Source organism: Streptomyces sp. CC208A, assembly GCF_030010625.1.
Lineage (GTDB): Bacteria > Actinomycetota > Actinomycetes > Streptomycetales > Streptomycetaceae > Streptomyces.
The window spans coordinates 112,847-169,508 of the sequence record NZ_JASCXN010000006.1; the positions used below are offsets into that span (position 1 = coordinate 112,847).

56 protein-coding genes and 1 pseudogene (2 of these 57 cut by a window edge) are annotated in these 56,662 nt (G+C 71.1%); 37 read left to right on the forward strand and 20 right to left on the reverse strand.

What is annotated here, in order from left to right:
- The 4 genes from QK442_RS09825 to QK442_RS09840 form a co-directional block, all read right to left on the reverse strand.
- A protein-coding gene (locus QK442_RS09825; RefSeq protein WP_282693490.1) for a TrkA family potassium uptake protein crosses the window boundary here: on the reverse strand, positions 1-569 show its 5' portion. 151 nt of this gene lie to the left of the window's left edge; the window shows 569 of its 720 coding nt (coding positions 1-569); its start codon is at positions 567-569; the stop codon falls past the left edge of the window.
- Positions 562-1,935 (reverse strand): potassium transporter TrkG, encoded by a 1,374-nt coding sequence (locus QK442_RS09830; RefSeq protein ID WP_282693491.1) that lies wholly within the window; start codon positions 1,933-1,935, stop codon positions 562-564. The genes QK442_RS09825 and QK442_RS09830 overlap by 8 nt, the downstream gene beginning before the upstream one ends.
- 133 nt (positions 1,936-2,068) lie before the next feature.
- Positions 2,069-2,158, reverse strand: a complete 90-nt coding sequence (locus QK442_RS09835) for a potassium-transporting ATPase subunit F (protein ID WP_282693492.1) — start codon at positions 2,156-2,158, stop codon at positions 2,069-2,071.
- Between the two features lie 366 nt (positions 2,159-2,524).
- On the reverse strand, positions 2,525-3,439 hold the full coding sequence (locus QK442_RS09840; RefSeq protein WP_282693493.1) for an endonuclease/exonuclease/phosphatase family protein: 915 nt from the start codon (positions 3,437-3,439) through the stop codon (positions 2,525-2,527).
- A gap of 339 nt (positions 3,440-3,778) precedes the next feature.
- Here QK442_RS09840 and QK442_RS09845 point away from each other — a divergent pair, with 339 nt between their 5' ends.
- Positions 3,779-4,960, forward strand: a complete 1,182-nt coding sequence (locus QK442_RS09845; RefSeq protein WP_282693494.1) for an AraC family transcriptional regulator — start codon at positions 3,779-3,781, stop codon at positions 4,958-4,960.
- Complete coding sequence (locus tag QK442_RS09850) at positions 4,957-5,301, forward strand: hypothetical protein (protein ID WP_282693495.1); 345 nt, start codon at positions 4,957-4,959, stop codon at positions 5,299-5,301. The genes QK442_RS09845 and QK442_RS09850 overlap by 4 nt, the downstream gene beginning before the upstream one ends.
- 164 nt (positions 5,302-5,465) lie before the next feature.
- Here the strand turns inward: QK442_RS09850 and QK442_RS09855 are convergent, their stop codons facing one another.
- The 3 genes from QK442_RS09855 to hemG all read right to left on the reverse strand — a co-directional run bounded on the left by QK442_RS09855 (position 5,466) and on the right by hemG (position 8,570).
- Complete coding sequence (locus QK442_RS09855) at positions 5,466-6,131, reverse strand: vitamin K epoxide reductase family protein (RefSeq protein WP_282693496.1); 666 nt, start codon at positions 6,129-6,131, stop codon at positions 5,466-5,468.
- A gap of 370 nt (positions 6,132-6,501) precedes the next feature.
- Positions 6,502-7,011: a hypothetical protein gene (locus QK442_RS09860; RefSeq protein WP_282693497.1), complete on the reverse strand. Its 510-nt coding sequence runs from the start codon at positions 7,009-7,011 to the stop codon at positions 6,502-6,504.
- Positions 7,012-7,172: 161 nt separating this feature from the next.
- Positions 7,173-8,570 (reverse strand): protoporphyrinogen oxidase, encoded by a 1,398-nt coding sequence (gene hemG, locus QK442_RS09865; RefSeq protein ID WP_282693498.1) that lies wholly within the window; start codon positions 8,568-8,570, stop codon positions 7,173-7,175.
- Between the two features lie 601 nt (positions 8,571-9,171).
- On the opposite strand from hemG, the gene QK442_RS09870 reads away from it, so the two are divergent.
- Positions 9,172-10,593: a multicopper oxidase domain-containing protein gene (locus QK442_RS09870; RefSeq protein WP_282693499.1), complete on the forward strand. Its 1,422-nt coding sequence runs from the start codon at positions 9,172-9,174 to the stop codon at positions 10,591-10,593.
- Between the two features lie 33 nt (positions 10,594-10,626).
- On the opposite strand, the gene QK442_RS09875 is transcribed toward QK442_RS09870, so the two are convergent.
- The 4 genes and pseudogenes from QK442_RS09875 to QK442_RS36340 form a co-directional block, all read right to left on the reverse strand.
- Positions 10,627-11,625 (reverse strand): TIGR03842 family LLM class F420-dependent oxidoreductase, encoded by a 999-nt coding sequence (locus QK442_RS09875; protein ID WP_282693500.1) that lies wholly within the window; start codon positions 11,623-11,625, stop codon positions 10,627-10,629.
- Between the two features lie 11 nt (positions 11,626-11,636).
- A pseudogene (locus QK442_RS09880) lies at positions 11,637-12,584 on the reverse strand (amidohydrolase family protein); the annotation flags it as partial.
- Positions 12,485-14,608: a recombinase family protein gene (locus tag QK442_RS09885; RefSeq protein WP_349239640.1), complete on the reverse strand. Its 2,124-nt coding sequence runs from the start codon at positions 14,606-14,608 to the stop codon at positions 12,485-12,487. The gene QK442_RS09885 and the pseudogene QK442_RS09880, both read right to left, overlap by 100 nt.
- Positions 14,609-15,110: 502 nt before the next feature.
- Positions 15,111-15,548: a winged helix-turn-helix domain-containing protein gene (locus QK442_RS36340; protein WP_349239641.1), complete on the reverse strand. Its 438-nt coding sequence runs from the start codon at positions 15,546-15,548 to the stop codon at positions 15,111-15,113.
- A 225-nt stretch (positions 15,549-15,773) separates the two neighbouring features.
- Here QK442_RS36340 and QK442_RS09895 point away from each other — a divergent pair, with 225 nt between their 5' ends.
- Genes QK442_RS09895 through QK442_RS09905 form a run of 3 tightly spaced genes read left to right on the forward strand, consistent with a single transcriptional unit; the run spans position 15,774 to position 17,891 of the window.
- A complete protein-coding gene (locus tag QK442_RS09895; RefSeq protein WP_282693502.1) occupies positions 15,774-15,950 on the forward strand; it encodes a hypothetical protein in 177 nt (58 codons plus the stop codon).
- Between the two features lie 10 nt (positions 15,951-15,960).
- Entirely contained in the window at positions 15,961-17,172 is a 1,212-nt protein-coding gene (locus tag QK442_RS09900) for a cupin domain-containing protein (RefSeq protein ID WP_282693503.1), read from the forward strand.
- Positions 17,169-17,891, forward strand: coding sequence for an aldo/keto reductase (locus QK442_RS09905; RefSeq protein ID WP_282693504.1), 723 nt, complete (start codon positions 17,169-17,171; stop codon positions 17,889-17,891). Before QK442_RS09900 ends, QK442_RS09905 begins: the two co-directional genes overlap by 4 nt.
- Here QK442_RS09905 and QK442_RS09910 read toward each other — a convergent pair.
- The 5 genes from QK442_RS09910 to QK442_RS09930 all read right to left on the reverse strand — a co-directional run bounded on the left by QK442_RS09910 (position 17,879) and on the right by QK442_RS09930 (position 23,453).
- Positions 17,879-18,718, reverse strand: a complete 840-nt coding sequence (locus QK442_RS09910; RefSeq protein ID WP_282693505.1) for a hypothetical protein — start codon at positions 18,716-18,718, stop codon at positions 17,879-17,881. The genes QK442_RS09905 and QK442_RS09910 overlap by 13 nt on opposite strands.
- Positions 18,719-18,898: 180 nt before the next feature.
- Positions 18,899-19,606, reverse strand: a complete 708-nt coding sequence (locus QK442_RS09915) for an HAD family hydrolase (protein ID WP_282693506.1) — start codon at positions 19,604-19,606, stop codon at positions 18,899-18,901.
- Positions 19,603-21,003 (reverse strand): helix-turn-helix transcriptional regulator, encoded by a 1,401-nt coding sequence (locus QK442_RS09920; RefSeq protein ID WP_282693507.1) that lies wholly within the window; start codon positions 21,001-21,003, stop codon positions 19,603-19,605. Before QK442_RS09920 ends, QK442_RS09915 begins: the two co-directional genes overlap by 4 nt.
- Positions 21,004-21,500: 497 nt before the next feature.
- Positions 21,501-21,995 carry a TrmO family methyltransferase gene (locus tag QK442_RS09925; RefSeq protein WP_282693508.1) on the reverse strand — a complete coding sequence of 165 codons (495 nt, stop codon included), beginning with the start codon at positions 21,993-21,995 and terminating at the stop codon, positions 21,501-21,503.
- A 72-nt stretch (positions 21,996-22,067) separates the two neighbouring features.
- Complete coding sequence (locus QK442_RS09930) at positions 22,068-23,453, reverse strand: Tat pathway signal protein (RefSeq protein WP_282693509.1); 1,386 nt, start codon at positions 23,451-23,453, stop codon at positions 22,068-22,070.
- 210 nt (positions 23,454-23,663) lie between these two features.
- On the opposite strand from QK442_RS09930, the gene QK442_RS09935 reads away from it, so the two are divergent.
- The 13 genes from QK442_RS09935 (at position 23,664) to QK442_RS09995 (ending at position 33,390) form a co-directional block, all read left to right on the forward strand.
- Complete coding sequence (locus tag QK442_RS09935; RefSeq protein ID WP_282693510.1) at positions 23,664-24,218, forward strand: ATP-binding protein; 555 nt, start codon at positions 23,664-23,666, stop codon at positions 24,216-24,218.
- Complete coding sequence (locus tag QK442_RS09940; RefSeq protein WP_282693511.1) at positions 24,218-24,679, forward strand: hypothetical protein; 462 nt, start codon at positions 24,218-24,220, stop codon at positions 24,677-24,679. Before QK442_RS09935 ends, QK442_RS09940 begins: the two co-directional genes overlap by 1 nt.
- 130 nt (positions 24,680-24,809) lie before the next feature.
- Positions 24,810-25,421: a DUF6624 domain-containing protein gene (locus QK442_RS09945; RefSeq protein ID WP_282693512.1), complete on the forward strand. Its 612-nt coding sequence runs from the start codon at positions 24,810-24,812 to the stop codon at positions 25,419-25,421.
- Between the two features lie 47 nt (positions 25,422-25,468).
- The gene (locus QK442_RS09950) at positions 25,469-25,936 is read left to right on the forward strand and encodes a DUF6082 family protein (RefSeq protein WP_282693513.1); all 468 of its coding nucleotides are present in this window, start codon (positions 25,469-25,471) and stop codon (positions 25,934-25,936) included.
- Positions 25,937-26,212: 276 nt separating this feature from the next.
- Complete coding sequence (locus tag QK442_RS09955) at positions 26,213-26,380, forward strand: hypothetical protein (RefSeq protein WP_282693514.1); 168 nt, start codon at positions 26,213-26,215, stop codon at positions 26,378-26,380.
- Entirely contained in the window at positions 26,377-27,096 is a 720-nt protein-coding gene (locus tag QK442_RS09960; protein ID WP_282693515.1) for a GntR family transcriptional regulator, read from the forward strand. Before QK442_RS09955 ends, QK442_RS09960 begins: the two co-directional genes overlap by 4 nt.
- On the forward strand, positions 27,093-27,884 hold the full coding sequence (locus tag QK442_RS09965) for a GntR family transcriptional regulator (protein ID WP_282693516.1): 792 nt from the start codon (positions 27,093-27,095) through the stop codon (positions 27,882-27,884). Before QK442_RS09960 ends, QK442_RS09965 begins: the two co-directional genes overlap by 4 nt.
- Complete coding sequence (locus QK442_RS09970) at positions 27,881-28,672, forward strand: hypothetical protein (protein ID WP_282693517.1); 792 nt, start codon at positions 27,881-27,883, stop codon at positions 28,670-28,672. Before QK442_RS09965 ends, QK442_RS09970 begins: the two co-directional genes overlap by 4 nt.
- A gap of 69 nt (positions 28,673-28,741) precedes the next feature.
- Complete coding sequence (locus QK442_RS09975) at positions 28,742-28,936, forward strand: DUF5999 family protein (protein ID WP_031009558.1); 195 nt, start codon at positions 28,742-28,744, stop codon at positions 28,934-28,936.
- A 5-nt stretch (positions 28,937-28,941) separates the two neighbouring features.
- Positions 28,942-30,828 carry a glycoside hydrolase family 15 protein gene (locus QK442_RS09980; RefSeq protein ID WP_282693576.1) on the forward strand — a complete coding sequence of 629 codons (1,887 nt, stop codon included), beginning with the start codon at positions 28,942-28,944 and terminating at the stop codon, positions 30,826-30,828.
- Positions 30,825-31,754 (forward strand): hypothetical protein, encoded by a 930-nt coding sequence (locus QK442_RS09985; protein WP_282693518.1) that lies wholly within the window; start codon positions 30,825-30,827, stop codon positions 31,752-31,754. The genes QK442_RS09980 and QK442_RS09985 overlap by 4 nt, the downstream gene beginning before the upstream one ends.
- Positions 31,755-31,846: 92 nt before the next feature.
- A complete protein-coding gene (locus QK442_RS09990; protein ID WP_234338274.1) occupies positions 31,847-32,092 on the forward strand; it encodes a hypothetical protein in 246 nt (81 codons plus the stop codon).
- Positions 32,089-33,390, forward strand: a complete 1,302-nt coding sequence (locus QK442_RS09995) for a M14 family zinc carboxypeptidase (RefSeq protein ID WP_282693519.1) — start codon at positions 32,089-32,091, stop codon at positions 33,388-33,390. The genes QK442_RS09990 and QK442_RS09995 overlap by 4 nt, the downstream gene beginning before the upstream one ends.
- A 125-nt stretch (positions 33,391-33,515) precedes the next feature.
- Here QK442_RS09995 and QK442_RS10000 read toward each other — a convergent pair whose 3' ends face one another.
- Complete coding sequence (locus QK442_RS10000; protein ID WP_282693520.1) at positions 33,516-34,121, reverse strand: HD domain-containing protein; 606 nt, start codon at positions 34,119-34,121, stop codon at positions 33,516-33,518.
- 21 nt (positions 34,122-34,142) lie between these two features.
- A complete protein-coding gene (locus QK442_RS10005) occupies positions 34,143-35,231 on the reverse strand; it encodes an XRE family transcriptional regulator (protein WP_282693521.1) in 1,089 nt (362 codons plus the stop codon).
- A 267-nt stretch (positions 35,232-35,498) separates the two neighbouring features.
- Between QK442_RS10005 and QK442_RS10010 the strand changes: the two genes are divergently transcribed.
- The 11 genes from QK442_RS10010 (at position 35,499) to QK442_RS10060 (ending at position 46,866) form a co-directional block, all read left to right on the forward strand.
- Entirely contained in the window at positions 35,499-36,428 is a 930-nt protein-coding gene (locus QK442_RS10010) for a CoA ester lyase (protein WP_282693522.1), read from the forward strand.
- Positions 36,428-36,976, forward strand: coding sequence for a MaoC family dehydratase (locus tag QK442_RS10015; protein ID WP_234338273.1), 549 nt, complete (start codon positions 36,428-36,430; stop codon positions 36,974-36,976). The genes QK442_RS10010 and QK442_RS10015 overlap by 1 nt, the downstream gene beginning before the upstream one ends.
- 19 nt (positions 36,977-36,995) lie before the next feature.
- The gene (locus QK442_RS10020) at positions 36,996-38,171 is read left to right on the forward strand and encodes a GNAT family N-acetyltransferase (RefSeq protein ID WP_282693523.1); all 1,176 of its coding nucleotides are present in this window, start codon (positions 36,996-36,998) and stop codon (positions 38,169-38,171) included.
- A 121-nt stretch (positions 38,172-38,292) separates the two neighbouring features.
- Positions 38,293-39,192: an aminoglycoside phosphotransferase family protein gene (locus tag QK442_RS10025; RefSeq protein WP_282693524.1), complete on the forward strand. Its 900-nt coding sequence runs from the start codon at positions 38,293-38,295 to the stop codon at positions 39,190-39,192.
- Positions 39,193-39,284: 92 nt separating this feature from the next.
- A complete protein-coding gene (locus QK442_RS10030) occupies positions 39,285-40,118 on the forward strand; it encodes a hypothetical protein (RefSeq protein WP_282693525.1) in 834 nt (277 codons plus the stop codon).
- A gap of 37 nt (positions 40,119-40,155) precedes the next feature.
- Positions 40,156-41,190 carry an Ldh family oxidoreductase gene (locus QK442_RS10035; protein ID WP_282693526.1) on the forward strand — a complete coding sequence of 345 codons (1,035 nt, stop codon included), beginning with the start codon at positions 40,156-40,158 and terminating at the stop codon, positions 41,188-41,190.
- 25 nt (positions 41,191-41,215) lie between these two features.
- A complete protein-coding gene (locus tag QK442_RS10040; RefSeq protein WP_282693577.1) occupies positions 41,216-42,361 on the forward strand; it encodes an LLM class flavin-dependent oxidoreductase in 1,146 nt (381 codons plus the stop codon).
- A complete protein-coding gene (locus QK442_RS10045; RefSeq protein ID WP_282693527.1) occupies positions 42,358-43,896 on the forward strand; it encodes a Gfo/Idh/MocA family oxidoreductase in 1,539 nt (512 codons plus the stop codon). The genes QK442_RS10040 and QK442_RS10045 overlap by 4 nt, the downstream gene beginning before the upstream one ends.
- Entirely contained in the window at positions 43,893-44,909 is a 1,017-nt protein-coding gene (locus QK442_RS10050; RefSeq protein ID WP_282693528.1) for a phosphotransferase, read from the forward strand. Before QK442_RS10045 ends, QK442_RS10050 begins: the two co-directional genes overlap by 4 nt.
- Complete coding sequence (locus QK442_RS10055) at positions 44,906-46,210, forward strand: hypothetical protein (protein WP_282693529.1); 1,305 nt, start codon at positions 44,906-44,908, stop codon at positions 46,208-46,210. Before QK442_RS10050 ends, QK442_RS10055 begins: the two co-directional genes overlap by 4 nt.
- The gene (locus QK442_RS10060; protein ID WP_282693530.1) at positions 46,207-46,866 is read left to right on the forward strand and encodes a PIG-L family deacetylase; all 660 of its coding nucleotides are present in this window, start codon (positions 46,207-46,209) and stop codon (positions 46,864-46,866) included. Before QK442_RS10055 ends, QK442_RS10060 begins: the two co-directional genes overlap by 4 nt.
- Positions 46,867-47,173: 307 nt before the next feature.
- On the opposite strand, the gene QK442_RS10065 is transcribed toward QK442_RS10060, so the two are convergent.
- The gene (locus QK442_RS10065) at positions 47,174-47,725 is read right to left on the reverse strand and encodes an NUDIX domain-containing protein (protein WP_282693531.1); all 552 of its coding nucleotides are present in this window, start codon (positions 47,723-47,725) and stop codon (positions 47,174-47,176) included.
- Between the two features lie 307 nt (positions 47,726-48,032).
- Between QK442_RS10065 and QK442_RS10070 the strand changes: the two genes are divergently transcribed.
- From QK442_RS10070 to QK442_RS10085, 4 genes are all read left to right on the forward strand, one after another.
- Positions 48,033-49,904: an ABC transporter ATP-binding protein gene (locus QK442_RS10070; RefSeq protein WP_282693532.1), complete on the forward strand. Its 1,872-nt coding sequence runs from the start codon at positions 48,033-48,035 to the stop codon at positions 49,902-49,904.
- A gap of 436 nt (positions 49,905-50,340) precedes the next feature.
- Positions 50,341-51,516, forward strand: coding sequence for a tyrosine-type recombinase/integrase (locus tag QK442_RS10075; RefSeq protein WP_282693578.1), 1,176 nt, complete (start codon positions 50,341-50,343; stop codon positions 51,514-51,516).
- Positions 51,513-54,125: a tyrosine-type recombinase/integrase gene (locus QK442_RS10080; RefSeq protein WP_282693533.1), complete on the forward strand. Its 2,613-nt coding sequence runs from the start codon at positions 51,513-51,515 to the stop codon at positions 54,123-54,125. The genes QK442_RS10075 and QK442_RS10080 overlap by 4 nt, the downstream gene beginning before the upstream one ends.
- The gene (locus tag QK442_RS10085; protein WP_282693534.1) at positions 54,122-54,724 is read left to right on the forward strand and encodes a DUF6262 family protein; all 603 of its coding nucleotides are present in this window, start codon (positions 54,122-54,124) and stop codon (positions 54,722-54,724) included. Before QK442_RS10080 ends, QK442_RS10085 begins: the two co-directional genes overlap by 4 nt.
- 13 nt (positions 54,725-54,737) lie before the next feature.
- Here QK442_RS10085 and QK442_RS10090 read toward each other — a convergent pair whose 3' ends face one another.
- The gene (locus tag QK442_RS10090; protein ID WP_282693579.1) at positions 54,738-55,259 is read right to left on the reverse strand and encodes an NUDIX domain-containing protein; all 522 of its coding nucleotides are present in this window, start codon (positions 55,257-55,259) and stop codon (positions 54,738-54,740) included.
- A 120-nt stretch (positions 55,260-55,379) separates the two neighbouring features.
- Here QK442_RS10090 and QK442_RS10095 point away from each other — a divergent pair, with 120 nt between their 5' ends.
- The 3 genes in view from QK442_RS10095 to QK442_RS10105 are tightly spaced (each overlapping or abutting the next) and all read left to right on the forward strand, a layout consistent with a single transcriptional unit that may run on beyond the window.
- The gene (locus tag QK442_RS10095) at positions 55,380-56,099 is read left to right on the forward strand and encodes a phosphotransferase (RefSeq protein WP_282693535.1); all 720 of its coding nucleotides are present in this window, start codon (positions 55,380-55,382) and stop codon (positions 56,097-56,099) included.
- Positions 56,096-56,572 (forward strand): NUDIX domain-containing protein, encoded by a 477-nt coding sequence (locus QK442_RS10100; protein ID WP_282693536.1) that lies wholly within the window; start codon positions 56,096-56,098, stop codon positions 56,570-56,572. Before QK442_RS10095 ends, QK442_RS10100 begins: the two co-directional genes overlap by 4 nt.
- Positions 56,569-56,662, forward strand: partial view of an MFS transporter gene (locus QK442_RS10105; RefSeq protein ID WP_282693537.1) — the 5' portion only. The gene runs 1,016 nt beyond the window's last position; only the first 94 of its 1,110 coding nucleotides appear in the window; its start codon is at positions 56,569-56,571; the stop codon falls past the right edge of the window. The genes QK442_RS10100 and QK442_RS10105 overlap by 4 nt, the downstream gene beginning before the upstream one ends.

The following is a 56,662-nucleotide window of genomic DNA, read 5'->3' on the forward strand; positions in this document are numbered from 1 at the left end:
ACGCCGCTCTGCCCCAGCGGAACACCCGTGACGCTGTCCGGGGCGACGGTCTTCACCAGCGCGTAGTCGTCGTCGAACTCGATGAAGTCGAGCATGCGGCCGGTGACGAGGTGGGCCACCCGTTCGCCCATCTCGTGCTCCGGCAGGACCACGTGATGCACGCCGAGGCGCTCCAGGATCTGGCCGTGCTGGCGGCTGATCGCCTTCGCCCAGATGTTGGGGACGTTCTCCTCCAGGAGGTTGGAGGCGATCAGGATGCTGGCCTCCATGTCCGTGCCGATGCCGACGACCGCGCTGGTGAACTCGTGCACACCCAGCTGGCGCAGCACCTCGGGGTCGGTGCAGTCGGCGACCGCCGAATGGGTGAGGGCGTCGCCGTGGCGCTGGACGAGCGCGGGGTCGGTGTCGATGCCGAGCACGTCCCAGCCCCGCCGGGTCAGCTCCAGGGCGAGGGAACTGCCGAAACGGCCCAGGCCGATGACGGCGACCCGCTGGTCGCCCATCTCGGGATAGTGCTGGGCGAGCCGCTTGCGGCGACGCCGGCGCAGGGAGTGCAGGTAGTTACCCAATGACGGGTCGCTCCTCGGGTAGCTGGTAGCGGCGGGTGCGCTCGCGCAGGGCGAGCGCGGAGACCAGGGTGACCGGACCGAGCCGGCCGACGAACATGAGCAGGATCAGCACGAGCTGCCCGGAGTCCGGGAAGTCGGCGGTGATGCCGGTGGAGAGGCCGACGGTGCCGAACGCGGAGACCGCCTCGAACAGCACCCCTTCGAAGGGCGCCGAGGAGACGGTCAGGAGGGCGAGCGTCGCCCCGATCACCAGACCCACGGCCAGCAGCGCGACGGTCAGCGCCTGCCGCAGCACGTGCGGGGCCAGACGTCGGCCCATGACGGTCGAGTTCGGCTCGCCGCGCACCTCCGCCAGCATGGCGGCGGCGAGGACGGCGAAGGTGGTGACCTTGATGCCGCCGGCCGTGCCCGCGCTGCCGCCGCCGATGAACATCAGCGTGCAGGTCATGAGCAGGGTCGAGGGCTCCATCGCGCCGATGTCGATGGCGTTGAACCCGGCGGTGCGGCTCATCGCGGAGTGGAAGAACCCGTTGAGGAGCTTCTGGCTCCAGTCGAGCGGCCCCAGGGTGCCGGGGTTGCCCCACTCAAGGAGGCACGTGAACAGCATGCCGGTCAGGAGGAGCGCGGCGGTGGTCACCAGGGTCATCCGGGTGTGCAGCGTCCAGTTGCGCCGTCCGGTCAGCCTGCGGCGGGTCCTGTGCCGCAGCAGCTCCAGGAGGACGGGGAAGCCGATTCCGCCGAGGATGACCGCCAGGGCGACGGGCAGCGTGATCCAGGGGTCCCGCGCGTACGGGGTGAGGTTGTCCGAGTGGAGGCCGAAGCCCGCGTTGTTGAACGCGGAGACCGCGTGGAAGAGCCCGGAGTACGCGGCGTCGGCGATGGACCGGTCGTAACCGAACCGCAGCCGCAGCGCCAGCCAGGCTCCCACGGCGAGCTCGACCGCCAGGGTGGTTCCCGCGACCCCGAGCAGGACCCGGCGTACGTCTCCGATGCCGAAGCTCTTCGTCTCCGCCTGGACCGTCAGCTGCATGCGCAGCCTCAGCTTGCCCGAGACGAGCAGGGCGAGCAGCGAGGCCATCGTCATGATGCCGAAGCCGCCGACCTGGATCAGCGCGAGGATCACGTCCTCGCCGAAGCCGCTCCAGTACGTCCCGGTGTCGACCACGACGAGGCCGGTCACGCAGACCGCGGAGGTGGCCGTGAACAGCGCCGTGACGAAGCCGGTCGCCCCGCCGTCCTGCGAGGAGACCGGCAGCATGAGCAGAAAGGTCCCCAGCAGGATCACCGTGGCGAAGGCCATGACCAGGGTCCGGGCCGGGTGTACGGCGAACACCGATCGCCGCGCTCTCGCCAGCTGCCCTGCCACCCGTCGGCCTCCCTCACCTCACCGCGTTTCGGCCGGTGGGCGCATGGAACCCGTCGACGAACCGGCGGCGGTCACCCTACCCCGGAGGTCCGGGAGGGGCACGGCGAGGAACGGGATACCCCTCGGGCGGCCCTCAGAACTTCCCCGGCCGCATCACGGCCGCCGCCAGATAGCCGACCAGTGACAGGGCCACGATCAGCCCCACCCAGTTCTCCTCGCTCACGAACGACCAACTCCTTTGCCCCTGCTTTGCGCGCGGGTCACGCCCGCCCGGATCCGCCCGGCTCAGGAAACCTCCCCCGCTGCCCGCACCGGGAGAACGTTGACGCCCTCCTTCCACCCCGACGGGGGATTCTGACGGGGCTTTGACGTGTGCCCGGCACGATCCGTCAGAGCGCCGTCGAGGAAGAAGCCGTCAGGGCTCCGTCAGAGCGCCGTATGAAGAGCCCGCCCGTCGTGCCCGGCCCGTGGCCCCCGCTTCGACGGGGCACGTGAACGGCGCGTGGCTCCTGCTCGACCGGCCGCGCATGACCCTCCCCCGGGGGCCATGCGCGGCGACATGACATACGGTTCCGCCGGCTGCCGCGCGTCAGGCCGACGCCGCGGGGGTCACCTCCACGCTGTAGATCAGGAACCGGTGGTCGGAGAGGTTCGTCTGGCCCTCGGGGGCCTTCGGTTCCACGACGCACCACCGGCCCTTGAGGTTGCTGAAGACGTAGTCCAGCTTGATGTTGGCGTCGTGTGTCGGGGAGCCCGTGCGCCGGTTCGGGTAGTTCTGCTGGTCGCACTCGGCGTAGCCCGCTTCTCCCGGAAGGCCGTACAGCTCGGCCGGCTTCCAGACCTTGGCGTGCTCCGCCCCGGCCTCCGGCGTGCGGGTGTTGAAGTCACCGCCGAAGACGACCTTGGGGAACTCCTCGACGACGTCCCTGACCGCCAGCTGGTAGTCGTCGCGGTAGTCCAGCTGCGGGAAGTCCTGGTCCGACTCGCTGCGCGGGGAGTGCACGTTGCACAGCCGGACCTCGAAGTAGGTGGCCGTCGCGCACTGGAACGGCGGGACCAGGGCCGTCTGCGGCTGCAGCATCGGGTAGCGGACCGGATCCGACAGGCCCGCCTTCACCACGATGGCGGTGCCGACGTCGTCGTTGGCGTCCTTCGGCTGGCTGGTCCCCGGCAGGGTCTCACAAGGGCTGACCGTCAGCGCGCCCTTCTGCGACCAGTGGTACGGCGTGAAGTTCACGCTCCACCCGGAACCGAGCTGGGACTGCAGCTCTCTCAGCGTGCTCTGGCAGACCTCCTGGAGGAGCATGGCCTGGACGTAATTCTCCTGGACCTTCTGCTTCAGCAGGGCGACCTTCTGCGCGGTCTTCCGTTCCCCGCAGCCCCAGCGGGGGACATCGCACATGTTCCAGTCCAGCACCTGCAGGTTCGTCCCCGACGGCGGCGGCACCGCGGCGCTTCCGCCCGGCGCGGCACCGACGAGTACCAGAGCGGCAGCGGCCGCCATCCCCCACAACTTGCGCACTTCTCTTCCCCTGTCACGGTGTGAACGGTCGTCCGGCGCCATGGCACGCAGGCACGCGGAACGGTGAACGGCCGTCGTACGGACGGCCCGCGGGTTCGAGTCGATCCGAGGACGGAACCGGCCCTCGACCCCACGTCCCCATGCTAGGACCGGGGCGGCTCGTCACCCCGGGGCGCCTCGCGCCAGGAGAGGGACCGAGCGCGCCAAGGGGGACCGCTCACGCCACGATGGGGACGGGACGTGCCGTGATACGGCGATGAGCTGGTGTTTCTCGGTGATCTAGGCTACGGCTCCGTGATCACTCACCCGCATCAGGGGACGATGTCCTCCGCTCTCACACGTCTCGGCTTCCGTGCGGCGCGCCTGGTCGGCGTACCCGATCACGATTTCGCCGGCCTGCTGGGGCTGGGCCCGGAGCAGCTGAACGACGACTTGTGCCGCATACCGGCGGTCACCGGCAACCGCATGGCGGAACTGGGGAGCGCGCGCGTCGGGTGGACCGAGCTGGCAGGACTGCTCGTGCGGGAGTCGGCCGTCGGCGCGTTCGGGGTGTGGGACTACCTGATCGCAGCGGCGCCCACCCCTCTGGCAGGGATCCAGGACGCCTCGGTCTTCTTCGCCGCCGTCGCCGATCCCGGTTCGGACGCCCTCGACGTCGCCGTGGACGGCGGGCACGTCACGGTCACCCATCACAACCAGGGGGAGCTGGGGCATGCGGCGGCCTGCGCCGTCCGCGCCTACGCGCTCGGCCTCTACCGACGGCGGCTGTCCGAGGCCGCGGGACGGGAACTGGTCCCCCTCAGGGTCACCCTCGCGGCCCAGGCACCCCGCGACCACAAGGTCCTGTCCGGGCTTCTCGGCACCCGGGCCATCGACTTCGAGGCGCCGACCAGCTCGATCACCTTCCTGACCGCCGATCTGACGGCCCCCGTCCCGCACACCCAGCCGGGCTTGTCGACCGTGCTGCGGACCCACGCCGAACACCTGCTCACCGCCGCGACTCCCCTGCAGAGCTGGATGGACGTCTTCCGTGCCGAGCTGGCCTCCGCCCACGAGACGGCCTGCCCCACCCTGGCCGTCATGGCACGGCGTATGAACATCAGTGTCCGCACCCTCCAACGCCGCCTCGAGGAGCACGGCACCACGTGGAGCGGCGAGGTGGAGGCCCTGCGTCGGGACCGTGTCACGCGTCTCCTCCGGGACACCGTGCTCAGCGTCGACGCCATAGCCGCCCGAACCGGCTACGCCGATGCCCGGGCCCTGCGCAGGGCGGTCCGACGCTGGCACGACACCACCCCCGGCGACCTGCGGCAGACCGGCCGTCCCCCCACCGGACTCCGGCCGGGCGTCTGCCGGACGAGCCCGGCCCTCTCCTGGGAGCCGGGGCATGGCCCGCAGGCGCGGAGCGGTTCTCGCGGCGAGAACAGTGCGGAACCGGCGAACGGGCAGGACACGGTCGACAATTCGGTGGAGATCAAGTCGGGAGACGTCAAGGAGTCATGATGACCGGAGATCCGACCGATGCGGGTGAGATCCGCGTCGGAGAACTGGCGGAGCTCGCGAGTGGTGACCCGACCCGGGCGACTCGTGCCCTCCTCTGTCTCACCTATGAGGACCCGGATCGGCACTGGCTGGAGGGCCTGCTCCTCGACCAGGTGAGAGAGGACAACGACCCTCAGCTGCGCTCGCTGGCGGTGACCTGCATGGGCCATCTCGGAAGGATGCGCGGAATCGTCGGCACGCGAACGGTCGCCTGCCTGGAGAGGCTTCTTGACGACCCGGTGGTGGGGGGAATCGCCGAGGACGCGCTGGGCGACATCACGGCCTTCGCCGAAGTGGAGTGACCCACGGTGTCCCCCTCCCCCGGGGCCTCCGGCCGGGATGACGGAGCGTCGGTGGCCGGAGACCCGGGCAGCGAGTCCCCTCCTCGTTTCGTGCCGGCACTCGCCCTCGGATCCACCCGCCGAGGCGCGCGGGCAGAGGAGCGGCTCCCCCGACCACGGACAGGTCAGAGCAGCGTCCGCCAGTAGTCCCACCACCGGGTGGCGATGAGCAGCAGGATGCCCAGGTACCAGGTGGCCGGCACCACCCAGTGGAATTCCAATACGCCGGCCACGAGCCCCCGGGGTGCGCGGACGATCCCGTGCCGCAGGTTGTGCACGGTCGTGTACCAGAACATGGCGATGGTCGCGGCCCAGGCCAGGACGCACCACAGGCACAGCGCGCCGATGTCGTACAGCGCCTGGGTCATCAGCCACATGCAGAAGCCGGCGCCGAACAGCGTGCCCGTGTTCAGTCCGAGCCAGAACCAGCGGCGGAACCGGGCGCCGGCCAGCAGTGCGATGCCGGTGAAGGCGACGACCGAGTAGGCGGCGAGCCCGAGCAGGGGGTTGGGGAAGCCGAACACGGACGCCTGGTCGCTCGTCATCACGTTCGTGCACGACACGATCGGGCTGAGGTTGCACGAGGGGCTGAAGCCCGGGTCGGCGAGGAGCTCGAACTTGTCGATGGTGATCACGAAGGAGGCGAGGACGCCGAGGGCGCCGGTCACGATCAGCAGCCGGGCGAGCGCCGGCGACGCGCCGGTCGCACCCGCCGACGTGATCCGCCGCGCGCCTCCGTCCTCCCGTGTCGTGGGGGTGCGGTGCCGGGCGGCCGTGGGGGTACTGGTCATGGGGTCGTTCCGCCTCAGGGGGTGCTCGGGTGGGCTCGTGGCCCGCCCTCGTGGTGGCGACATGGGGCCGAGGGTCAGTGAAGTCAGTCCGTCCCACGGGCGGCAAGGGCCGAACGGCCCGGCAAAGAATGTTCGACGGGCTGCCCGGAGTCCTGCGGCGGAGCGCCGGACGAGCCTCCGGCCCGGGCGGCGGTCAGCATGTCTTCCGTACGCGGGAGCCGCGGGCCGCACCGCTCCCGCAGGGGGGGCACCGCCGCGTCCGCCGCGCGCGGTACCAGGCCGCGTCGGAGCAGAAGCCCGCCGCGTTCGGCTCGCCTCCGCGGCCTGGTGCACCGGAGGACACCACCGGTCGGCGTGTCCGGGCCGCGCCTCACCCACGGGGCGCGGCCATCGGGCCGTTGGGGGTCGTCGCACGGCATGTCGGCTCACGGGTCGCCGCGACCGGCCACACCACGTCCACCGGTACTCCGCGAGCGCGCGCGTACGCCACCAGGTGCGCGGTGGCGTCCCTGCCGTTGGAGGGGGAACCGTCCCAGACCGCGAGCAGCCGGGAGCACTGGCCGATCAGTGCCTCGTCGGCCCCCATACAGGCGTCGCGGGAGTCCGGGTCGTACGGCAGCAGCCGTACCTCCTCGGCCGACGCGAGTACCTCCTGGGCCGCCGCCGACGGAGTCGGCACCGCTCCCTGCGCGGGCTGGAGTACGACGAGTCGCCGGCCCGAGGCGCGCACCGCGCGGCCGAAGGGCGCGGACAGTGCCGCCCCCGCTCGGACCAGTCCCGGCGCCGGATCCCCGAGGCGCTCCTGCCGTACGCGCAGCTCGTGCTCGACGGTTTTCAGCGTGTCCGGGGTCAGGTCGGCGTGTCCCACCGCCAGGATCATCGTTCCCCTCGTTTCCTCGTCCTCGTTCCGGGGCGCGTCGTCCACGCGGCCGCGCGGGACCGGTTCGGCCCGCAGCAAGTGAACCGGGCTCGTCCCGAGGGGCGACAGGGCCGAACGGCCCTCCCGCGCGGTCGGCCCCACGGTTCGGTGCCGACTCGGCGTCACGCGACGCCCAGCAGCTCGTCGGCCGCCCGCCGGCCGCTCGCCACGCAGTGGGCGACGCCGACGCCGTCGTACGCCGCTCCGCAGACCGCCGTCCGCGGCAGCTTCGCGACCGCCTCCCGGATCCGCTCGATCCGCGCGGTGTGGCCGACCGCGTACTGGGGCAGTCCGTCGTGCCAGCGGCTGACCCGCGAGGCCACCGGGGCGGCGGTCAGGCCCAGGATCTCGTCCAGGTCCCGGCGGGCGGCCTCGACGAGCTCGGCGTCGTCCAGGTGCAGCGCCCGCTCGTCCCCGTGGCGGCCGACGGAGGCGCGCAGCACGAAGAGGCCGGTGGCCGTCTCCCGCAGCCACCGCCACTTGTGGGACAGCAGCGTGGCGGCCTTGATGGTGCGTCCTTCCACCGGCGGGACGAGGAATCCGCTGCCGCCGGGCAGGACCGGCAGATCGGCGCGGCGGAAGGCCAGGGTCACGAGGGCCGGTGAGGCGTACTCGATGCCGGACAGGTCGGCCGCGGCGGCCGGGCTCTCGGCTGCCAACAGGTCCGCCGCCGCCCGGGCGGGCGCGGCGACGACCACGCCGTCCGCGGCGAGCACGCGACCGGCCGTACGGATCCGCCAGCCGTCCTCGGTACGGGTCAGCCCGAGGGCCCGGCTGTCGGGCAGGATCTCTCCGCCCCGGTCGCGCACGGCGTCGGCGACGGCGCCCGGCAGCCGGCCGACGCCGCCCGAGATGCCCATGAACACCGGGCCGGCGGGCGCGGCGGGCGCCGGCGCGCGGTGCAGGGAGGCGACGGCGTCGAGCAGCGAGCCGTGCTTCCGGGCCGCCTCGTAGAGAGCGGGGAGCGTCGCGCGCAGCGAGATGCGGGAGGCGTCTCCCGCGTACACGCCGTCGAGCAGGGGTTCCAGGAGCCGGTCGACGACCTCCCTGCCGTACCGTTCGGCCACGTACGCGCCGATCGCGACGTCCTCTCCGACGGGCGTACGCGGCAGGGTGCGGTCCTGCTTCATGCGTGCGATGCCCTCCGGCGAGACCAGGCCCTCCAGCGCCGCCCAGTCGCCCGGCACTCCCAGGACGTGGCCGCGGGGCATGGTGCGGAGGGCGCCGCGGCTCCACAGGGCCGCGGAGGTCGTCACGGCGGGTTCCAGGCACTCGCCGAGCCCGACGGCGCGGGCCAGGTCGACCGCCTCCGGCCGGAGCGCGTACAGGGCTTCCGCTCCCAGGTCCACGGGCACGCCCGCGATCTGGCCGGCCCACAGCTTGCCGCCGAGCCGCCCGGAGGCTTCCAGAAGCGTCACGCGGACGCCCGCCTCGGTGAGCCGGTGGGCGGCCGCCAGACCGGAGACGCCACCTCCCACCACGACGACGTGTCCCGGTGCCGGGGTGACCTGACCAGCCATGTGCGTGCCTTTCGCGAGAACAGCTCGATGGACGCTCCGGTACGGGGCCGGAGGTCCACGAGCAGTCAACGCGAGGCGTCCATCCCGGCAGAAGGGGCCGAACGGCCCCATCGGAACCTCACCGCGGGCCCGTGACGTACGGCTCCGTAGGTACGAGAGCTTCCGTGAAAGGCCCCTTTGCCGTGACTCTGCCGCCGCTTTGCCGTGACTCTGCCGCCGCCCCGCACGCCCGGTTCCCGGACGGACGTCCGCGTCCTGCACGCGCTCGAAGAGGTCGTGGAACGCGAACTGGACCGCCATTTTGACGACGGCCCTCTGGGGAGGCGGCCGGCCCCTCCCGATTCACCGTTTCGGCGGGACCGTGCCTCGCGATCCGCTGGACGGCAGGGCCCGTCACCGACAGGGCCCGTGCTGCCGCGCATATGCCCCCCGAGAAGGCGGAAGGGCCGTCGGCGTGGAGCCCCACCAGGGGCCGCGTTCGCCGGCTGCCCGTGTGCCGTTCCCGCCGCGCTCGGTTAGACCTGGACCGCAGGGGATGCTCCGGCCCGCCGGACGGCGCTCCCCCGGCGTCACCTGCCTGCCACCCACCGGGAGGAATCCGATGATCACCCGTCGCAGTGTTCTCGGCGGGGCACTCGCCGCGGCCGGCCTGCCGCTCCTCGCCCCCGGTGCCGCACGCGCGGCGGACGGCCCGGTGCCGCCCGCCTTCAGCGTGGCCATGCCGGTGCCGCCGGTGCTCCGCCCCACGTCCTGCGCGGACGGCCGGGACCTCTACGAGGTGACCATCCGCCGGGCGACCGCCGAGATCCTCCCGGGCACCGCCACCGATGTCCTCACCTACGACGGCCACTTCCCCGGCCCCGTCATCCACGCCCGCTCCGGGCGGCAGGTCGTCGTCCGCCAGCACAACGCCCTCGACGCGCCCGTCGCCGTCCACCTGCACGGCGCGAGCGTCCCGCCCGAGTCCGACGGCGGCCCGATGGACGTCTTCGCCCCCGGCACCTCGCGGACGTACACGTACCCCAACCGGCAGCCCCACGCCTCGCTCTGGTTCCACGACCACGCCCACCACAGGGAGTCCGAGCACGTCTACCGCGGACTGTCCGGCACCTACCTGCTCACCGACGAGGCCGAGCAGCGCCTGCCGCTGCCCAAGGGGCGGTACGACGTCCCCGTCACGATCCGCGACGCCCGCTTCGACGAACTCGGGCGACTCGCCTACACCATGGGCGACCGGAACCGCACCACCCTCCTCGCCAACGGCAGGATCACCCCCTACTTCGAGGTCGCGGCGCGCAAGTACCGCTTCCGTCTCCTCAACGGCTCCAACCTCCGCTTCTTCTCGCTGAGTCTGTCCGACGGCACCCCGCTCACCCAGATCGCCTCGGACGGCGGCCTGCTGGAACGCCCCGTCACCGTGCCCGTCCTCACCCTCTCCCCCGGCGAACGCGCCGACGTCGTCATCGACTTCTCCCGCTACCCGCTCGGCACCCGGCTCGTCCTGAAGAACAACGGAACGAACCTCCCGGACCGACTCACCCAGGTCCTGGGCTTCGACGTCACCCACACCGCCGACGACCCCAGCTCCGTCCCCCCGGTCCTGCGCACCCTTCCGGCCGCCGCGGACCTGCCCACCGCCGCCGTCACCCGCGACATCGTCCTCAGCATGGACGAGGACGGGCGCCCGGAGCCCCGCGGATTCGTCAACGGGCGGATGTACGACCCTGATCGCGTCGACACCACGGTCGCCTTCGGCACGTCCGAGATCTGGAACGTCACCAACGCCAACCGGCACGCCGCCCACAACTTCCACCTGCACCTGGTCCAGTTCCGGGTCCTCGAACGCGGCGGGCGGCCCGTGGGCCCCGCCGAGGCCGGGCTGAAGGACACCGTCCGGGTGGCGGCGGGCGAGACGGTGAGACTGCACGTCACGTTCGACGGTTACCGAGGCGACTACGTCTACCACTGCCACATGCTCGACCACTCGGCCATGGGCATGATGGCCACCTTCCGGGTCCGATGACCCTTCGCGGCCGGAGGGCCGGGCGCGCGAACGTCAGCGGAGAGCCGGGATGACGTCGGAGCCGTACGCGTCGATGGTGCCCTCGCGACTGTCGTGCATGGCGTAGACGGCGAACTGGTCGACGCCGAGGTCGCGAAGGTGCTTCAGCTTCTCGATGTGGGCCTCGGCGGGGCCGAGGAGGCAGAAGCGGTCGACGATCTCGTCGGGGACGAAGTCGGTGGACGGGTTTCCGGCGCGGCCGTGGTGGGAGTAGTCGTAGCCGTGCCGGTCCTTGATGTACGCGGTGAGCTCGTCCGGCACCATCGAGGAGTGCTCGCCGTACTTGGCGACCAGGTCGGCGACGTGGTTGCCGACCATGCCGCCGAACCAGCGGCACTGCTCACGGGCGTGGGCCAGGTCGTCCCCCACGTAGGCGGGGGCGGCGACGCACACGGTGACCGAGGCGGGGTCGCGGCCGGCGTCGGCGGCGGCCTGCCGGACGGCCTTGACCATCCACTCGGTCAGGAAGGGGTCCGCGAGCTGGAGGATGAACCCGTCGGCCTTCTGCCCGGCCAGGGCGAGGGCCTTCGGGCCGTAAGCCGCCATCCACACCGGCAGCCGGCCGTTCTTCACCCACGGGATCCGGATCGGATTGCCGTCGACCACCGCCTCCCGGCCCTCGGCGAGGTCGCGGATGACGTCGATGGCCTCACCGAGGCGGGCCAGGGTGTTGGGCTTGCGGCCGGCGACCCGCATGGCGGAGTCGCCGCGGCCGATGCCGCAGACGGTCCGGTTGCCGAACATGTCGTTGAGCGTGGCGAAGGTCGAAGCGGTGACCTCCCAGGTACGCGTCCCCGGGTTGGTCACCATCGTGCCCACGTGGAGCTTGGTGGTGTGTTCGAGGATCTGGCTGTAGATGACGAAGGGTTCCTGCCACAGCACGGCGGAGTCGAAGGTCCAGCCGTAGCGGAAGCCGTTGCGTTCCGCCCGGCGCATCAGGCCCACGACCTGCGACGCCGGCGGGTCGGTCTGCAGGACGAGTCCGAAGTCCAAGGTACGGCCTCCTAGTTCAGGTACTGACAGGTGGAGCGCGGCACGAACGTGCCGTGACCGGCGTGGCCGACGTACTTGCGCTGGTCGATGACGAGTTCACCGCGGGACAGGACGGTCTCGACCTGGCCGGTGACCGTCTTCCCCTCGTAGGCCGAGTAGTCGACGTTCATGTGGTGGGTCTCGGCCGACAACACCTGTGCGGTGTGCGGGTCGTAGATGACGATGTCGGCGTCCGCGCCCGGCGCGATCGTCCCCTTCTGCGGGTAGAGGCCGAACATCCTCGCCGGCGTGGCGCAGGCGATCTCGATCCAGCGGCGCCGCGAGATGTGCCCGTCGACGACGGCCTGGTGGAGGAGGTCCATGCGGTTCTCCACCCCGGGCAGGCCGTTGGGGATCTTCGAGAAGTCCCCCCGGCCCAGCTCCTTCTGCCCCACGAAGCAGAACGGGCAGTGGTCGGTCGACACCACCTGGAGGTCGTTCGTCCGCAGCCCCCGCCACAGCGCCGCCTGGTGCTCCTTCGGCCGCAGCGGCGTACTGCACACGTACTTGGCGCCCTCGAAGTCCGGCTCGGCCAGGTTGTCCGTCGACAGGAACAGGTACTGCGGGCAGGTCTCGCCGAAGACCGGCAGCCCCATGTCCCTCGCCGCCGCCAGCTCCGCCACCGCCTCCTGCGCCGACACGTGCACCACGTACAGCGGGGAGCCCGCGACCCGCGCCAGCTGGATCGCCCGGTGCGTGGCCTCCGCTTCAAGGAGCGCCTTGCGGACCTCTCCGTGGTAGCGCGGATCGGTCTCGCCCCGCGCCAGCGCCTGCTCGACCAGGACGTCGATCGCGATGCCGTTCTCCGCGTGCATCATGATCATGCCGCCCGTCCCGCCGGCCACCTGCATCGCCCGCAGGATCTGCCCGTCGTCCGAGTAGAAGACGCCGGGGTAGGCCATGAAGAGCTTGATGTTCGTTCCGCCGCACCGTCACACGTAGTCTGGCCATCATCGCAGGTCAAACGCGGTTCGGGCAGGGTTGCGAGGTCAGGGTCGAAGGTGCCGCTGATGTCGAGGTCAGGAAGGACGTACAAGGGGGGCACCGGAGTCCCCTCGTAGTCACCGAGGGTGCGCACCGCAGCCTCCCACGCGCCGTCCTTCAGATACCCCAGGACCCGCTGGTAGATGCTGTTGGGTCGGTGCCCCTGCAGGACCTCTTCAGGAAGGTCCTTCCACTGCACGCCATGGCGCACCTTGTAGAGGGATGCCTCAAACGCGACTCGAGGCGGAACTATTCGGGTCTTCTTCTTCGGAGCCGGAAAGCACCCTTCGATCCGCCGCCAATCATCATCCGTCAGCGGCGGAGGCACTAGCATCTCCCGCTCCTGGAACCATCCCTCGAACGGGCAGCCAGCGTTGCGCACCATCCCCGGCACATGACTCGTAACACGGACCTCGATATCCACGAGGTCAAGCAGATCCATCCGTTCAGTGAACTCCAGCACGCCAAGCCGAGGGGTCACGTCAAGGGCCTGATCGATAACTTCGGCAACCCGCGCCTCACGCTGCTGAACCTCTAGGAGGCGCTCAGCGGCATCAGCCCTCAGGTCACGCAGCCGCCGCTCCTTACTCTGCAAGTCCCTTTTCACCTCCTCAATGGATGCTTTGATTTCGAGCTCCACCTCGGCGTCCCCGTCTTCGTCCGTTGCCATGGCATCAGCCAAGGCAACGAGCTTCCTCTTCCGCATACGCTGGCTGCGCTGCAGCTCATCATCGAGGGCCGCGAGACGTGCCTCGTACTCCTGCACCTCGCCGGGAACGTCTCCAAGCCACTCCTCGGCGAGGGCGCGCAACTTCTCATGGTCCCCGAGCGTGCGCGTGACCTCTCGCCACACCACCTCCTCCAGGGGTCCAGCGAGGATTTCCTGACAGTCGCACGGCGGATCGGAACGGCGTCCCGTGCACCGGTACGCGGTCCTCCCCCGCTCTTCACGATGGGCGCCGATGTAGTGGGCGCCACAGAGCGCGGTCACGCGTCGAGACAGTAGGTAGTCCTTGTGGTTCTCCTTGGTAAACGAGCGCCGAGCAAGCGCCTTCCTCACCGCCCGAACTCGAGAGGCTGGCAAGGGCACAGGCACCGGGATGTGGACAGTCTCCCCGTAGAGCGGATTGCCGTCGGGGTCGAGACGCACAGAGCCTCGCCCGCTCTCAACGTTGCGATAGACGATGTATCCGTCCAACGCCGTCTGCATCCACGTCCGGATCAGATTCGCGCCAGTCCAAGGCAGGCCCCGCGCGGTCAAATAGCCCAGCGCGTTGAGGGCCACAGCGGCTTCCTCGGCTGGAAGCAGGTCGTCTGCGAGAAGACGAGCCGATACTTCAAGCAGCCGGACCCCACTCTCACGAAGACTGGGGGGGCCGTTCACGCCCTTTTTGGGCAGCTCCAGCCAGAATGGAGCAACCCCCCCAGGCCATCCTCCTTGGGCGAGCTTCTTCTCACGCCCTCCCATCGTTCGATCGAGGATCATGGCGTGTTCCAGCTCTGCCATGTAGGCCAGGAGGCTGAGCTGGATGCCGAACATCTCGTCTTCGCTGTCGATCCGACCGTCCGCGGTCGCAACGCGGACCTTGCCCCCGTCGACAACTTCAATGTCCGTGGTGTCGTAGACCCAGCGATGGATGTCGCGCATCGTCCGACCAATACGGTCGAGCTTGCCAAAGATCACGAGGTCGTAGCGCAGGGCCGCCAGGTCGGCGTTCAGGGCATCGAGGTCCGGCCGGCGCGCCAGCTTTCCCGAAATACCTCCGTCCGTGTAGACCTCGTATACATAGGACCCCTTCCCCAGTTTGTAGTCCAACCAGGCAAGACACTCGTCAAGCTGCACCTCAAGCCCGTAACCCTTGAGCTGCTTTACGGTGGATACGCGCAGGTAGATGGCAACACGGATCTTTCGCGAGCGCCTAGGCAGCACCATCTTGCGCATATTAGAAGTTACCTCCATTTCCCGGCCAGAAGGTTGAAATTTAGACAGATGGCGCGCGATTTCGCCTGCCGTAGCTCATTTCACTAACGGCCAGGATTCCCACGCCGAGGACCGCCCGGGCCAAAAAGCAATGCCGCGAGACGCCGACGTTCGGCTGGAGTGAAAGTGCGTGGCATCCAACGGATTCTTATTGAAGATCCCTGGACGCCATGCCCATGCGTATGCGTTTCCTTCACCATGAATATCCTCGGCTCACGGCGCAGAGCAGCGCCTGCAATTGAGGCCATCCATTGCAGCGCTGCTCGACGAATACGAGCCTCGCCGCAACATATGGTCGGCCTTCCGGGACCGATGGCCAGCCTCATCGCACGGCGACATCGGGGTCCACGCCAGCTCCACCGCCAAGTGCTGCCAACGCGAACACATCCATGGTCTTCGGATTCGCCGGTTAGGCTAACCGGCGAATCTGCGCTATGTTGCCGCCCTCCCGGGCGACCGAGACCGACCGGAGGCCGACCACTCATTGGGGCGCAAGTCTGTAGCCCTCTGCGACGTGACCCGCGTCACCGTCGCCACGAACCAGCAGCCCGTCTTCCCTGAGCCGCTCAAGGCTGCGCGCCGCGACCCCCTTGGAGGAGCCAACGGCGTGAGCCACTTGCCCAGGCTCGACCCCAGGGTGCGCTGCAACGTAGGCGAGGACAGCTCGGTCCCGACGGTAGTCCCGCTGCAGCAGGTCTTCGGCGAACAAGCCGGCAGCGCAGACACACAGACACAGGGAGGTGCCGGCCATCCCAAAATCGCCGTCCACTGCAGCGACCAGAGCATTTAGGGCGCCAATGGCGAATAGTGCTGAAGCTGAGGCCCGAAGGGGCGGAGAAAATTCACGCAAGAGGCCATCCAGGGCTATAGGTCTAACACGTGGGCCAGATGCAAATCCGACCGCCGTGTAGATTCGCATGGTTCGAGATCACGTTCCAGTCCGATTTGACGTCAGACTGTCTGCTGTGAGCGATGCGGCACTAATGACCTTTGATGATCTCGCCCTGGCAGCCTCGCGGCGGCTAGCAACGAAGCCCCGCATACGCACATGTGTCCGATTCTCGCCCTACTGCTGCCTGCTGGGCGCCGGTTAACTCAGACCTTCGCCCGGAGCCGGGTGGGAGCGACTGAAGGGAGAGTGCAGATGAGCAGCGGAGCGTCCACTCCTGCGGCAGGGACCAGTCCCGCGCTTCTGATCGCCGTGGAGGAACTGGCGGTCGCCCACGACCGCAGCGAGTCCGAGCGGTCCGACGTCACGAGCTCGCAGAACAGCGCGGGCGACGACGGCGAGAACCGCGACCTCAACCTCCCGAAGGCGTAGGGAGGAGCCCATGGAACACCGGCTCGTCACCCATATCGAGAAGGCTCTCGGCTGGGACGGGCCGGGCGCCGTGGGGGTCGCGTTCGTACGCGGTCGCCTCACGGACCCGGACCTGCCCGACCGACTGCTGACACCGCACCGGCTGCTGGACCTGATCAAGCGCCGCCACCTGGCCAACCCGCAGCTGCGCTGCTACGCCGGCGGCGAGGAAGTCCACCCGTCCACCTTCCTGTCCATGAACGTCAACCGACGTAAACAGGCCGTGAGCCAAGCCGACATGGCGGCCCTCGGGCGCATCCTCAACGGAGGCGGCACGGTGGTCCTGGACCATGTGGACTTCTTCGACCCGACGCTGGAAGTCGTCTGCCGCGCGCTGGGCTGGTGGTCGGGCGAGCTGACCTCCGCCAACGCCTACCTCGCGGTCGGGGACACCGACGGGTTCCACCTTCACTGGGACGACCATGAGGTGATCGCCGTGCAGCTGTCCGGCGAGAAGTCCTGGGAGGTCCGCAGACCGTCCCGGGCGGCGCCGATGTACCGCGACGCCGAGCGCAACCACACGTCCTCCGAGGAGGTGCTGTGGAAGGGCACCATGCGGGCCGGGGACATCATGCACATTCCCCGCGGCTTCTGGCACACCGCTACCCGCCTCGGCTCCGGCAGTGGTGGTCACTCGCTGCACGTGACCTTCGGATTCACCAAGCGCACTGGTGTCACCTGGGTCAACTACCTCTCCGACAAGGCCCGTTCCGACGAGGCATTCCGCCACGATCTGGAAGGCGCCGGGGGCACCGGTCCCCAGGGTCTGTCGGACAGGCTCGGCGCCCTGGCCGCCGCCTACAGCCCCGAGCGGTACCTGGACGAGCTGCGGGCCAGCACCCCGCCGGCCCGCCACATGCCCCACGTGGCCGCGTTCGGCTGGCTGGACGGCGTCGCTGCGGTCACCGAGTTCGCCCCCTCGATCGTGCGCTCTGGCGACGCGGTCCAGGTCGTCGGCGGCGGCAAGCGGCTCACCTTCCACGAGCGTGCGGAGCCGGGCCTGCGGGCACTCCTGTCGGGTCACCCGGTTCACCTTGCCGGCGCCGACGAGACCATCCTCACCCTGGCGGACCTGCTGATCACGGAGGGGCTGTGCGAACCGCTGACGGAGACGTCGTCCTCGGGCTACACCGGTCTGGTCACCCCCGTGACGTACTCGAAGCAGCCGCCGACCTCGGCGTGACGCGCCTCGACACCGCCTCCAACTACCTGCACCACCGCTCCCACGAGACCCTGAGCACCGTGGCCCGTGGCCTCCTGCCGAAGTTCACGGTCTCCACCAAGGTCGGATACTTCCCCGACGGACACTCCCTGGATCCGGACCGGCTACGCGCCGCAGTCGAGCAGGCAGTGAAAGACCTCGGGCGTGAACCGGACACGGTCCTCCTCCACAACCCGGAGCACTCCCGCCCCGGCGCCGAGCCCCTAACCGAGGCGTGCGCGGTCCTGGCCGACGCTGCCACCGCAGGGCTGAGCGGCGGGTGGGGGGTATCAAGCTGGGACCCGCGCCCGCTCGTCGACTTCGACGTGCCCCGTCCGGATGTGCTCATGGTTAGGGCCGGGCTGCTCGTCGGCATCGACGTCCTCGATGCGGCCGAGGCTCTCGCCGCACGGTGGCGGCCGTCGCAGGTCTGGGGCATGAGCCCCTTCGGCGGCAGCACGACCGACGCGATCTGGGAGCGCTTCGATCCGAGGATCTTCCTCCGGGACGGGGCGGCGGCTACCAAGGTCCAGGCGGCGTTCCGCTCCGCCTACCATCTCCCCCAGGTCAGCGCAGTCGCAGTCGGCACGGACAATGCCGGCCACCTCCGGGAACTTGTCGGAGCCGTCGCCCACGACGTCGACCGCCCTGTGGTCGCCGAGTACCGCCGGCTCCTTCAAGGACGCCGTCAGAGCGAGTGAAGGTCCTCCACCGCGCGCTGCGCTCCCTTCCGGGCGGCCCCCAGCCGGGGGTCGTCCGGGTCGGCGTGGGGGCCGAGGATCTTCGCGGCGACGAACAGGGTCATCAGTCGGCCGTCCCGGCTCTCCAGATCGGCGCGTCGCTCGCGGCGAACGCGATCGGCGAGCGCGGGCACAGCGAGGGAGGCGCCCCACAGGTTCGCCGCGTCCAGGCCGCGGGGGGCCATGCCCCAGTCCTCCCAGTCGAACATGCAGAACGTGGGTGCGGTGATGTTCGCCCAGTTGAAATCGGCGTGTGCCGAGCGCCACTCCCCCAGTGCCGTGTCGGCGCCCGGGAACACGGCGTGGATCGTGGCGGTGACGAGGTCCTGCGTGACGGTCTCGGTGTCCGGCGACGCGATCCGGTTGGTGGGCTGCGCGGCAAGCGCGTCGAGCGAGCGGTTCATCTCGGCCCACCACCCGTCCGGCAGGCTTGGAGCCTTCGTGATCACGGCGCTGCCCGCCGGCGCAGCCGACAGCAATTCCGTCTCGTCCGCCCGCCACATCACCGGCTCTAGCTCGTCCCGCCACGCCGCCCCCGCGAACCAGCGAGGCTTCGCGATCCCGGACAGAGCCTCCGCGGACGCGGTCCCGTCAGCACCCTGTACCCCGATCCGGTCCAGGCTCCGGCGTTCAACCCGCACCCACGTCCCACGGTCCGTACGGGCCCCGACCGACCGGCGCTTACGCACCACGCTCTCGCGGTCCAGCTCCGTTCCCAGTGACCGCTCGACCCGGGCCAGCACGGCTTCCACCGGCTCCTTGCGCAGATCCACTGAACGCAGCGTCATGCGCCCGAAGGTACCAAGCTGGCGGTCGCGGCGTGCCTGAAGCCGGCCGCTCCGGGAAGACTCCTGGACGTGGCGGTGAAGGTTCCCCCCATGTGGACCGTTCCCCATGCCGGGCGCCGGGTGCGGGCGCCCGACGGCAACGGCTCCAGGTTCCACGTCCGCGACGGCGCCCAGCCTGCTCTAGGAAGCCCAAGCCTGGCCGATGAGACGAAGGAGAATACGAGTCGAGCCGAGGTCAGGCAGGACATGGTCTGCTCCTGCTGCTCGTAGTTGCTCTTCGGTGGTGGTGCCCGAGGCGACCCCGATGACCCTGGCACCGCCTTCCAGGCCAGTGCGTACGTCTTCCAACGAGTCGCCCACGATCACGGTGTTGTCGCGATCGAACTGGGCCCCGTGCTTCGTGGCTGCCCGGTCTTGGGCGATGCCGACGAGAGCCGGGCGGTGGGGGTCGTCGGACGCATAGCCGCCGATGGTGGTATCGAGGTAGCCGATGAGGCCCAGCTCGGACAGCTTGGTCTCGGCGCTGCCTCGCAGGTTTCCCGTCACGACGGTCGGGACCAGGTGCTCCGCCTGCTGAACCGCGGCCAACGCGTCCACGGCTCCGGGCATGATGACCCCCTCGGTGGCCAGCAGTTTCCGGTGGCCGGCCAGACGGTCGGGGAGCTCGGCGACGATGCGGTCCGCCAGCGCCTCAACGCTCTTCTCGGGAACGTGGTTGACGCGCAGGAGTTCGCGGACTGCCAGGGGCATGGTGACTCCGGTGCCGCGGGCCGGCAGAGCGGTCGGGGGACGGCCGACAACGCTTGTGAAGGTCTCCCGGTACACGCGACGGTCGATGTCACCGGTGTAGACGAGGGTGCGGTCGATGTCCCACAAGACCAAGATCATGCGACACGCTCGCTCATGACGGCCTGACCACGTTCCAGGAGGTCTCGGGCGGGAGCCACCGAGGAGTAGCGACGGGCTTCGGCGAGCATCGCGTCCAGGTTGTCATCCAACCGTGCGGAGCGGACTCCGGCGGCAAGAGCGAGGACTTCGTGTCCGGTCGCGGATCCGGCGTCAACATCGCCGGCGCGCATCTGGGCGGTGGCGGCGCGGGAGAGGAACTGGGCGCGGGTGCGGATCTCGTCCGGGCTGAAGGCGTTGCGGGCGTCAGCGAATGCCTGGGCGGCCTGGTCGGGGCGGCCCAGATCGAGCAAGCAGCTGGCTGTCTGACCCATGATCTCGCCGGGGTTGATCCAGTAGAGCCAGTGAGGGTCGTCCTCGCCGCGTCCCCGGGCGCACAGAGCCTGGGCCTCCTCCAGGGCGATGCGAGCCTGGCGTTCCTCGCGCAGGCGGGCGTGCCCGCGGGCCTGGCGGGTGAGGAGCATGGCGTGCAGGGCGGGCGCGTCTTGGTCGGCGATGACCTGGCGGGCGGTGCGTGCGGCGGTGATCGCGTCGCGGGGGTCGCCAGCGGAGTAGCCGTGGATGGCGATGAAGGACAGTGCCCCGGCACGCAGTCTGCTGTCGCCGCTGGCATGGGCAGCGCGCAGGGCTCCGAGGAGAAGGTTGCGGGCGACTTCGTGGGAGCCGCTGTCGAAGTGGTACCAGCCGGTCTGGATCGCGGTGTCCGCGGCCACCGCCGCGAGGCGCCGGCCGGTCGTCTCGGTGAAGTCCCCTTCCTTCAGGAGCCGGAGGAGGACCTTGAGGTGTGCCGTGGCGGCTCGGGCGAGGTTGCCACTGCCGTGGTTGGCATCAGCCTGGCGAAGAGCGTCGGTGGTCGACTGCAGGCTGGTGAGGAGCTGGTCGGAGACGCTGATTCCGTTCCGGGCGGTGGAGGCCATAGCCTCAGAAGGGGCGATGGCTGCTTGCAGGATGTACTGCGTGAGGCCGGCCCCACCCAGGGCGATCACACTGCGGCGGTTCAATCCGGTCATGGCTCCTCCGACGGCTGCGTCCAGTGACGTCACCATACGAGCCGTCGTCCACGGCAGGGCCGGGTCGATGGCTGCGCTGAGCCGCTGCGATTCAGCCTGCGCGAAGGGGGCCAGGAGGAGCGGGCGCAGGTCGACGGGAAGCCCAAGTCCGGTCAGAAGGTCGATGATCGCCTCGCGGCCGTTGACCTGTTTGAGACCGCGCTCCACGTCCGAGATGTAGCCCTGGGTCAGGCCGGTCAGCTCGCGTACGGCTTTCTGGGAGAGCCCGGATCGGCGACGGACAAGGCGTACGACCGTTCCGAAATCCCAGGCAGCAAGAGCCTTGTGCACTTTCTCGTCACGCCAGGCCCGGTCCGGGATCGTCGGCATCTCATCGGTTCGGGCACAGGCAGCACACCGCGTATCCGGGTTGTACCGGCTGATCGACAGCCCGCACCGCTCACACATCCGCCCAGGCGCCTCTGACATGACCACCTCAGCTCCCCTGGTCGTGATCCAGCTCGCCCCAGCCGTGAGACCAGGCTAGGCGGAGATCGATATCGCTGCAGCGATATCGCTGCAGCGGTGCCCTACCAGCCGACACGACTCCAAACTCATGGCACTGCACTCGTTACTCCCCGTTGAACTTCGTTGGTTCCGGGCCGCTTTACTCCGCTGCCGCAGAAGGGAGATGCCCCATGAGGCGAGGACACAGGGCCGTGTCCGCATCACGTGGCAGGCGCCTTCGGCTACGCGACGATCTCGGTGCAGTGCACGCGCCCCTGGGATGCGACCGCGACGACTGGGGCGGGCGGAGCAGTTTCTTCTTGCCGTATCGCATCGCGGGCGCGGCTGGCCGCGAGGGGGCCCCGAAGGCTGATCTCGCTTCAGGGCCGCTCGCGAGCGTCCCGCCAGTAGTTCTGCAGCATGTCGGTCGGCCACTCCGGCTGGTGGACGGGGCCGCGGGGCAGCATCTCGCGGAAGACGGGCGCCAGGTCGATCACCGGCGTGCCGTCATCAGCGTCCAGGTCCGTGACGTGAAGGTCCCGGCCCTCGACTCGCAGCAGCCGGGGGTACGAGACCCCGAGGCGGGCCGGGCGGCGGTGGTTCCGGTGTACGAGTCCGCCGGTGGCCGGCCACTGCGCGTTCCCACGCGGGCTGCGCGGTTCGAGCTCAACATCGCCGTCCGATCCCAGGTGGAAGTGGAAGAGCACCTCGACGTGGCTGAACTCGTCGATCCCTTCGAGGGCACTCTCGGGGATTTCCGGCACGAGACGGATAACCAATTCGACGCCCCCCTTGTAGTCGTCGAGGCGACCGGTCTGGCCCCCGACGACGGTAGCGATCACCGGAACCTGGATGTAGTTGCTGACCTTGAACACGTACTGCCTCTCCTGAATTGGCCGCCGTTCGCGGGCGGACGCTCCCTGATGCGGGCTTCCGTACGCTACCGGTCAGCAGTCGGCGAGCACTGCTCGCGCCTGGGCGTCGAGCTCAGCAGCCGGGCTGCCACCCCGCGTTCGGAACGGACTCAGAGCCCGGCGCATCTGCACGACGGTCTCCCGTGCACGGCCGGACTGCACCCCGGTCATCGCATCGAGCGCCTGCTTCCAGGTGACACAGGCCGCGTCGAGCTGCCCTTGCCGAACCTGGACGTCGCCGAGGTATCCCAAAGTCACGGAGTGGGTCCGCTTGAACTGCGCCCGGCGGGTGCGGACGCTGCGCTTGAACTCCCTCTCAGAGCCCTTCAAGTCGCCGAGATCTCTCAGCGTGGCGGCGGTTTCGTGGGCAAGGCTAGCCTCAGCGAAGAACCAGACGCGCTCCGGTTCCTCGCCTTCGCCGGTGGCACGCCCGAGGTCCTTCTCTGCCCGGAGGAGCGCGGCTGCGGCCTGCGCCTTGTATCCCGCCGCGGCAAGAGCCCGGGCATGTACGACCCCGAGGAGCGCCTTCTCCCGCCAGCACGCCTCTCGGTAGCGGCGGCCGGAGAGGGATCCCTCTGCCAGGCGGACGGCCTCCGCCGGCTGCTTCAGGTCGACCGCCTGGTGAGCCATGGCGCGCAGCACGTGTCCAGCGAGGGGAGCGTCATCGGCCTCCTCGGCGAGCTGGGTCGCCAAGGTCAGCCACCGCAGCGCGATCGGGTGCTCGCCCGCGTCGAAGGACGTCCATCCTGCGAGGTAGGCGAGTTCGGCTGCTGCAGAGGTCATGGCCCGACGTACATGGTCAGTGGGGAACCGGCCGGAGAGAAGTTCGACGACGTCGGTGCGCAGGTAGGCGACGAGGGCTGTGCGCCCCACGCCGTGCCCGCCGCGCTCCTGGTCCCGGCGGGAGAGGAACGTCGTCATCTCGCGGACGCCGGCGACGTCATCGAGGGTGACGGTGCGCTGCGAGAGCGGCTTCCTGGCCCGCGCGCGTTCCCCAGCCTGCCGCCATTCGGCCTCGGAGGGGAGCACCAGACCCGTGACCGAGTAGGCCGTCTGCGCCAGCACCTGGCGTCGCTCTATGTCCATGTCCGTGCTCCCGAGGGTCGCCAGCGTGGTGAGGGCGTCGACGCTCCACCCTGGTGCCGGCAGCGCAGCTCGGCCTTCCTGCGCCAGCCCGATGTCAGCGAGCGTGATGACGCGGCCGAGGCCACGGGTGAGCGTCTCCGCCAAGATATGCGGTGCCCGGCCCTCGGGGATCATGCCTCCGATCCATCGGGCGATGCGCGACTGGTCGCATCGAAGCAGCTCTGTGGCGCCGTTCTCGGCCGCAACGACGCGGAAGCGGGCGGCCAGTTGCCGCTGCGACAAGCCGAGTTCCTGGACGAGAGCGTCCAGTTTGGTGTTGCGCATCCTGCTCACGAGTGCGCACCCCTGTCCCTGAAACGATCTTGCATCACGTGCATCACCTTGCTGAGGCCGCCGGGATACCCGCAGACCCGCAAGCACGGTTCCCTCGTCAGGACGATATTCCTCCAACCCTCCTGCGATGCAACGAGATCGGCCTTGTCACGCCTACGGGCGAGGACGGTGACCGGAATTGGCCCCTGCAGGGGCCAAGAAGGGGAGCTGATGAACGTGCACGACCCTGCGGCCGGCTGCCGCCCGCCGCGCACCGCCACGGTGGTGCACGCCCGTAGACCGCAGGAACACGACATCGCCGGTGTACAGCCGGACACCCCGTCCACCGCCGAGCCGGTGTCGTGCGGCGAGCGTCCGTTCCAGGCCGTTTCGGTTTTCCCTGCAGACCTCTCCGTGGTTCCCCGGGCTCGCCGAGAGCTGCACCGACTGATGCGTCATTGCGGACTGTCCTCGATCGCAGACGACGTCGCGCTCGGAGCCCAGGAACTGATGGCGAACGCAGTGGAACACGGCTGCCGCAACCAGGCGGCAGTGGAATTCACCGTGACGGCTTCCTACCTGCGTGGGCGTGTCCGTGTCGAAGTGCACGACGCTTCGGACCAGTGGCCCCGGCTTCGGCCGGAGAGCGGAGACAGCGAAGGGGGCCGCGGGCTGCGTCTGATCGACGCCTTAGCCGCGAACTGGGGAGTCCAACTAGGAACAGGCCGAGGAAAGACGGTCTGGATGGAGCTGGACGTCCCGCCCGTGCTGGCAGGGCGTTCGTGATGCTGACCGCGAGCCGCAACGTGAGCACGATGGTCTGGGCGGTGACGGCCCTCCGCCAGTCTGTTGCGGACGACCCGCCGGACGACGAGGACCTGCTCGCCGCCATCGACGCCGTCATGGACCCCTGCCACGCACCGGCAACCCCTGACGCCCCGACTGTGGTCGGCACCCTCCTGGACCGCCTCCCGTACCGGCCACGACGCCGCGAGGAAGTCGCACTGAAGGCCGGCGCGCTCTCCGAGGAGGACGTGGCCTGGATCGCCTTCCAGCTCAGGCGTGCGACCGAGCCGACCATCAACCGAGCGACGGTCCGGGTCCGACCTGTTCCAACCCGGCTGATCGCGCAGGCACGTGCGCTCCACCAGGGCATGCCCGAGGGCGATGACGTGATCGGCTACCTGCGCCGTTACGCCCAGGTGCTCCTGGACCTCCTGGACCTGGTGAGGGGTGACGTCCCGTGACGCCCCCTCTCCCTGTGCTCGTCGACCCGACCCGTTCCATCCTCTCGTCCCGTTGCCGGAGCATCATGACCGCCGACTTCGAAGCCGTCCCCGACCCGCAGGACGTTCTTGGCCTCGCGGGTGATGCCGTGTGAGCGCCGACCGCCTGCCCCAGCCCCAGAGCGCGATGAGCACCGCCCCGATGCACCCCTACCTCGCGCGCGAGCTGGTCGCCCGGGCGGAGAGGGCTGATGAACACTGGGCCCGGCTGGCTCGGATGCAGCCGGCCGACCAGCTGGTCGGCGCCGGCCGCCACATGGATCACGTCAACGCCGCGTTCCTGGCGCGGGCCATCTCGGACTACGGGTGGCCCGGCGTGCCGCTCGTCGGAGAGGAAGGTGCGAGGGCCGCGTGGCGTCTCGCCCTTCGCGCCGACACCCGGGCCGACATCCAGCGGCTCGCCTCCCGGCTGATGCACGAGGCCGTGGACCGGGGCACCGCCTCCCTGCGGCAGTGGGCTCACCTCTACGACCGGTGTCTCGTCAACGGGGACCTGCCGCAGCTCTACGGCACCCAGTACCGCCTTGGCCCCAACGGGCCCGAGCTACAGACGGTGTCCGAACCGGCTAGAGACCTCGACGCGCGCCGGGCCGCGGTGGGACTCCCGCCTGCCGTCCTCGCACTGGGGAGGCTGCGCGACCGCCTGGCCGCGGCCCCGAGCTTCGGCGCGGCGGTGCCCGTTGTCCTCGTGGGCGCGGCATGACCGCCAGGGCAACGCCGCCCACAACCTCTGATCGAAAGGACTGTCTGATGAGGATCGGTACCGCAGTACTGCTCGCGGGCGCGGCTGTGGCCAGCGTCGGCGTGGCCCGTCTGCACCAGGAGGCGAAGCACCAGCGGGAGCGGGTCGACATCGCCCTCACGCGCAACCAGCTGGACTGGCTGGAGAAGGTCTTCACGGACCCTGGCGTGGCGGCGAAGTGGGCGCCCGCCGACATGAAGGCCGAGGAGTACATGGGGCTGATGTCCGCCAACTACCTGCTGTGCACCCTCAGCCTGCGCGACCGGCTCGGCCTCGTGAGCAAGCACCAGCTCCGCCTCTACGCCTCGATGATCATGGGTAAGGAGACGGCCCGGCGGTACTGGGAAATGTTCGGGGACCTGCGCGCCCAAGAGGCGGAGGGAGACCCGGAGGCCGAACGCCTCTACGACGCCCTGGCCAGGGCCGCGGACGAAGCCGGACGGGCCGAGCGTGAGAACCAGCCCGCCGCTGCCTGACTCGGAGGGGACATCCCGCGCCGTCCTGACGGCGCGGACCTGAACTGGGGCCTTCCTCACCCGAGGGAGGCGGCGCACCCGTCCGCGCCCCGGCCGCACCTCCGTGGGGGAGCTCGCGGCCGGCCCTCCCCCCTTCGCCTGGACCAGGAGTCCGCGGGCGGCACGGCACCCCACACCCCAAGAGCACCCCTTTTATCCAGATATGCCCCCAGGGAGTGGGGCAGTGCCCTGGCCGACCGCTTGATGCGGCAGCGGCCGGCAGACCGGAGGAAACCGATGACCTGGTGGGGAGCCCTGTTCGTCGCCACGTTCTGCGGCGCGGCTCTCTTCCTCGTGGAGATCGTGCCCCGCCTGCCGGGCCGGCGCCCCGGCAACACAGGAGCAGCGCCACCGCCCCACGACGACAAGCACGCCCAAGACGACCAGAAGGGAGCCTGCCCATGAGGGCCTCTTCGACGATCCGCCGGAACGCCGCCCCGGCACTCACCCCAGCGGACCCCGGCATGCCCGGTCCCGACCGGGCGGGGTCCGGCGCGCAGCAGCTCCCCCGCGCCCACGGAGCAGGTGCGGGTCCTGACCTTCCGATGCTCCTCACCCTCCGCGAGGAGCTGCGCTCGGGCGTCTGGCGGCCCGGGACGGTGCGCACCCAGGCCGGCCTGCGGGCCCGTTTCGGCGAGACCCAGCTCATGGCCACGGCCGTGACCCGTGTCCTGCGTGACGAGGGCCTGGTCACGCTCGACGGGTTCCCCGGTGTGCGGGCCCTCGAGCCCGCAGGCCGGCCGCAGCGCCGCACCAGCACCGCGACCGACCTGGTCGTGGAGGCGATCCGGAAGCGGCTCACCGACCACACCTACCAGCCCGGCGAGCGAATGCCGTCCCAGCAGTCCCTCGCCATCGAGTTCGACACGTCACGGACGACGGTTCAGGTGGCCTTGGTCCAGCTGAGGCTGGAGGGCCTGCTGCGCCCGAACCAGACGTTCGAGACGCCCGGGACGTACGTCCTCGACCCTTCGCGGGAGGCCCGGGAGGCTCTTCTCCTGGCCGACCTGCGGGCAGCGATGCGCCGGGGCGGGTGGACGCGGGCGGAGTACCCCGACGTCGTCGAGCGCGCGCTGCACGTTCTCGTCGGCTCCGCCGGACGAACGGGGGGCGAGCCGTGACCGACGCCTTCACCGTGGTCGTCGCCCTGCTGCCGCTCGGCCTGACCGGGCTGAGCGTCCGGCTCAGGCAGAAGAAGCCCGCGGCGGCCGGACCCCGACGAGACCGCCGGCTTCCTCGTCTACCGCGCCGCCTCCCCGTTCTCGACTTCGGAGTGACCGTGCCTCTTCTCCCTCTCCGCCGCCCGGCGGACCCGGCCGTCGCACGGACGGCGACCATGCTGACAGCCGACATCGACGCGCTACGGCCGGTGACCGGCCGGCGCACCGACTGGCCGGCGGAAGCCATCGAGGGTGCCTTCCACCGCGTCTACGCCTCGACGCAGCCGTGGCTCAGCCTCGCCCGGACCCGGCGCGACACGACGGACTCGCCGGCCGACCGGGCCCGGTGGGACGTGTGGATCGCGGCGCTCACCCCTCCCGAGCAGTCGGTCCGGGGCACCTACGCCCAGGCGTGCGTCCTCGTCGGCCAGGGCCGGGAGATGCTGCGGGCGCTGCGCGAGACGCTCGCCCCCTGCCCCTCGGTCGGGTCGGTCGCCAAGGAGATCGAACAGCTCATCCAGACAGGGACGCTGAAGCCCGCCGCCCGGATTCCCCGCCGACCGCTGGCCAGGCGTCTTCGGGTGCCGGCCGCGTACGTCGACCTGGCGCTCGCCGACCTGGCCGAAAGGAAGCTGGTGGAGATCCGCGCCAGCGGGAGCGCCGTCGCCCTGGACGCCGGCGCCCGCGCGAGTGCTCCCGGTCTCCAGCAGAGCCCCGCTGTAGATGAGACCGCGGCGGGAGCGGCATGACCGCCCTCACGCCCTCGCTCGTCACGGCTTCCTTGCCTCCCCTGGAACGGCAGGTCCTGGAGCTGATCGCCGACGGCCACAGGGACCCGGAGGTGGCGGCCCGGCTCGGGCTGGGAACCGTCGCGCGCGTGCGGTACCGCCTCGACCAGATCGCCCGGTGCTTCGGTCTGGAGACCGTGGTCCGGCCGCATCTCGTCCACCACGGCTACGCCTGCGGCGCTGTGCCACCTCCCCCTCTGCTCCACCCGCTCCTCCTGGACGCGGACGGGTTCGACGTGGTCCGTGCGCTCGCCGCCGGCAAGACCCTCACCGCCTACGCACGCCGGCGGGCAATGACCTCCTACCAGGCGACCTACCTGCTGGAGAAGACCTCCGCCAGGCTCAAGGCCACGACGCGGCCCTCGCTGATCCGGCACGCCTGGCAGCGGCAGATCCTCGGCAACGTCCCGTTCGCCGCCGACCTCGCCGCCCTGCACGCCCAGCGTTCGCGCCTGCCAGAGACCGGGCGGGGGCTGATCGTGCCCCTGCTCAGTGGCTACCGCCTGGCGGCCCCGGCCACCGGGCGCTCCCCCACCCGGCACCTCGACATCGCCGACGGCGAGGAAGCGCTCGTCGCCGCCCGCTTCCTCGCCGACCGCGAGGGCTACGCCCCCCTGTGGGTCACGAGGCCCTCGCAGCCCGGCCGACCGTACCGCGTGAGCTGGGGCCGGCGGGACGCGGCGTTCCAGCCGCGGCACGGCTTTGCCGCCGACCCGATCCTCGGCCCCGATCGTCGCCGGTCCGCCTGATCCCCGGCCGCTTCCGGCCTCGCCCGCCTCTGTCCTCTTCCCTGCTCCTTCTCGCTCAAGGACTGCCGCATGTGCCAGCACCAACCCGCCTGCCCCACCGCCGACTCCGCCGACCGGGAGGCGGCCCGCCCGACCGCGTCCCACCCCGAGCAGGGCTGGACCCTGCTGTGCAACGGCGTGCTGCTCTTCGAGGACACCGGCGAGCTGCTGCCCGACGGCCGGATCATCGCCCCGCACCGCCCCACGACGGCGGTGGCCGCGTGACCGCCCTGCCCTACATCCCCCGCCAGCACACCGCCGGCCCCACGCTCGCCGCCGGTCCGCGGATCGAGGACCACGGGCTGCTGGGCGACCAGAAGGGCAGCGCCCTGGTCCGCCGGGACGGCTCCGTCGTCTGGCTGTGCATGCCGCGCTTCGACTCCCCCGCCGTCTTCGCAAGCCTCCTGGGCACCGAGGACCACGGCTTCTGGCAGATCGCGCCCGCCTGCCTCATGGACGCCACCGCCGTCCCGGGCTCGAGCCGCCGGTACGTGGGCAACACCCTCGTCCTTGAGACCACATGGGCCTGCGACACCGGCACGGCCACCGTCCGCGACTTCATGGTGCCCGGCGACGGGTCCCCGCGCCTGGTGCGGATCGTGACCGGCGTGACCGGCAAGGTGACCATGCGGTCGCTGCTGCGGGCCCGCCCGGACTACGGACGCACCGCGCCCCGGATCACTGCCTTCGACCGCCGGCACGCCATCGACCTCCCCCAGGGCGAAGACGCCCGGCTGTGGCTCGACGCCGACGCCCGCGTACGCCTCGAAGGCTCCGATCTCGTCGCGGACTTCACCATCGAGGAAGGTGAGACGGTCGCCTTCGGGCTCTCCTGGCGGGAGGACGTGGACAGTCCGCCGCCCGTCCCCGTCGACGACGCCCTGCTGCAGTTCACCCTCGACTTCTGGGAGGCGTGGGCGGCCCGCTGCACCTACACCGGCCCGGACCGCGAGGCAGTCGTCCGCTCCCTGCTCACCCTGGGCGCCCTGATCTACACCCCGACGGGCGCGATCGTGGCCGCCCCGACCACCTCCCTGCCGGAGGAGATCGGCGGCACCCGCAACTTCGACTACCGCTACAGCTGGCTGCGCGACGACGCCTTCGCCGCCGGCACCCTTCGCCGGTACGGCTACCTGCGCGAGGCGCTCTCCTGGGCGATGTGGGCGGCGCAGGCCATCAGCGGCGCCGGTCGCCTGCAGATCATGTTCGGTGTCGGCGGCGAGACGGAACTTCCCGAGCGGGAGCTGGACTGGCTGCCGGGGTACGCGGGATCGAAGCCGGTCCGTATCGGCAACGCCGCCGCGGGCCAGCTCCAGATCGACGTCTACGGCGAACTCTCCATGGAGCTCCACGAGCTCGCCCTGGCAGACGGCAGCTGGGCCCGGCGCCTCGGCGCTCTCGTCGTCACGCTCGCCACGGAACTGGAGCAGGTCTGGGACCGGCCGGATTCAGGCATCTGGGAGATGCGCGGGCCCGAACGGCACTTCACCCACTCCAAGATGATGGCCTGGGCGACCGTCGACCGTGCCGTCCGCACCATCGAGGCCGGCCACGCCGACGGCCCCCTGGACCGGCTCCGGGCGCTGCGCGAGAAGATCTACGCCGAGGTGTGCGAGCACGGATACAACTCCGACCTCAACGCCTTCACCCAGTCCTACGGGTCGCGGGAGCTGGACGCCTCGCTCCTGCACGGCCTGCTCGCCGGCTTCCTGCCCGCCGACGACAAGCGCTTCATCGGCACCGTCGAGGCGGTCCAGCGCGAGCTGGGCACCGACGACGGATTCCTCCTGCGGTACCGGACCCACGCCGGCGAGGTCGGGCCCGACGGCTTCGCCGGTGAAGAGGGCCGGTTCCTCGTCTGCACCGGGTGGCTGTCCGAGGCCCTCGCCGCGATCGGCCGGCCCGACGACGCCCGCATCGCCCTGGCCAGCCTGCTCGCCATCCGCAACGGGCTCGGCCTGCTCGCCGAGGAGTACGACCCCGCCACCGGCCGCCAGCTCGGCAACTTCCCGCAGGCATTCAGCCACATCGCCCACCTCGACGCGACCGCCAAGACCGGCAAGACCGCGAGCCCCGAAGCATGCGGCACCCCCGAGCCGGCGGGAGCGGAGTCGTGACGACCAGGACCCGACCGCGTCCGGCCCTGAGCCGCTGGGACCTGCCGCACTGGATGCCGGACAGCAGCCAGACCCTGCCCGCCCGCTGCGGCGAGGACTTCACCGCGATCCGCGTCCCAGCCGACCTCGCCCGCCCGGCACTGACCGCGCTGGGGCCGCGCACCGGCCCCGTCCTCGCCAACCGCACCACGCGGACCTGGCACTTCCTCCTGCCGTCCGGCTCCGTCCTCCCGGACGACTGGCCCCCCGGCGTGCGGGTCATGCCGAAGGGCAGGTCCATAGGCATCCCCCCGCTGACCACGACCGGCGGCCTGGACGTCCACTGGGCCGTGCCCCCCGGCCTGGGCTCCACCTCGCCCGCCGACCTGCACCGCGTGCTGCGCGACCCCCGGCTCCTGACCGCCCGCGATGCTCCCTCGCCGGCCGAACCGCCGGGCACCGCGGCGGCGCAGGTCCGCGCAGCCGCCACAGTCACGCCGCGCCCGCTCACCCCGGCCCAGCGGGACGTCGGGCGGCTGCTGCTCACCGGGGCGTCGGATGCGCAGATCGCCAAGGAGCTGGGCCTGCCTGTCGGGATCGTCCGTCGGCACCTGACCTGGATCGGCCGCCGCTTCGGCGCCCCGACCGCCGCCCGCAGGGCCGCCGCCCTGCTCGCGGGCGGCCACGTCTCTCCGCCTCCGGTGTCGATGCTCGCCCCTGACCTCGCCGGGGCCGACCTCACCGTCCTGCGCGTCCTCGCCGGTCTCGCCACGGAGGACGACCTTCCCGAAGACCTTCGGCCCGCCGGCCCGTTCCTCGACCGCGTCGGCGAGCTGCGTGAGCGGTGCGGCGCCCGCAGCGACCCGCACCTCATCGCCCTGGCCGCCGTCTGGGAACTCCTTCCCGGCCTCGTCCACCCCGCTCCCGGAAAGGAGCAACTTCCGTGATCCGCAAGGCACGCTTACCCGTTCCCGCCTTCAGAGGCGGGTGGTCCGCCCTCGATCTCCTCGAAACCGTGCCCGGTCTCATGCTCCTCGGCGTGAATGCCGCTGGTCTCGCCCTGACCGGAAGCCTGGTCGCCGACGAGTTCGACAGGGTCCGCGGCCTCGCCGCCGCGTCCGTGCCGGACCTGGAGCCGCACGCCGAAGAGCAGCCGCACGACGCGGCCAACGCCACGGCAGGCACCAGCACCCGCACCTACCGCTACGCGCCCGACGCGCCGGGGCCCGCCCACCAAGACGTTCCGCTGACCGACGGCGCCGTCCGCGGGGAGGGCTGGTCGTGACCCCTGATCCGTTCGCCCCCTACATCGGTGACCGGCCGCCCACGCTGGAGGAGCTGGACCGGGAGCTGGCGAAGACCGCCGCCGAGCACCCGGCCGTCTGCACCCTCCACGAGATCGGCCGCTCCCGCGCCGGCCGCGCCGTGACCATGCTGACCCTGCCCGGCGGCCCCAAGCAGGTCCTCGTCATCGGCGCCCCGCACCCGAACGAGCCGATCGGGCTCGCGGTGATCCCGGCGCTCGCCCGGTACATCGCCGAGCACCCCCAGGCCCGGGAGGAGGTCTCCTGGCACCTCGTGGGCTGCGCAGACCCCGACGGCGTCGCCGCCAACCAGGACTGGTGGTCGACGACCTGGCCGCCGACGCTGGAGTCGTACCACCGCGGCATGTACCGGCCCGTGGCCGCCGCTCAGCCTGAGTGGACCTTCCCCTCCCCCGCCTTCGACGCGACTCTGCCTGAGACCCGCGCCCTCATGAGTGTGATCGACGACCTGCGGCCGGCACTGACCGTCTCGCTGCACGGCAGCGACTCCGGCGGCGTGTGGGCGATGGCCTCCCGCGCCGAGCCCGCCCTCCCCCAGACCATGGCGGATCTGGCGGCACGGTACGGCCTGCGTGTCGAGGAGACCCCGTCGGACTGCATCGGTCTGCCCTCCTTCGGAGCAGGCGCATTCCTCTTGGCGCCGCCGGCCGTCACCGAGACGGACGGTCCTCGCGGCGGGGGCGACGACCGCGAGTGGGAACCTGCCGGATCCAGCAGCGCCCACTACACCGCCCGGCACGGCGGCTTCGGTCTCTTCCCGGAGGTCCCGATGTGGGCCTCCGCCCCCATCAGGCTTTCCCCCCAGGAGACCATCGGGATTCTCGAGGACGCCCGCTGCGTACTCGGCGACCTCATCGCCGAACTCATGGCGGCTTCGGACCAGGAAACCGTGTTCCTGGCCTCCGCGAAGGAGATCTGCTCGATCACTCGCCTGATGGTCCGGCAGATCCAGGAGACCCCTGAGGCCAGCCGGGACCAGGACCTCGTCCTCCTCATTCCGGCGCGCGCCGCGGGCATGCTCCTGCGGCACGCTGACCAGTTCCTCGCCGCCGCTCCGGACTGCGAACAGCGCCAGGGTCTGCGAGCGAAGACCGAGGCCGTTTTTCTCTCCTGGTGCCACCGGGCGGAGAAGTCCCTCAGGCCCCGGCCCATGCCGCTGTCGCGTACGGCCGGCTACCAGGCCGAGATGGTCCTGGCCACGGCGGGACTGCTCTCAGCAGTGCCTCCTGGCGTCCCTGGACCGGAGGGCTGGGCGTGACCCGCCGCACCGTGATGGCCATCGGCGTGCTTGTCCTCTTGCCACCCTCAGGGATGCTGTGGAGCGCGCTCGCCCGGCGCCTGCTGGGAAGGGGCGTGGGGGGTATCGCAGCCGTTCAGCGAAGCTCAGTGAACGGCTGGTGCACCGGGCAACGCGTGCTGCCACTGGGCTGGTTCCATCGCGGTGGCGGCGTCCGCGAGGCTGCGGGCGGAGTCGGTCTTCAACGCGGCGTGACACCTTTCGATCTTGCCGTCGGTGCGGTATCCGATCGCCCGGTACTCCAAGGCGCGATAGAGGCAGTCCAGTTTGTCGGCGTCACGGGCGCACCTGGCTTCGAGGGTCTCCCCGGCTTCGAACTCCTCGACGGCCGCTGTCACAGCGTCTCCGAAGGCCGGGTGGGCCCCGGCCACTTGGTCGGCTGTCACCTTCCGGGGGTCGGCGGTCGTGACGTAGCGGCGGGTGACCGGCGTCTGGTCGCCGATGCGGGTCTCATGAAGGTCGTGGAGCGTGCACAGCAGGGCGGTGCGGGCGGGGTCGGCGCCTTCCATCGCGGCCAGTGCGACGCCGATGACGGTGGTGCGGTGGCTGTGCTCGGCGACGGTCTCGGTGGCGGAGAGGGGGACGCCGTCGTAGGGCCAGCCGGTGCGCGGCTGGTTGCGCAGGGCTCCGGCCTCGAAAAGAAGGGCGGCTGTTGCGGCGGTCTCGGCGTCGGTGGGTGCGGGTTCGGGCACGTCGTGGCTCCTGGCGGTGCGTCAGTTCGTCTGCTGGAGAAGGTAGTGGACCGCTTCGACGTCGTGGCGCGATACCGGCGACAGGACCCTGGCGTCGAGCAGTTCGACGGCGCGCTCCCTCAGGTGCCGGGCGGAGGCGGGATCGGCGAGCGGAAGCCAGGGGTGGAGGCGGAGCAGGGTGTGGAGGGAGTGCACGTACAGGTCGACGGTGCCGGGTGCGTCGTGGAGCGAGCCGGTCAGCTGCTGGAACAGGTGGGGCGGATTCCACGCGGTCGGGTCCGGTCGGTGGAGGAAGTCGTCGTCCGGCTGGGTGGGTGGCATGGAGCCCAGCCAGTAGGCCCAGTAGGCGAGGTTGGCGAGCTCGCTGTGCTGGTCGGCGGCCAGGGCGTCGACGAAGTCGTACAGGGGCACGGGGTCGCCCCGGCGGGCGGCGACCGTCGCGGCGGTGCGGGCCTCGATCCACCGTGGCGTGTAGTCGCGCAGTGCCAGGGCCGGGCGCATGGTGCGCAGCGCCTGCTCGGCCCAGTCCTCGGCGTCGGGGGCGGGGTCGTAGGAGGCGAGGTAGAGGCTCTGGCGGCGCAGGAGCAATCCTCGTTCCCCTGCTCGACCGGCGCTTTCCGCGGTCCGGCGAAGCTGGGCGAAGAAGTCCGCCCGGTCGGCGGCCGAGAGCTGGGGGCCGGCAGGAGCCGGGCCGCGGCGCCGGCGGTTGGCGTGCGGCTGCAGGGCGGGCGGGATGATGCCACGTACCGCCCAGGCGACCAGGTGCGCCGTCTCGCGGGACTGAACCCAGCCCGCCAGCGGGTGGTCGGCGGGGTCGGCCGAGGGGTGCAGCACGGCGGTGAGGATCCGGTCGGCGTCCATCGCGGCGTCCAGCCAACCGAGCAGGGATCCGTCGGCGCCCAGGGGCGCCAAGGTCCGGCGCAGCTGCAGCAGGTCCATCGCGCGGATGTTGCCGAGCGGCCGGCGCCCGCTCTCCCAGCCCTGGACGGTACCGAGGTCGATACCCAGACGCTCGGCCAGAACGGTCTGCGGGAGGGGGATGCTCTCGCGCAGCATCCGAAGGACGAACCCCGAGACCACGCCGATGCCGGTCCGGCCCCCGCTCCCCATGGCGGTCCTTTCCGATCGCCCCGGCTGTGCCCGCAGGGGCAAACCCGTACCGGGAGTGAGTCTTTTTCGAATTGCGGTCTTCCTAGGCTAGTTCGGCGAGCCGGACCGCCGTAGCGGTTCGAAGCATCGGCCGATGCGCGCAGCGCGATGCCGACCCCGTTCGATGCCCGGTCGTCCGGGTGCCGTTACCCGATTCCCTGTTCCTGCTTCCGGTCCGTCGTGCCCGTACGGGCAATGACCGGAGCGATCGTTCGAGAGGAGATCGACATGCAGTCTCCGTTGGACCGGGCGAACTCCGCGCCGCCCGTCCCCGCCAGGCCCAGTGGGCCGACGTGGCTGGTGACTCCCGGTATCGCGCCCGCGCGTTTCGGCACGGCCGTCGGATCCGGCGCCGAAGTGGTGCTGCTCGACCTGGAGGACTCGGTGCCGGCCGGGTCCAAGGCCGATGCCCGGGCGGCCGTGCTGGCGTTCGCCGATGCCCGGACGCGGAGGTCCGGCGGGCCGCTGCTGGGCGTGCGGATCAACGCGGTGGGCGGCGCCGAGGGCCTGCGGGACCTTGCCGCCATGGACGAGGGAAGGCGGTGGCCGGACCTCGTCGTGGTGCCCAAGGTGGAGTCGGGCCGCGAGATCGAGGCCGTCGTGCAGGCCCTGCGCGGGGCGCAGGCGCCGCCGAAGGTCTGGGCGCTGATCGAGTCCCCGCGGGGAGTCGTCGGGCTGCCCGGCATCGTGCACACTCCGGGCCTGGCGGGCGTGCTCTTCGGCGCGGCCGACTACGCGGCGGCGGCCGGGTGCCGGCTCACGTCCCGGGCGATGTGGTACCCGCGCGCTCAGCTCGTCACTGAGGCCGCCGCCGCCGGGATTCTGGCCGTGGACTCGCCCTTCTTCTCCCTCGACGACCACGACGGCCTGCGGCGGGACGCCCTGGAAGCGGTCGAGCTGGGCTTCACGGGCAAGGTCGCGGTCCACCCGCGCCAGCTGAGCGTCATCGCGCAGGCGTTCGCTCCGAGCCCGCGCGAGCTGGAGGCCGCTCGTGCGGTGCTCGACGCCGCCTCCTCGGCAGCGAATTCGGGAGCTGCCATCACCGCGGCGGACGGCGTGATGGTGGGGCCGCCGCTCGTCGAGGCCGCCCTCGCCGTCGTCCGCCGAGCCGGTCACCGCCCCGCCGTCACCACCACCTCTGTCACGAAAGCGAGCTGATGATGCAGAAGCAGCAGCCCTCGTTGCCCGTCCCGGCCGGATTCCGCCAGGTGGAGGACGGCCGCCTCCGGGAGGTCGTCGGCCTGGGCCTGGACGACCTCGTCCCCGGCCTGGTCATCGAGCACCGGCCGGCCCGGACGGTGACCGAGGCCGAGCACGTCCAGGTCCTCGCGCTGATGGGCAACGAAGCACCCATCCACTCCGACATCGAGTACTGCCACAGCACCGGCCACCCTCGGGTTCTGGTGTGCGGGATGCTCACCCTCAGCATCGTGCTCGGCATGACGGTCCGCACGACCAGCGGCATGACCACCGGCAACCTCGCCCTGGACGAGGTCAGGTGGATGGTGCCCGTCCACGTCGGCGACACCCTGTCCGCGCGCAGCACCGTCCTGTCCGCCCGCCGCTCGAACAGCCGCCCCGACCAGGGCATCGTCACCTGCCGGGTCGACGGGTTCAACCAGCGAGGCGAGCTGGTCGTCACCGGCACCCGCACCTTCTTCGTCCCCGCCGACCCGGACGTCGTCCGCGACGCCACCGGCTACTAGAAGACGACGGGGAGTCACCATGGACGTGGAGTTCACCGCGGCCGACGAGGCCCAGTGGGAGGAGTACAACGCTCTGGCCCGCCGCGCCTACGGCCAGGCGGTGCCCGACGTCACCCGTCTGGGGCCGTACGCGGACCGACGGGTGGCGCTGCGCGGCGGCCGGGTCGTCGCCGGGGGCATGGGCATGCTCGTGCCGCAGTGGTTCGGCGGCCGGCCGGTGCCCGCCGCGAGCATGGGCTGCGGCTGCGTCGCCCCGGAGGAGCGCGGCGACCGCCTCGCCGCCCGCCTCGCTCAGGAGCGGATGCGCGCCCTGCGGGACCAGGGCGCGATCCTCGCCACGCTGTGGACGGCCTCCAACGGCTACGTGCGGCGGCTGGGCTGGGAGGCCCCGGCGCAGGTGTTCTCCTGGACGGTGCCCACCGCCGCCCTCAAGCAGACCGCCGCCGACACGATGGAGATCACCCACGGCGACACGGCGCAGCTCGCGGAGCTGCGGGACCGGCTGGCCGGGCGGTGGAACGGGCCGTGGCAGCGTCCCGCGTGGTGGGGCGCATGGCAGCAGGAGCGGCACCCGGACATGGAGACCTACGCGTTCGCCGGGCACGGGCGGGAGGCGAGCGGTGTCCTGTCGACGGCGACGCAGCGCACCCCGGGCGGCCGGCAGCTGGTCGTCCACGACTTCTGGGCCGCCGACGCGCCGACCGCCGACGCGATGCTCGCCTTCCTCGGACGGCACCACGGCCGCACCGCCACCGTGATGTTCGAGCGCACCGGCCTGCCGCCCGGCCCGCTGCTGCAGCAGCGCCTAGCGAACGTCGGCACGGCGACGGCCAGAGCCTGGCACCCGTGGATGCTGCGCATCCTCGACCCCGCCCGCGCCGTCGAGCTGCGCGGCTGGCCCGGGCACCTGGACGACGAGATCGTGCTCGACCTCGCCGACCTGAACGGCGCCGGATTCAGCCGCCACACCCTGAACATCAGCGCCGGCAGCGCCCGCCTCACCCCCGGCGGCGCGCAGCGCGGCCGTACCGCCGACGTCACCCTGACGATGGGGCAGTTCGCGCTCTGGTACGCCGGCGGCTACCGCAGTCCGGCCGCCGCCGCGCTGGCGGGCCTGCGCGGGGAGAAGGCCGTCCTCGCCCGCCTGCTGGCCGCCACCGCCGACCGGGAGCCGTGGCTCGCCGACTACTTCTGACCCTCGCACCCCGCCCGGCATCCGGCCGTTGAACCGGCAGGAACCGCCGCACGCCCCGCACACCCGCGTGTACGGCCCCACCGAATCCACCCGCTCCACGCCCGTTCGGAGACCGATCTTCATGACGACCGCCAAGCCCACCAAGCCCTTCCCGCCCGAGCTGCGCGACTGGGTCGCCGGCCACCTGCCCGGCCTGGACGCGAACGAGGACCGTTCCTGGCCGCGCAGCACCTCCCTCGTGTGGCGCGTGAGCGCGGCCGGCCGGGACGCCTACGTGAAGATCAGCCCCAACGACCTCGACTTCGAGCGCGAGGTCGCCGGATACGCCTTCACCGCAGCGCACCTGAGCGAGACGGAGGCGCCGCGGCTGCTGGCCTGTGACCCGGGCCTGCGCGCGATCCTCAGCACGCCGCTGCCCGGCCGTGTCGTACGGGACCTGCCCCTTCAGGCCGGCGCCGAGCTGCGCCTGTACGAGGACGCCGGGCGGCTGCTGCGCCGCTGGCACGACGCGTCCGAGCCCGGTACGGACGCGGACCGCGCGGCGGTGCGGTCCGACATGGAGGCCAAGGCCCGTGAGGCCGCCGACTGCCTGGAGGAGGTCGCGCCGTACCTGGCCGCCGACCGGCTCGCCCTGGTCGAGGCCGCGTCGAAGGAACTTCCCGGACTCGCCGAGCAGCTGCCGCTGGTCTACCGGCACGGCGACTACGAGACCCGGAACTGGCTGTACGACGAGGACAGCGGTCACCACGGCCTGATCGACTTCGCGATGGCCGCGCACGGCATCGCCGCGTCCGAGTTCGTGTGGCTGTGCGGCGCGGTCTGGTCCGTCCGCCCGGAGCTGCGCGAGGCGTACTTCACGGGCTACGGCCGGCCGCTGACGGCCGAGGAGGACCGCCTTCTGCATCTGCTGACCGTCCGCCTCGGCGTGTCCTACCTGCGCAACGGCCTGGCCAAGGGCCGCGACGAGCTCGTGGCGCGCGGCCACCTCGTCCTGGACCGGATGGCCGCACCCCGGCCGTAGTCCGCACGGCGCGCGGACCCGGCACCCGCCCGGGTTCGGGTCCGCGCTCTTGCTTCCTCTGTCTCGCAGCGATCCGGATCAGGAGGTGCTTGGTGAATCTCGTCCCCGGCCTGCCCGCTCACGCCGCGTCTGCCGTGTGGGGCGGCGTCCCGCAGCCGCTGCGCGCCGCCGTCGAGGCAGCTGCCGGACCCGTCCTCAACGCCGTCGAGGCTCCCGCGGGCAGAACCGCCTGGCTGCGCCTGTCCCTGGATGTCCCCGGGCGCCGGCTGTTCCTCAAGGCCACTCCGCTGTCCCACCGCCACGCGCCCACCCTGGACACCGAGGCGTGCCTCGCACCCGCCGTCCGCGCGCTCGCGCCCCAGCTGCTGCACCACGGCATCGCCGGCGCCTGGCGGTGGCTGCTGTTCGAGCACGTCCCCGGCCGGGCCGCCGACCTTTCCCCGGGCTCGGCGGACCGCGACGCCGCCGCCGGCGCCCTGCGACGCCTCGCGGCCCTGCCGGCCCCCGCCGCCGCCACGCTGCGAGTCGAGGACCGCTGGGCGCACCTCGGCGCGGGCCTGGACCTCGGCCTGCTGGCCGGCGACCGGCTCGTGCACACCGACCTGAACGAGGGGAACATCCTCGTTCAAGGCGGCAGTGCCGTCCTGCTGGACTGGGCATGGCCCGGCCGGGGAACCGGGTGGCTGAGCGCCGGGTTCCTGCTCGCGCAGCTGATCGACGCCGGTACCCCCGCGGCGGACGCCGAGGCGTGGGCCCGCCAGGCGCTGCCCGGCTGGGCCGCAGCCCCCACCGAAGCCGCCGACACCTTCGTCACCGCGCTCGTCCGGCGCCGGGCCGAGCAGGTCGCCACCTGTCCTCCGGCTCGCCGCGCCGAGCGGGAGGGGCAGCTGCGCTCCGCCGTGACCTGGCACCGCTCCCGCACCTGAACCGCTCCCCTTCTCCCGCCCCGTCGAACGGAGAACCATGTCCCACACCCCTGTCCGCGGCCCTGCCGCCGAACCGGCGAACGTGCAGGTGCCGATCGCCTACGTCGAGGACCTGATGGTCCGGACCTGCACGGCCGCGGGCGTCGGCGACAGCGCGGCCCGCCTGGTGGCCGCCCACTTCCTGACCGGAGAACTGCGCGGCAAACCGTCCCACGGGCTGGCGAAGTTCGCCTTCGAATCGCGGTTCTTCCCCGAGCGGCAGTCCCCGCCCGAGATCGTCCGCGAGCGCGGGGCGTTCGCCGTCGTCGACGCGCACCGCGAGATCGGACCGCTCAGCGCCGGTTTCGCGACCACTGCGGCCATCGAGCGGGCCCGCCGTCTCGGCGTCGGTCTGGTCGGGGTCATCAACTCCCAGCGCTACGGCGTCCTGTCCACGTTCACCGAGGCCATCGCCGCACAGGGCCTGGTCGGCATCGCCGCCAACACCTCCCGGGCCGAAGCCGTCCCGGCCGGCGGCGCCACCCCCGTCCTCGGCGTCAACCCCCTCTCCTTCGCCCTGCCCACCCTCGGCGAGCCCCTGAGCGCGGACATGGGCACCACGCTGGCGCCGATGGGCGTGCTGTGGGAGCACCGCCGCTCGGGCCGGCCTCTGCCCGAAGGGTGCTTCGTCGACGCCGGCGGCCGTGCCACCCGCGACCCCCACGCCGCGTCCTCCGCGATCGTCTTCGGCGACCACCGCGGCCTCGCCCTGTCCCTGCTCGTGCAGGCTCTGGCCGGCTCCGTGTTCGGCTTCCCCATGGGAGACGACGTCGACTCCACCTGGACCACCGGCTACGCCTTCCTCGCCCTCGACCCCGCCTTCGCCGCCCCCGGCCAGAACGCGGCCACCGCGAACACGCGCCTCGCCGACCGGCTACGGGACGCGGCGACGGCCGACGGCACGTGGCGCGTGCCCGGCGACCAGGGCCGCGCCCTCGAAGCCGCCGCCCGCGAGAAGGGCACCATCGCCGTCCCCGGGCCGCTGCTCGCCCGCCTGTCCGCCCGCGCGGCCGGCGACTTCACCTCCGACTGAACCCCAGGAGACCGACTTGACCCGCTTGCAGTTCCACTGGTTCCTGCCGACCGGCAGCGACGGCCGCACCCTGACCACCGGGATGCGCGGCGTCCACGGGCCCGGCCACGACACGACCACCGGCACCGCCCCGGGCGCCGACCGGCACCGCGCCCCCGACCTGCGCTACATGACCCAGATCGCGCAGGCCGCCGAGCACATGGGGTTCGACGCGATCCTCACCCCCGCCGGCACGTTCAACGAGGACCCGTGGGTCACCTGCGCCGCCCTCGCCCAGGCCACCGAGCGCCTGAAGTTCCTGGTCGCGCAGCGCCCGGACTCGATATCCCCGACGCTCGCCGCGCAGATGGCCGCGACGTTCCAGCGGCAGACCCGGGGCCGGCTGCTGCTGAACGTCGTGACCGGCGGCGATGCGGCCGAGCAGGCCCGCTTCGGCGACCACCTCGACAAGGCCGCCCGCTACACCCGCACCGACGAGTGGCTGACCGTCCTGCGCGGCGCCCTGTCCGGCAAGCCGTTCGACTTCACCGGCACGCACTACGACGTACGGGGAACCACCGTCTTCTCGCCCCCTGGCCCGCTGCCCGGCGTGTACTTCGGCGGCTCCTCCGCCGAGGCCGCCCCCGTCGCCGCCCGGCACGCGGATGTCTATCTCACGTGGGGCGAACCGCCCGCCGACGTCGCCGCCAAGCTGGACCGCATCCGCGCCCTGGCCGCCGACGCCGGGCGCCAGGCGCCGCGGTTCGGGATCCGGTTCCACGTCGTCGCCCGCGACACGAGCGAGCAGGCGTGGGCCGCCGCCGAGCGCCTGCTGACCGGCATCGACCCGGAGCACGTCGCACGGGTGCAGGCCACCTTGGCCCACAGCCAGTCCACCGGGCAGGCCCGGCAGAGCAGCCTGCACGCCGCCTTCCGGGACAGCGGCCGGACCTCCGACCTGGAGGTGTGGCCGAACGTATGGGCCGGGGTGGGGCTACTGCGCGGAGGCGCCGGCACCGCGCTGGTCGGCTCGCACCGCGAGGTAGCCGACCGGATCACCGAGTACGCGGACCTCGGCATCACGGAGTTCATCCTCTCCGGGTTCCCCCACCTGGAAGAGGCGTACGAGGTCGGCGAGGGCGTCCTGCCGCTGCTCGGCGCCGGCATCGGCCGCAGGGCGGTGGGCAGGTGAGCGGCGCCGTGAACGTGCTGGTCGTCGGGGTCGGGCCGCACACCCGCCTCAACCACCTGCCCGCGCTGGCCGTCGCACAGGACGCGGGCCTCGCCGGCACCGTCACCGGCATTGACCTGCCCGACGCGGCTGCCGCCGCGGTCGAGTACGGCACGTCGGGCCGTCCCCGGCGGATGCTCGTCGTTCCCGTCGAGCCCTTCCCCGTCTCCCGCCGGGCCCTGCCCGACGGGGTGCGGGGCGTGCTGGAGGGCGTGGTGGAGCGGGAGCGAATCGGCGCGGTCGTGGTGGCGACCGAGCCGTCCGTACACCTGCCCTACGCCCTGTGGGCGATGGAGCGGGATCTGCCGGTGCTGCTCGACAAGCCGCTGACCGTGCATCCCGGCGCGTCCACCGACCCGGTGGCCGCGCAGGCGATCGCCGACGACTTCGACACCCTGCTGGACGCCTACCGGGCGGCGCGGCGGCGCGATCCGCGGATGGTGGTCAGCGTGATGAGCCAGCGCCGCTGGCACCCCGCGTTCCGCCGGGTGAGGGAGCTGATCGCCGAGGTGGCCGAGGCCACGAACTGCCCGGTCACCTCGGTCCAGTCCAGTCACGGCGACGGCCAGTGGCGGCTGCCGGACGAACTCGTCGACCTCGGCTATCACGGCTTCAACCGGGGGTACGGCAAGGCCGCGCACTCCGGCTACCACCACTTCGACACCGTGCCGTGGTGGCTGTCCGCGGGCGAGCGGCCGGGAAAGGAGATCGACGAGATCGAGGTCCACGCCGCGTGCACCCGGCCAGCCGACTTCCTCGCCCAGCTCACCGTCGCCGACCACGCACGGCTGCTGCCCGGCTTCGCCGACCGCAGCCCGTACACCGAGCAGGACCTGGACCGGCTCACCGCCGGATTCGGCGAGGTCGATGTGTTCCTCAACGTCACCTACCGCAGCCGCGGCCGGGTGATGGCGCTCGGCAGCCACAACCTCGCCCACACCACCTTCTCCCAGCGCGGCAACCTCCACACCGTGGCCGGCGGCCTCTACAAGGACAACGGCCGCATCGGGCAGGAGGGCCACCTCATCCAGCAAGGGCCCTTCCAGGCTCTGCATCTGCACGTCCTGCAGACCCTGCACGGCGACGAGGACGGCATCGACCGGCACGCGGCGGGCGGCGCGGACCACATCGAGCTCCACGTCTTCCGCAACGACCGCCTGGGACTGGGCTGGGAACGCCACCGGACGCTCGGCTCCACCGACCTCGTGGAGGACTGCGGCGACCGGACTGTGTTGCCGACCCAGCGCTCGGCCCGCACCTGCGCCGTCACCGAATTCCTCGCCCACCTGGCCGGCCACGTCCCCCGCGCGGAGCTGGCCTCGGACCTGGCCGACCACCGGCGCCCGGCCCACCTGATGGCAGGCGCCTACCTGTCGATGTCCCGCCGCTGGACCGCGACCGGCCGGCCCGCCGACCCCGTCGTCCTCGACTTCCGCCCCACCGCCCCGGCCCCGCGCGCCGGGCACGCACTCGCCGCCCTGGGAGCCACGCGATGACCCTCCCCCTCGCCCCCGGCCACATCGCGCCCGGCCTGGGAGCGGTCCTCGGGCCGCACCTGCAGCAGGTCCTCGCCGCGTGCCGCCCCCACACCGGACGCCTCACCAGCGTCGAGGAGTGCCTCGGCGGCAACGTCGCCCACGTCTTCCGTGTCCGCGGCGAGGCGGGCAACGTCATCGTGAAGATCCGCGGCCACCGCTTCGCCAGGATCCGGCACATCGCGACCGACCCGGCGCTCATCGCGGTCGAGCACCGGGCCCTGACGCTGCACCACGGCCTGCTGCCTGACCTGTTCCCGCAGGTCCTGGCGTTCCTGCCCGACGCACACGCCATGGTGATGACCGATGTCTTCCCCGACGGCCGGACCTGGCGCGAGCACCTCGACCAGCGCGCCGCCACCGCCAAGGAGTGCACACGCCTGGCCACCGCCCTGACCCGCGTCCATGACGCCACCGCCGGCCTGCCGCCGCTGCGTGACGGCGACGGCGACGGCCTCTTCCGCGCCGAGCACGCCTACGGCTACTGCCTGCGCTCCAGCGGCCACCCCGTCCTCGACGAGGCGTGTCGCCGCCTGGACGCTCTGCCCGGCCAGCAGCTGATCCTCGGCGACGCCTGTCCGAAGAACCTCAGCCTGGCGGCGGGACGGACCGCCTTCGTCGACCTCGACAACGTGCACACGGGCGCGCCGCTGTTCGACCTCGGCTACCTCCTCGCCCACCTGGTCCTGCACCACATCACCCGGCCGTCGCGCCTGCACCCGCTCGCCGGCGCGTTCCTCGACGCCTACACCTTCCCGGGCCCCGCCCGGCCCTGGCGCGACGACGACCTCCTCGCGGCGGTGGCAGCGGGGGTGCTGCTGTACCGGCTGGAGGCGCGCACCGTCCCCTACCCGGCGACCAGTCCGCCCGCCGCTGCCGGCCGTCTGCGTCACAGCCTGCGGCGCCTGCTGGCTACCGGGCCGTTCACCGTCCGCGACCTGCTCGATGCCGCCACCGGGCCGGTGACGTCGTGAACGCGCCCTTCGCTCCGCCCGGCGGCACGCCGGAGCAGGACCCGCTCGCCGAACTGCGTGCCCGCGGCATCCACGTGCCCAGCGTCCAGTCGCTGGCCCGCGACCAGAGCCCGTTCGCCCGCCCCGCCCCAGCGCGGACCCGCATTCTCGCGCCGGGCGTCGTCCTCACCACCCGACCGATCAGCCTCGGCGGCGGCGGCCTGACCAACGCCTACACCCTCACCCTCGACCCCGACCGCGCCGACTGCCGGCCCGTCTCCTGCCCGCGCGGCTTCCACCTGCGCCGCCTCGTCAGCGGCCCCGTCGCCGCCGCGGTCTCCGGCACCTTCGCCTACATCTCCGACGACCCCGCCTACCAGCCCGCCGAGCCCTGCCTCGACCTCGCCGTCCGCGACCACCACGCCGCCAGCCTGCCCACCGTCACCAAACCCGCCCTCCTCATCCACCACGGCCGTCCGCTCGTGCGCACCCTGGCCGCCACCGGCATCCTCACCGTCGCCGGCCACCCGCACACCTGGACCGGTTCGAAGGACCCCGCGCCGAGCCCGGCCCCGGCCGGCCACCTCACCGTGTTCGGTGCGGCGAACTGCCGCATCCGCTACCACGACCATCCCCGCACGGGCTTCCGTCGTGACGTCGACCCGGCCGCCAACACCACACCCCGCGATCCGCAGGCCCTCGACTGCACCGTCTCTCTTTCACCCGCCGGGGCCAGGATCACCGCCCTGCATCCCGGCGGCGGCGCCGACCTGTTCGCCGGCGCCTACATCCTGCGCGCTCACCACCCCTGGCCCGCCCACCTCGTCACGAACGCGCCCGTCCGCGTCACGGCAATCGACGCCTTCGCCACCGCCGGCATCGAAAGTGCCCTGTCCCTGGGGCCGTCCGCCGCCGACGCCGCCGCCGGCCGCACTGCGCCCTGGGACCAGAGCCTGGGAACCAGCCCGTTCCGCCCCGACGTCCGCTACGCCCGTACCCTGCTCGCGCTCGACGGCCGGCACCTGGCCCTGACCGTCTTGGACGGCGCACCGCTCGCCCCCGCGTTCCAGGGCGTCACCGTCCAGGAGGCCGCCGAGCTGTGCGTGCGGGCTGGCCACGACCCGGCGGCGGTGTTCCACCTCGACGGCGGCCAGACCTCCAAGATCGCCTACCGGCACGGGCGCGGACCGGCGGATGTCGTAGGCAGCCTCCATTACCTGCGCTGGCCCCGCAACGAGCACGAGCCCTTCCGCTGGCGGGGCCTCGACGGCCGCCGTCTGCACAGCGCCCTGCAGATCACCCCCCACGAGGAGTCCCGTTGACCGCCTCCCGGTCCGTCCTGGTCGTCGTCGCCCACCCCGACGACGCCGAACTCGCCATGGGCATGCGCATCCGCGACCACGTCCTGGCCGGTGACCGTGTCCGAGTCCACTGCCTGACCGCCGGACGCCCCGGCACGGCCGAGGCCACGAGGCGCCGCGACGAGTGCCTGGCCGCCGCGAAGGTCCTCGGTATCGGCGGCTACACCTTCTCCCAGATCCCCGACACCCGTCTCACCGACCACCGCGGCGCCGTCAACGCGGCCTTGTTCGACACCTTCGCGATCGAGCGTCCCGACGTCGTCTACACCCATCACCCCGACGACCAGCACCTCGACCACGCCGTCACCGGCGAAGAGGCCACCACCGTCGCGATGCGCGAGGCCGCCGACCTGATCCACTTCCGCTCCCCCTACAGCCGCAACTTCGAGCCGAACCTCTACTTCGTCGGAACCCCCCAACTCCTGGCCGCCAAGCAGGAAGCCCTGGCCTGCTTCTCCTCCCAGGAACAGCTCGACATGAAGGTCTTCAGCGGGCTGACCGAACTGGCCTACCGGCAGCACGTGCACCACCGCGTCGTCGAGCGCTTCCCCGACGGCGCCCACGGCGCCGAGATGTTCCGCACCATCCGCCAGATCCTCCACGCCTCCCGTCCGTAGACGAGGCCACCGACGCCCCTTTTCCACCCCCTGCCGACCGCATGACCAGGAAGACACACCTGATGATCACTCTCACGCACAGCTTGGGACCGCCTGCTCCAGGCCACAGCGACAGACGGGTTCTACGAGCTCAAGCGAAGCCGGGACAGCAAGCCCTCCTTCGACTGATCGAATCCGCCCCTACCGTTTCCGAGCACGAAGGCTGACATCCATGGTCCGGCAGCGAGGCGAGCAGGGCCGCCGACGTGCTGACGAGTGCGCCCCTGGCACGAGCGCCCGGGACCACCGGTACTCAGGCACAGCGCATCTAGGCCGGTGCCGTGACCGCTCGCCTGATGCGGTGTCCGACAAGACGCTCGGCCACATCCAGCGGGTACCAGCCAGCGCCGGCCACCTCGGACTCCTGAATGCGTCCGACGTCACCACGGACCGTGGTGAAGGCGTATCCGATGTCCAGGTGGTAGTGCTCCGGCTCGTCCTTCTGCGGCCGGGCCGGCACCTTGCCGTACTCGACGTAGACGGGAGTCGGGGACACCACAGAGACCTGCCGGGGGTCCATGCCGGTCTCCTCGGTCAGCTCGCGCACCGCCGCCTCGACCAAGGTGGCGTCGGTCGGCTCAAGGTGACCGCCGGGCTGAAGAGTCAGGCCGTAGGCGAGGTGCTCGATGAGGAGGATCTCGGCGTCGTCGCGGACGAGCAGGGCACCGACGGTCACGTGCATGGGGAAGCTGCGCCGCGAGGCGAAGTCCCGGCCTTCCGCCAGAAGCCGCAGAGGCTCCGACAGCTGCGCGGCTTCGTCCGGGTGGTGCTGCAAGTAGGCACCGAGAGCGTCCGAGATGTCGGAATCAGAGATTGCCACGATTCGACTCCAGCGAGGGGTACGGGCGGGGGGGGTCGCACTCTACAAGTCCGGCGGGGGCCGTGGTTCACCGCCGCGCTCGCCTTCACCATAAAGGGGTCGCCCTCGGCGTTTCGGCCAACCACCTTGCACAGAAGGCCCGTTGGGGGGCCTGGGTGGGTGCATTCTCCACGCTCCGACACGCGCCGAATCTCGGGGAACCAACAGCGTCCGAAAGACACCAGTTCGATATCCCGGCGGGGTCGTTGAGCTTCACGACCCGCGCCGGCCGACCGCTCAGGAGGAACCGCCGTTGACCTCAAAACCCATGAACGAACAGCAGAACACGCCGCCTCCGCCCCCGCCGGCGGAGATCACCTACACAGGGCAGTACTCCATCAACCCCCTCGCCGAGGTCTCCTTCCGGCGGATGTGCGCGCAGATTCCCGCCGTCCTGGGCCGGATCGCGCGGCTGTCCTGGCGGATCGACCGGCGGGCCGTGCAGCTGCTTCTCGGCTGCCAGCTGGTCACTGGCGTCTCGGCCGCCGTGCTGCTGACGGCCACCGCCCGCGCCATGGAACCCGTGCTCGGAGCCGGGTCCGCCGGAGACCGCCTGCGGGGTGCCCTGCCGGCGCTGCTCGTGGTGACGGTCGCCGCCGCCGTGTCTCGGACAGCGAGAGCGGTGGCTTCGTACGCGGGGCGGCGGATCACGCCGCGGTTGACGACGGAGATGGATTCGGCGCTGGTCGAGGCGGTGTGCCGAGTGGAGGCGGCTGCGTACGCGGAGGACGGTTTCTCCGACCGGCGTGAGGCGGCCGAGATGGGGGTGATGCGCACCCACGTGATGGTGGCCGACGCGCAGCAGTTCGTGTCCGCGGTGATCCGCATGGTCACCGCCGGTGGCGTGCTGTCCGTGCTGAACCCGCTGATGCTGCCGCTGCTGCTGCTCGCCGTGCTGCCGGCCGGTGTCGGGGCCGTGCTGAGCGCGCGGGTGGACTACGAGATCCACTACGGCAACATCGCGGACCGCAACAGCCGCGGGATGATGCGCTGGTGGGCCACCGAGTCCAAGTACAGCGACGAGGTCCGCGCGAACTCCATGGTCGACTATCTCGTCTACTGGTACCGGGCCCTGTCAGACCGGTGCGATCGGCGCACCCTGGCCGCCGCGCCACGAACCCTGCGGATCGCTCTGTTGTCCGCGTTCGCCGGCGGCATCTGCCTGGCGGCGACGTGGGGTGCACTGGCGTGGCTGGCGGTCTCCGGCCGGATCGACCTCGCCGTCGCCGCGACGGCCGTGATCGCTGTGCAAACCATGCTCGCCGCTCTGACCCAGGTCGTCACCGGCGGCGCCGCGGTCTTCCACACCAGCCTGTACCTCGGTGACATGCAGAGCTTCCTCGACGAGGCCGCCGACCGCGCGCCCCAGCGGGGTCCTTGCCGTCTGGCCGCGCCGGTAGACGAGATCCGTCTGGAAGAGGTCGTCTACCAGTACCCGGGCAAGGACAAGCCCGCCGTCGACGGCGTCTCGCTGACCCTGCGGCGCGGCCAGATCCTCGCGATCGTCGGGGCGAACGGTTCCGGGAAGAACACCCTGACCCGGCTGCTGACCGGCATCTACCTAGCGGACAAGGGCACGGTCTCGTGGAACGGCACCGACCTCGCCGACGCCGACCCGGCCTCGGTCTGGCGCCTGACCGGCCTGGTGCCGCAGATCTTCGGGCAGTGGCCGCTGCGCCTGCGCGAGAACGTGACCCTTGGTCAACCCCACAGCTACGACGACGCCCCGGTGTGGGAGGCGATCGACGCGGTCGGTCTGCGCGATGCCGTCGAAGACCTCCCCGCGGGTCTCGACACCCTCCTCGCCCGAGACCTCTGGGGCGGCACGGAGCTCTCCGGCGGTCAGTGGCAACGCATCGCCTGTTCCAGGGCCCTGTACCGCCGGCCCGAACTGCTCATCCTCGACGAGCCCACCTCCCAGATGGACCCCCGAGGCGAACACCAGATCTTCGAACAGATCAAGGCCATCGCCGCCGACCGCATCACCATCGTCGTCACCCACCGCCTGGAGAACACCAAGATCGCCGACCACATCATCGTGATGGAGCACGGTCGGATCACCGAGCAGGGCCGGTACGACGACCTCGCCCACGGCGGCGGAACCTTCGCCGAACTGCTGGAACTCTCCCAGGACCGCTGACCGACCTGCCCCCTGTCGCGTCCCGCCGGGCGGACAGGCCACATCTAGGAGGGCCCATGCCCCCGTCCCCCGCCACCAGCGCCGCCTGTGACGTGCGCTCCTCGTACGCGTCGCACCCGAGCGCGAGGTGCACGGCGTGAGGCAGACGAGATCCCTGCCCGTCGCCGTGCAGCGCTGGGCGGAGCAGTTCACCGGGCCGGTCGTGACCGTGCGCGACGCCTCGCACGACTGGCATCGCTCCCGCGTGTGGGAGCTCACCGGCAAGGGCGGGGCCGGCTGGTACGTGAAGGTCGCGCCCTCGGTTTTACCGAACACGCCTTGGGTGTCCGCGTCATTCGTTGGGAGGGGGTTCGGCGTCTTTGCGTGTCCCTTTACCGACCGGGCTGGTTGTCGCCTTCACGTACACCACAGTGGAGGTAGCTGAGTGCGAAGTGTGATGGTGCTGGAGGACTTTCGAGTCCAGCAGATGCCAAGGGCCGGGGGCTGCTCGTCGTACACGATCCTGCGTGCGGATGGCGGGGTGGAAGAGGAATCGGATCGCTTCCTTCGGTTGTACGAGGGCAGAGGCACGCAGCGGACGTACGCGTACTTCCTCGTTGATCACCTGCGATGGCGGAAGCAGGAGGGGCTCACGACGTCGTCGATGTCGCTGCAGGACCTGTACCGGTACATGGGGGCCGTGGGAGCGAAGGTGGCGATGCCGTTCGGGCAGCCGTGGCGGCAAGGCAAGCGTCCGTACAGCTCGTCGGCGCTGGAGGTCGCCGCGGCCTGCCTCAAGGGCTTCTACCTGCTGCAGTGCGGCACCGGCGTGAACGCGGAACTGGCGGTGGCACTGGAGGTGAGACGGCTGCCCACGCAACGAGACCGCGATCGGGCCCTGCTGGGGCACCTTCAGACATCGATGCCGGCCAACCCGCTGGCGCCCCGGCGGGGCACACGTCGTCGGCACCCGAAGATGTTGCCGGACGGAGCCCGCCCCGAGCTGATGGAGGTGATGAACACCGCCCGCGACAGACTGGTGGTGACCTGGCTGTCGGACGCCAGTCTGCGCATTGGCGGCCTGACGGGACTTCACCTCGTGGACCTGCACCTTCGCCCCGATGCCGCCTGCGGAGAATGCAAGAGCCCTCACCTGCACGTGTGCCATCGGTCGGGCAACGCCAATCGCGCCGCAGCCAAGATCAAGCCGGACTGGTGGCTGCGCGACGGGGTCATCACCGGAGGTGAGATCGTGCGCGTGAGCCCAGCCATGATCCGGACTTACTTCCAGTACATGACCACCGAGTACGCCAAGCACGCCGCCGATCACGGCATGCTGCTGATCCAACTGTCCGGTCCTCGCCGCGGCCAGCCGTGGACTGCCGATGCCGCCCGCGGGATGCTCCGACGCGCCGGACGCCGCGCCAACCTGCCGGGCCGCATCAAACCACACGCATTCCGGCACACCTTCACCAACGCCGTCCTGGACGCCACCGACGGCGACATGCTGGTCGCCCGAGAGGCGGGAAACTGGGCATCGGTTCAGACCGTCGAGGAGGTCTACGGGCACCCCGACCTGCATTCTCCGGAGTTCCAAGCGGCCCTGAGCGCGGTCTGGGGTGAAGACGCATGACCGCGCTCGAGCTTCTGCCAGTCGTGCCGACGAGCGGGCCCGCGAACCGGACCGGCACCGACCGGCTGGAGATCCTCACCGCGCTGATCGCCGCGCCCTCGTTCGACCCGCTCTACCGGCCCGACGTCATCGTGGTGCCCGGCGACCACCCGCACTTCCGCTGGCTGTGCGGCGTCCCCGCCTGCGAGAAGCCCCAGGAACCTGGCAGGGACTACTGCTATGTGCACCGTCGGCAGTGGGTCAAACTTCGCGCCACCGGCGTGAGCGTCACCGACTTCCTCAGTAGTGCCGTTCCGCAGAAGCGGGCCTCGTGGTCCGTGCCGCCCCGGTGCGTGATCTGCCCGGATCTGCCGGCGTGGGCGTCGTCGCCTCTGTGTCAATTGCACGCCCGGCGCTGGAGGTTGCTCAGCAAGTACTGGCTCGAGAAGCACGGGACGACCGTCGACTACGACGGATGGCTGGCTGGAGAGAAGCCGTTCCCGACCTTCGGTGAGTGCTTGGTGGTGGCGTGTCCCGAGCTGGCAGCGCATCCACTGGGGCTGTGTGCGAATCACCTGTCGCGCTACAAACACCAAGGCCGCCCCGGAGGGGCCTCGCTGCATCAGAGCTGGAGCCGGCGCCTGGACCGCGGCGAGACCGTCACCGTCGCCTACACCGACAAGGCGGCCTTCCGCCGCTGGTGCTGGCAGAGCGGCCCGGCCCACAGGGTCAACGGAAAGCTTTCGCTCCTGGGCCTGCCTCCGTTGCTGAAGGCTGAGATCAAGTGGGCGATGTTCCGCCATGCCCAGGGCTACACCCAAGGTCGCAGCTGGCCGCTGACCTGGGTTCAGTACCTGACGGACCACTGCCGCCTCCATGAGCTGAACTCGTTGGCTGACCTCGACCTCGACGAGGCGAAAAGCAAGCCGCTGGTCCATCAGGTCGGCCGCGAGATGGCCGATCAACTGCAGCTGGTCTACTTCTCCCGCCAGGACACCAAGGACGCCGGCTTTCTCGAGACGGAACACTTCGGTGTCCGCCTCCGAGGAAGCCGAAGCTACTTCGACCTGACGTCCATCTCCCAGCGATGGCTCCGCGACATGGTCTGGGACTCGATGGCAGACCGGTTGCTCAGCGATCCACCCCGCAGCCGAAGCGGGTTCGACGGCTTACGCCGCGCCACCTCCGAGCTCAGCGCCTACCTGGAAGCACAGGCACCCGGCGGCGGCCACGACCCCCGGCTGCTCACCCGCGACCACATGGTCGACTTCGTCGCCGACCAACGCCACCGCGCCAAGAACGGGCTGACTGCTCTGTCGATCTACTGCCAGGGCTCCAACCGGGGCAACGCAGCCAAGAAGCCTGCCATCGTCACCAACAACGCGCTGTCCCGGACCTTCAACACGGCGCGTCGCCTGCTCCGCGACGCCCTGGAATCGGGGACGGCTGAGACGATCGGCCTGGACCGGGCCTTCATCGTGGCCCTGCCGACCTTCCATGCTCCCGGGGCACGTCGCCGGCCCTTCCCCGACGACGTCGCGCGAATCCTCGCCGACGACGCGAACCTGGCCGGGCTTCACTCACGTGACTACGAAGACCGCGGACTGCGCGACATCTGGGAAGCACTCGTCGTCACCGGCCGTCGCTGCGGCGAGGTCCTCAACGTCCGGTTGGAGTGCATCGGCCGGCTCAACAAACTGCCCGTCTTCTGGCACGACCAGACCAAGGTCGGCAACTACGACCAGGCCATCCGCATCCCCGAGCGCCTCTACCAGCTGCTCGAACAGCGCCAGAGCAAGACCATCGCCCGGTTCGTCCAGCGGTTCGGCCGTCCCCCGACACCACGCGAACGACGGCAGATTGCACTCTTCCCTCGTCGGCACACGAACCGAGACCTGCTCAAGGGAGCAAGTCGCGGCTGGTTCGCCAAGAACTTCCGCGCCTGGGTGGACACCCTCGACATCGCGCACTGCGTCCCGCACCAGGCCCGCCACACGCTGGCGACGAACCTCCTGCGCAATGGGGCCAACCTCACCCACGTCAAACGCTACCTGGGCCACGTCTCCGTGCAGATGGCCGAGCACTACGTCCACCTGGCCAACACCGATCCCCGGCTCGAGGAAGCACTCGCGGCTGTCTGGGTCTCCGGTCCAGGATCCGCCGCTCCGGGGACCGTGCTTTCCGCAGGCGAGCCCATGTCTCGGCAAGAGGCCGAGGCGCTGGCAATCGACCTCACCCGCCGCAGCACACCGGCCGAGGGAGGTTTCTGCACCTTCCAACCCGTCGTCAATGGAAACGCGTGCCCCTGGAACATGGACTGCCACAACTGCGACAAGTTCGTGCTGTCCGGCGCCGACCTCGTCTACTGGCACCGCAAGCGCGAGCAGTGGCGCACCCTCGCCGAACGGGCACCCGACGGGGCCACCGCCGACTTCCTGCACGAAGTCTTCGAACCGACGGCCCGCGCCATTGACGGCCTCGAGAAGGCGCTGAAAGCCATCGGCCTCCTCGACGAGGCCCTGGCTCTCGACCTGCGCAGGCCCCAGGACTACTTCGGCAGGGTCTGGAACACCGCCTTCCGAGCCCAGGAACTTGCCGACCATTCGGCCGCCGAGGCGGTGACCGGATGACGTCCACTCCGCCCCAGACCGCAGCGGCCATCGCAGCTCGCCGCCGTCAGACTGGGCAAAAGCTCACCCAGGTCGAAAAGGCCATCGCTCAGCTTCGCCGGGAGACATCCAAGATCACCGTCAGGGCTATCGCGGCCAGAGCGCAGGTGTCGCCCACCTTCCTCTATGAGAACCGGAATGCTCAGTCCCTCGTCCGGGAGGCCGTGGCCGTTGGCACACGGCGACGCGATCAAACGAGCCAGGGCACACACGACCGCATCGAAGCCTCCTGGAGAGAACGGGCTCTGAACGCCGAGGAGGAACTCACTCGAACCCAGAAGGAGATCCTCGTCCAGCGCCAGCGCATCGGTGAACTTATGGGCCAGCTGCGTGACTTCGAGCAGATGGTCCCAGGCGAGTCCGTCCAGAAACTCGTCACCGAGAACACCTCGCTCAAACACCGCGTCCGCCAACTAGCCCAGGAACACCGAACGCTTCAGGAACGCCTTGAAGGAGCCCGTTCAAACAACCGCTTCGCCGAGAAACGCATCGCCGACTTGGAGGCCCAGCTTGTCGAGCTTCAGCAACAGGCCCAACCCGTCCCCAGGACCACCGAGTGACGGGAGCTTCGTATCAGCGGCCGGAGACCTCACGCAGCCATCGCGCGTGCTGACGGACGCGCGATGCATCCTCGGGGAAGTAGCTGGCCCAGTCCTCATTCAGGGACGTCCAAGCCGCTGGCTGTCCACTCTCTGTAACCAAAGGCGTTCCCGCACTCACGATCGCGACGAACGACAGCCCGAGAGTCGCAGGCCACTCCCGGCGATAGGAGCGCACCGTGGCCGCGGCAGGTTCCGGCAGCAACTCCGCCTCGACGCCGGTCTCCTCGAAGAGCTCACGACGCGCTCCCTCCCGGGGCGTTTCCCCCGGCTCAACACGCCCTCCCGGTGGAACCAAACCCCGCCACCGGTGATGAACCAGCAACACTCGAGCGAGATCCTCATCGAAGACCCACACCTCTGCGGCAAGCGGCTCCGAGGGCCCCAGGCGGGCCGCGGCCAGCCACTGGCCGGCGCCGTCAAACTTCCCCCTCGCCAGCCGGACGTCGGCGGCTGCGGCCTCTACTGCCCGTGGATCAAGCGCATCGTGAATCATCGGGACAACGTAAGGCGAGGGTCTGACACCGGGGTGGCCCCGGACAACGTCCCGGACAGCCACGCGACGCTCCGACGCAGGTCACAGACGAACTGGACGTCTCGATGGTCGGTAAACTCGGTGAAGTTCTTCGCCCGTGAGACCCGGGCCTACCGAGGAGTCGTTCCCGCGCTCGGGCACGGCCGGGCGCCCCGTCTCCTCGCCAGCCGCGCGGACGACTTGGCGCTGCTGCTCAGCGTGGCGCCCGGTGGCCCGGTACCTGGGCTGGGACTGACCGCCGCCGAGTGGCGGTCCGTGCACGCGCAGGCCGGCATGCTGTGCGCTCGGCTGCACGACGCCGGTGCGCTCGACCCCCGCGACCGGACGGAAGCCGAAGCGTCGCTGGTGGCGGCGGCCGATGGCGCGGAGAAGTACCTGGGCCGCGCTGGGGACCGGCTCACCGCGGACGAGCAGCAGCTGGTCCGCGACTACGCGGCTCAGCTCCGCCGCGTCGGGCCGGTGCCGCTCGGCTGCATCCACGGCGACAACCAGCCGAGGAACTGGCTGTGGTCCGAGGCGGGGCTCGCGCTCGTCGACTTCGAGCGCACCCGCCCGGCCGCGCGCGTGCAGGACCTCGTCGTCCTCGCCGTCACCGAGTGGCTCGACCACCCGGACCGCGAGAGGGCGTTCCTCCAGGCGTACGGGCGCGACCTCACCGGCGCCGAACGGCACGCGCTGCGCTGCCTGACCGCGCTGGACGCGGTCAACTGCCTGGCCTGGGGCCCGGATAACGGCCATCCCGAGGTCACCGCCAGAGGCCGGCGGACCCTGGAGCGGCTCATGAAGGAGGACCGGCCGTGAGCAACGTCCATCGCAGCATCACGCACGTCATGGTCCTGCTCCGGCATCCGGCCGACGGCCGGATTCTCACCGTCCGGCACCAGCCGCGGTCGTGGCACTCCCCCGGGCTGCTCACCGTCGTCGGCGGCCGGCTCGAAGCCGACGAGTTCTTCGACGAGGGCGCCGCACGCGAGCTCGCCGAGAAGACCGGCGTCCTCATCACCCCGGGCCGTCTCGAGTTCTGCCAGCTGGTCCACCTTCACGCCGCGGACGGGGAACGGGTGGTCGGCGTCGTCTTCCTGGCCCGGGAGTGGGAGGGCGAGCCGTACAACAGCGAGCCTGACACCCACAGCGAGCTCGTCTGGGTCGATCCCGCCAGCCCGCCCGACGACTGCCACCCTTTCACCCGCGAGATCCTCCGCTTCTTCGCCGCCGGGCACCGGTACGCCAACGTGATCGCCCCCGAGCTGGCCGTCGGGGATGAGCCCCGGTGACGGTCACCGCCGGGCCCCGTAAGACGACCGCCTGGGCGATCCCGGCCTACCGGTACCTGCTCGGAAGCGAGGCCGTGACCCTGGCCGGGT

Excerpts from the sequence above, each read along its gene's own strand:
- QK442_RS09840 (WP_282693493.1), bottom strand. The coding sequence starts at position 3,439 with ATGGCGGCCGCTGCCGCTCTGGTACTCGTCGGTGCCGCGCCGGGCGGA.
- QK442_RS09845 (WP_282693494.1), top strand. The coding sequence starts at position 3,779 with ATGTCCTCCGCTCTCACACGTCTCGGCTTCCGTGCGGCGCGCCTGGTC.
- QK442_RS09850 (WP_282693495.1), top strand. The coding sequence starts at position 4,957 with ATGATGACCGGAGATCCGACCGATGCGGGTGAGATCCGCGTCGGAGAA.
- QK442_RS09855 (WP_282693496.1), bottom strand. The coding sequence starts at position 6,131 with ATGACCAGTACCCCCACGGCCGCCCGGCACCGCACCCCCACGACACGG.
- QK442_RS09860 (WP_282693497.1), bottom strand. The coding sequence starts at position 7,011 with ATGATCCTGGCGGTGGGACACGCCGACCTGACCCCGGACACGCTGAAA.
- hemG (WP_282693498.1), bottom strand. The coding sequence starts at position 8,570 with ATGGCTGGTCAGGTCACCCCGGCACCGGGACACGTCGTCGTGGTGGGA.
- QK442_RS09870 (WP_282693499.1), top strand. The coding sequence starts at position 9,172 with ATGATCACCCGTCGCAGTGTTCTCGGCGGGGCACTCGCCGCGGCCGGC.
- QK442_RS09885 (WP_349239640.1), bottom strand. The coding sequence starts at position 14,608 with ATGGAGGTAACTTCTAATATGCGCAAGATGGTGCTGCCTAGGCGCTCG.
- QK442_RS36340 (WP_349239641.1), bottom strand. The coding sequence starts at position 15,548 with ATGCGAATCTACACGGCGGTCGGATTTGCATCTGGCCCACGTGTTAGA.
- QK442_RS09895 (WP_282693502.1), top strand. The coding sequence starts at position 15,774 with ATGAGCAGCGGAGCGTCCACTCCTGCGGCAGGGACCAGTCCCGCGCTT.
- QK442_RS09900 (WP_282693503.1), top strand. The coding sequence starts at position 15,961 with ATGGAACACCGGCTCGTCACCCATATCGAGAAGGCTCTCGGCTGGGAC.
- QK442_RS09910 (WP_282693505.1), bottom strand. The coding sequence starts at position 18,718 with ATGACGCTGCGTTCAGTGGATCTGCGCAAGGAGCCGGTGGAAGCCGTG.
- QK442_RS09915 (WP_282693506.1), bottom strand. The coding sequence starts at position 19,606 with ATGATCTTGGTCTTGTGGGACATCGACCGCACCCTCGTCTACACCGGT.
- QK442_RS09920 (WP_282693507.1), bottom strand. The coding sequence starts at position 21,003 with ATGCCGACGATCCCGGACCGGGCCTGGCGTGACGAGAAAGTGCACAAG.
- QK442_RS09935 (WP_282693510.1), top strand. The coding sequence starts at position 23,664 with ATGAACGTGCACGACCCTGCGGCCGGCTGCCGCCCGCCGCGCACCGCC.
- QK442_RS09940 (WP_282693511.1), top strand. The coding sequence starts at position 24,218 with ATGCTGACCGCGAGCCGCAACGTGAGCACGATGGTCTGGGCGGTGACG.
- QK442_RS09950 (WP_282693513.1), top strand. The coding sequence starts at position 25,469 with ATGAGGATCGGTACCGCAGTACTGCTCGCGGGCGCGGCTGTGGCCAGC.
- QK442_RS09955 (WP_282693514.1), top strand. The coding sequence starts at position 26,213 with ATGACCTGGTGGGGAGCCCTGTTCGTCGCCACGTTCTGCGGCGCGGCT.
- QK442_RS09960 (WP_282693515.1), top strand. The coding sequence starts at position 26,377 with ATGAGGGCCTCTTCGACGATCCGCCGGAACGCCGCCCCGGCACTCACC.
- QK442_RS09970 (WP_282693517.1), top strand. The coding sequence starts at position 27,881 with ATGACCGCCCTCACGCCCTCGCTCGTCACGGCTTCCTTGCCTCCCCTG.
- QK442_RS09975 (WP_031009558.1), top strand. The coding sequence starts at position 28,742 with ATGTGCCAGCACCAACCCGCCTGCCCCACCGCCGACTCCGCCGACCGG.
- QK442_RS10005 (WP_282693521.1), bottom strand. The coding sequence starts at position 35,231 with ATGGGGAGCGGGGGCCGGACCGGCATCGGCGTGGTCTCGGGGTTCGTC.
- QK442_RS10010 (WP_282693522.1), top strand. The coding sequence starts at position 35,499 with ATGCAGTCTCCGTTGGACCGGGCGAACTCCGCGCCGCCCGTCCCCGCC.
- QK442_RS10015 (WP_234338273.1), top strand. The coding sequence starts at position 36,428 with ATGATGCAGAAGCAGCAGCCCTCGTTGCCCGTCCCGGCCGGATTCCGC.
- QK442_RS10020 (WP_282693523.1), top strand. The coding sequence starts at position 36,996 with ATGGACGTGGAGTTCACCGCGGCCGACGAGGCCCAGTGGGAGGAGTAC.
- QK442_RS10025 (WP_282693524.1), top strand. The coding sequence starts at position 38,293 with ATGACGACCGCCAAGCCCACCAAGCCCTTCCCGCCCGAGCTGCGCGAC.
- QK442_RS10035 (WP_282693526.1), top strand. The coding sequence starts at position 40,156 with ATGTCCCACACCCCTGTCCGCGGCCCTGCCGCCGAACCGGCGAACGTG.
- QK442_RS10050 (WP_282693528.1), top strand. The coding sequence starts at position 43,893 with ATGACCCTCCCCCTCGCCCCCGGCCACATCGCGCCCGGCCTGGGAGCG.
- QK442_RS10070 (WP_282693532.1), top strand. The coding sequence starts at position 48,033 with ATGAACGAACAGCAGAACACGCCGCCTCCGCCCCCGCCGGCGGAGATC.
- QK442_RS10075 (WP_282693578.1), top strand. The coding sequence starts at position 50,341 with ATGGTGCTGGAGGACTTTCGAGTCCAGCAGATGCCAAGGGCCGGGGGC.
- QK442_RS10080 (WP_282693533.1), top strand. The coding sequence starts at position 51,513 with ATGACCGCGCTCGAGCTTCTGCCAGTCGTGCCGACGAGCGGGCCCGCG.
- QK442_RS10085 (WP_282693534.1), top strand. The coding sequence starts at position 54,122 with ATGACGTCCACTCCGCCCCAGACCGCAGCGGCCATCGCAGCTCGCCGC.
- QK442_RS10090 (WP_282693579.1), bottom strand. The coding sequence starts at position 55,259 with ATGATTCACGATGCGCTTGATCCACGGGCAGTAGAGGCCGCAGCCGCC.